The organism is Kineococcus esterisolvens, assembly GCF_050871405.1.
Taxonomy (GTDB): domain Bacteria; phylum Actinomycetota; class Actinomycetes; order Actinomycetales; family Kineococcaceae; genus Kineococcus.
This window is the reverse complement of record NZ_JBJLRI010000019.1, coordinates 1-57,671: the sequence shown is the minus strand read 5'-3', so window position 1 is coordinate 57,671 and position 57,671 is coordinate 1. Positions and strand designations below refer to the sequence as shown.

Below are 57,671 nucleotides of genomic sequence, written 5' to 3'. Positions count from 1 at the left end.
CGTCGAAGGGGTTGGTGCTCACGGTGCTCCTCCGGAACGGTGGTCGAGGTCGGGGGGTCTGGGCGCTCAGACGGGCAGGCCGCCGGCCCGCGCGGTCTCCGGCGCCCGCCGGCGCCGCCGCACGGAAGCCAGGACCTCCCCGGCGCGCGGGGCGACGTTCGACAGCAGCGACGAGCTCAGCCCGTGGCTGTGCTCGGTGCCGCCCATGAGGTGGATGCCGCAGGTGACGTCGGGGTCGGTGACGAGCCGGTGGTCGCGGTGCACCAGGACGCGCCCGGCGGCGTCGCGCCGGACCGCCGGCGCCAGCTCGCCCAGCAGCGCGGTGGGGTCCAGGTGCTCGAAACCCGTCGCGCACACCAGGACGTCGGCGCGCAGCCGCCGCACGGCGCCGCTGGTGCGCTCCAGCACGTCGACGCCGACGGCCGACTCCTCCTCGCGCACCTCCAGCAGTTCGCTGGCCCGGTGCACGTGCAGCCGCCGGGCACCGGCGACGGCCTCGGCGTACTCGGTGCGGTACAGCTCCTGGATGAGGTCCAGGTCGACGACCGAGTAGTTCGTGGTGGCGTGCCGGCGCAGCAGGTCGTCGCGCACGGCCGGCGGCGCGGTGTGGAACTCGTCGACGGCACCCGGGTCGAACACCCGGTTGGCGAACGGGCTGTCGTCGGCGGGGGCGTACCCGAAGGACCGGAACACCGAGTGCACCTCGGCGGTGGGGTAGCGGGTGTGCAGGTGCTGCACGACCTCGGCCGCGCTCTGCCCGGCGCCCAGCACCACGAACGAGCGCGGTCCGGGCGCTCCGGCCGCGTGGGCCTCGTCGAGGGCCCGCAGGTCCTCCAGCAGAGTGTGGTTGTGCCACACCCGCGGCCCCGGCCGGACCTCGCGGGGCAGGCGGGGGCGCAGCCCCGTGGCGAGGGCGACGTCCCGGGCCCGGACCCGCGTGCCGTCGGGCAGCTGCGCCTCCAGCGCGCGCACGGCGCCGTCCTCGCGCACCGGGCGCAGGGCGGTGATCGTGGTGCCGTAGCGCACGTTCCCCGCCACCCTCGCGGCGGCCCACTCGAGGTAGTCGTGGAACTCCAGGCGGGTCGGGTAGAACGTCTTGGCGTTGACGAAGTCCGCCAGGCGGCCCCGCTCGTGCAGGTACGCCACGAAGCTCGCCGGGCTGGCCGGGTTCCGCTGGGTGACGAGGTCCTTGAGGAAGGAGACCTGCAGGGTCGCGCCGGGCAGCAGCATCCCGCGGTGCCAGCCGAAGCGGGGCTGGCGCTCGCAGAACAGCACGTCCAGCCGGTCGTCGGGCGGCAGCTCGTCCACCGCCAGGGCCAGGGCCAGGTTCGCGGGGCCGAACCCGACGCCGAGCAGGTCCAGTTCCGCCCGGCTCACGCGAGGACCCCGGCGGGTGCGGCGGCCGTGGTGAGCGCGCGCACCGCGGACGCGGCGTCGAGCACGACCCCGCACGTGCCGGCGACCCAGCGCAGGGCCGTGTCGTGGCGTTCCCGGTCGAAGTCGGCGACGGCGTCGCCGACGAGGAAGGGCTGCACGTCGCGCATGAACGCCTCGCAGGCCGTGACCTGGCAGCCGATGCCGGCGTACACGCCGGCCACGAGGAGCTGGTCGCGGCCCGAGGCCGCCAGGACCTGCGCGAGTTCCGAGCGGTGGAACGCCGAGTAGCGCCACTTCGTCAGCACGGTGTCGCCCTCGCGCGGGGCGAGGTCGGGCGCCAGCTGCGCGCGGTGCGGGCGGCGCCCCAGCCCCTCGCCCCAGAAGTCGGTGAGCAGGGCGCGGTCGGCGGGGTCCTGGTGGGCGGGTTGCGCGGTGTAGACGACGGGCACGCCGGCGCGGTCGCAGGCGTCGCGCAGCCGGAGGGCGGCGCGCAGCAGCTGCGCGCGCAGGGCGGAACGCTCGCCGTAGGCGTCGAGGAAGTGCTCCTGCAGGTCGTGCAGGAGCAGCACGGCGCGGTCGGGGTGCAGCGTCCACGGCACGCGCGGTGCGGGCATCTCGGCGGCGGTGGGCAGGGGGTAGCTGTCGACGGCGGGGAGGGTCACGGGTCAGGACTCCCGGGGGCGAGGGCTCGCGGCGGTGGCGCCGCGTTCGGCGAGCAGGGCGGCCAGGGCGGTGCGCAGTTGCCGCCGGCTGGTCTTGCCGACGGCGGTGGGCGGGAAGGCGTCGACGACCTCGACGCGGTCGGGGACCTTGAACTCGGCGAGGCCGGCGGAGCGGACGTGGGCGCGCAGCTCGCGCACCGAGGGGTTCGCGCCGGGCCGGGGCACGACGAACGCGCAGGTGCGTTCGCCGAGGTGCTCGTCGGGGACGCCGACGAGAGCGGCGTCGTGGACGCCGGGGTGGGTCAGCAGGACGTCCTCGACCTCCTCGGCGGAGACCTTCTCGCCACCGCGGTTGACGCGGTCGGCAGCGCGCCCCTCGACGACGAGGTTGCCGTCGGGGCGCAGCCGGACGACGTCACCGGTGCGGTAGAACCCGTCGGCGGTGAACGACGTGCGGTTCTGCGCGGGCGCGGCGTGGTAGGCACGGATCGTGTACGGGCCGCGGGTGAGCAGGTACCCGGGTTCGCCGGGCGGGACGTCGCGGTCGTCCTCGTCCACGACGCGGACCTCGTCGTGGGTGCTGATCGGCCGGCCCTGGGTGTGCAGGACGACGTCGTCGGGGTCGTCCAGACGCGTGTAGTTCACCAGGCCCTCCGCCATCCCGAACACCTGCTGCAGCCGAGCGCCGAGGGCCTGCGGGACGCGACGGGCGAGTTCCGGGGTGCACTTGGCCCCGCCGACGCCGACGACCCGCAGGGTGGACAGGTCGTGGTCGGTGTCGCCGGCGGCCGCCGTCCACAGCAGCGCCAGCGGAGGGACCAGGGAGACGTGCGTGACGCCCTCGGCGGCCACGAGGGCGAAGGCCGAGCCGGGTGAGGGGTCGGTCGCGAGCACCACGGTGCCGCCGGCGCACCAGGTGCCGAGGATGCCCGGCGAGCTCATGGGGTAGTTGTGCGCGACCGGCAGCACCACCAGCATCCGGCTGTCCTCGTCCAGGCCGCAGATCCGGGCGCTCTCGCGCACGGTGAAGGCGTAGGCGTCGTGGGTGCGCGGGATGAGCTTGGGCGCGCCCGTGGTGCCCCCGGACAGCTGCAGGAACGCGACGTCGTCCGGGCCGGGCGGCGCCGGCAGCGCCACCTCGGCGGCCTCGGCGTCCGGCACGGCCAGGTCGGCCAGGTCGCCGAACTCCTCGGGTTCCCCCGCGACCAGCACCAGCCGCAGCGCTCCGCAGCCGGGGGTGCGCAGCAGGTCGCGCGCCAGTTCCCGGTGGTCGCACCGGGAGCCGCCGGCCCCGGTGCGGTCCGTGGTGACGAACGCGACGGCGCCGCCGGCGGCGGCGACGTGCCGCAGTTCCGCGGATCGGTGCGCGGGCAGCGCGAGCACCGGCAGCGCCCCGAGGCGGAACAGGCCCAGGACGACGGCGGCGAACTCGGCGGTGTTCGGCAGCTGCAGCAGCACCCGCTCCCCGGGCCGCAGGCCCGCGCGGGCGAAACCGGCGGCGGTGCGCAGCGCGGTGTCGTGCAGCTGCGCGAACGTCCAGCGCACCTCTTCGCCGGCGGTGGTGCGCGCCACGAGCGCGAGGGCGCCGGGCGTGCGCGCCGCGGCACCCGCGAACTGCCCCCACAGCGTCTCGCCGCGCAGCACGCCGAGCTCGCGCCAGCGCGGGTCGGCGGCCGCCCCGTCCGCCGCGGGCACGAGGTCCACGGGTCCCGGCAGCGCCACCGGTTCCACCGGGTTCGAGGGGTTCACCGGGTCACGCCCAGGGCCTGGAGGGAGGTGCGGAACTTCGCGGCGGTCTCGGCGACCTCGGCGGCGGGGTCGGAGGCGGCGACGACGCCCGCGCCGGCGAACAACCGCACGGACCGCTCCCGCACCTCGGCGCAGCGGATGGTGACGGCCCACTCGCCGTCACCGTCGGCGTCGCACCAGCCGACGGCACCGGTGAAGTACCCGCGCTCGAACGGCTCCAGGTCGGCGATGACGCGCGCCGCCTCGGCCGGCGGGACCCCGCACACGGCGGGGGTGGGGTGCATCGCGGCCAGCAGGTCCAGCGACGTGGTCGCCGGGTCGGCCAGGGTGGCGGTGACGGGCGTGGCGAGGTGCCACATCGTCGCGCTGGAACGGAGTTCCGGTTCGGCGGGCACGTCCAGGTCCACGCACAGCGGGGCGAGGGCGGCGTGCACGGCGTCGGCGACGACGGCGTGCTCGGCGAGGTCCTTGGCGGAGGCCCGCAGCGCCTCGGCGCGGCGCCGGTCCTCGGCGGGATCGGCGCAGCGCGGCGCGCTGCCGGCCAGCGGGCACGCGGTGACCCGCCGCCCGGAGCGGGCGACGAGCAGTTCCGGGCTGGCCCCCACGAGGGTCCGCGGTCCGGGGCCCGCACCCGGCAGGTCCACGGCGTACACGAACGCGGCGGGGTCCGCGGCCAGCAGGCGGGCCAGGACCGCGCGGACGTCGACGTCCCCGGGGACCTCCACGTCCAGCAACCTGCCGAGGACCACCTTGCCCAGCTCGTCGTCCTCGGCGCGCAGGCGCAGCAGCGCGGCGGAGACCGCCGCGGCGTACCCGGTCTCCGGCGGGTGCGGGGTCACGGTGGCTCCCGCGGCGAGCGGGGCGGCGCCGGGAACGGGACCGGGTGCTCCCTCGGCGCGCAGCACGCGCTCGGGCACGTGCAGCGCAGCGGGTGTGCCGGCGGCGAAGGGCAGCGCCCCGACGGCGAGGCCGGCGGCGCCGCGGGACCGCGCGGAGCGCAACCGGGCGGTGACGTCGGCGGCGAACCCGGGAGTGGTCCCGCAGGCCGCGTCGATCGGTTCGCGGTCGCCGGTGGCGAGCAGGTGCCGGCCGGCGGAGGAGAACCACGCGCCGGTTCCCGGACGGTAGCGGGCGAGGAGGTCGCCGGGGGTGGTCCGGTCCTCCACGAGGAGTTCGCGGGCGCGCTCCGAGGGACTGGTGGTGCTGGTCAAGGGGACTCCCGGGGAGTGGGGACGGGGCGTCAGTCGCGCAGCGACGCGCCGCCGTCCACGAGCAGATCGGTGAGGGTGACGTGCCGGGCGGCGCCGGAGAGCAGGAAACCGACGGCCTCGGCCACGTCGGCGGGGTCGGCCAGGCGCCCGAGGGGGATGCCGAGCCGGAACGTCGAGGGGTCGCCGCGCAGGACCGTCTCGGTCCCCGTCACGGGGTCGGGCAGCAGGTCGCGCTGCATGGCGGTGTCGGTGGAACCCGGCGAGACGACGTTGCACCGCACCCCGAGCGGGGCCAGTTCCAGGCCCAGGCACATCACGTAGCGGGTGGCGGCCGCCTTGGAGGCGGCGTACGCGGCCATCCCCGTGCGGGGCAGTTTGGCGGCGTTGGAACTGACCGCCACGACGGCGCCCCCGCCGCGGGCGGCCATCCGCCGCCCGACCGCCCGGCAGACGTTCACGGTTCCGGTGGCGTTGACCGCGAGGGCCTCCTCCCACGCCGTGTCGGTGACGTCGAGCGCCCCGCCGGGGTGCAGTGCGCCGGCGCAGTGCGCGAGCGCGGTGACGGGTCCGAACTCCTCCTCCACCCCGGCGACGGCCCGTTCCACGTCGGCGGAGCGGCGGACGTCGCACGCGACGGCGTGGACGCGGTGACCGCCGGCGCGGAACTCCTCGGCCGTGGTGCGCAGGCCCTGTTCGTCGGAGTCGAGCAGGGCGAGCGCGGCGCCGGTGCGCGCGAGCACCGCGGCCACGGCGGCGCCGATCCCCCCGGCGGCCCCCGTGACGAGGGCGACCGCGGGCACGGTCGCGGGGACGTCGTCGCTCACGGAGGGGAGGTTAGCCTCACCTCAGGTGGGTTCGTCAACACCCCCCGACCTCCGGCACACTCCCCAGCCGTGCCGACCACCCTGCTCCTGCACGCCGCGCCGGAACTCGGCGAGCGCCGCCGGGGCGAACTGCGGGAGGACGAGTCCCGGCGCGCCGGGGGTTTCCGCTCCCCCACCGACCGCGCGCGCTCGGCCACCGCCGCCCTGCTGCTGCGCCAGGCCGTGGCCGAGGTCACGGGTTCCCCCGCGGCGCGGGCGCGCACCTCCCGGTGGTGCCGCACGTGCGGGACCACCGGCGACCACGGGCGCCCCGTGGCCGTCGGCGCCGACGGCGCCGTCCTGGCCGGGGTGCACCTGTCGGCCTCGCACGCGGGCGGCAGCGTGCTCGTGGCAGCCTCCACGGGCGCGCCCGTGGGGGTCGACGTGGAACTCGTCGGCGGCGTGCGTTTCACGGGTTTCGACGAGGCGGCCCTGACGCCGCGCGAGCGCACCGCCCTGCGCTCGCTGCCCCCCGCCGAGCGCGACGCGTGGCGGGCGCGCGCGTGGACGCGCAAGGAGTCGCTGCTCAAGGCCACCGGGCACGGCCTGGCCGTGGCGCCGGTGCGGGTGGGTTTCGAGGGGGACCGGCTGCGCGAGTGGCCACCCGCGCTGGACCCCGACGTCGCCGGCGGCGCGGTGGTGGTGGACGTGGCGACCCTGGACGCGGCCGCGGTCCCCGCCGGTCACGTCGCCTCGCTGACCGTCCTGTCCCGCGTCCCGGCGCAGGTGCGGGTGCGCGCCGCCGGGTGAGGGGCCGGGTGAGGGGCCGGGTGCCCCCGCGGGCCGCCCGGGGGGCGGCGGGCGCGGCGGCCCCGTGTCGGGGGCGGGGGTCACGATGGCGCCATGCTCCCCCGCACCGCCGCCGGCAGCCGCCCCGGCTCGGGGCCGGTCGCCGTCGTCCACGTCCTGTGGGTGCGGCCGGCCCGGCTGCTGTGGTGGGTCGAGCGCGGCGGGCAGCCCGGCCCGTGCACGCCGCGCGAGGCGTGCTCGGGTGCCCACCCGGCGGCGCTGCGCGCCGGGCAGCGGGCGGCGCTGCTGCGCTCCGGCCTGGCCGGGGAGGCGCTGCACGGCGTGCTGGCCGGGCCGACGCGGTGGGTGCCGGCCCTGCTGCCGGTGCGCGACGGCGTGCCGCTGCCCAGCCCGGACGCCTTCACGCGCGTGCCCGCGCCACGGCCCCGGCCCGCGCCGGTGGAGCTGGCCCCGGTGCAGCTGCCGTGCACCGCTCCCCCGCTGGCGGCGAGCGTGGACGCCCTGCGCGGGGCCGGCCCCGGCGGCTGGCCCGGCGGGGGGCTGCTCGTGCCGGGCCGGGAGGTGGTGCACCTCGCCGCGCTGGTGCGCGAGCTGGCGGCCTTCGCGGCGTCGTCCCCCGCCGCGCACGGCGGGCCGGGGCTGCGGTGGCGGCGGCGGTGGGCCGCGACGCTGCCGGCGGTGCTGCGCGCGGTGGTCCCCGAGGGTGGCGGGCGCAGCCCCGGCGCCCAGCAGGTGGTCGACGACGTCGCGCTCGCGGTGCTGCCGCACCTGCGCCGCGACGCGCTGCCCGTGCCGCTGGCCGCGACGGCCCGGGTGGTGCTGGTCCTGGGCGGCGGCGCCGCGGACGGCTGGTGGGCGGACGTGACGCTGTCGGTGGGCGGCGCCTCGCCGCTGCGGATCGGTGAGCTGGCCGGTGACCCGCCGGCGCTGGAGGCGCTGCGGGCGGGCCTGGCCCGCGCGGTGCGGGTGTGCCCCGCGCTGCGCGCGGCGGACCGCGACGCCACCGACGCCGGCCGGCTGCACCTGCCCGTGCCGGTGGCCGCCGAGCTGGCCGAGCGGGGGGTGCGGCTGCTGCGCGAGGCCGGGGTCGCGGTGCTGGTGCCGCGCGAGGTGGCCGCCGCGCTCGCCGTGGCGCGGCGGGCGCGTCAGCCCCAGTCGAAGCGCTGGATCCGCCAGGACGTCCACTCCAGCCACCGGCGCAGGTGGGGCGGTTCGGCGTAGCAGCCGAGCGCGTCGACCGCGGCGCGCAGCTCCACCTCGTCCCGGGCCAGCAGGCGCGGCACCTCGGCGGCGACCCGGTCCAGGAAGGCGGCCGGTTCGGACCTCAGCGCCCGCTGCTCGTCCCACCCGGGTTCGTCGTCGAGGTCCGCGGCGTTGAACCACCCGCCGAGGAAGGACGTCAGCGCCGGCAGCTCGCGCCGCCACGCCGCCGCGCGCGGGTCCTCCCGCGGTTCGGCGGCGTGCACGGCGGCCACCTCGTGCGCCGGGCCGGCGTCCCCGGCGTCCAGGCGGCGCAGCACCACCGCGGCGCGCGTGGTCCGCACCCCGGAGGCGACGGCTCGGCCGGACCGCAGCGGCACCGTGCGCACCACCTGCCCGACCACGGCGCCGGTCTCCCCCACCAGGTGCAGGCGGGTCCCGGCGGCGGGGTCGGCCAGCCAGGCCGCGACGTCGTCGCGGTGCCGCTCGACGAGCACGTGCACGGCCCGCCGCAGGGAGCTCCCGCTCGTGGCGGCCGAGTCGCGCACCCTCCACGGGTAGGGCCACTCGGGCACGGCGCCGCGCGGCAGGATCGTGGCGGGGTCGTCGACGGCCTGGCGCAGGCGCTCGCCGTACCAGGCCGCCCACGCCAGCCAGGAGCTGCCGTCGGGCGGGTCCCAGGTGCCGGCGCCGAGGTCGTGGGCGACGCTGCGCATCCCCTCCTCGGTGCTCACGCCGGCGGTGGCGCGGCGCCAGACGTCGAGGGACCGGGCGACGTCCTCGGGTCGGCTGCGGGACAGCTCGCGCTCGACGGCCTCCCTCGGCGAGGTGGCGGCCAGCAGGTCCGCGTCGACGCCGACGGCCGTGGTGAGCAGCTCGTCCCAGAGGTCGTCGGTCACGGGCGGGCCTTCCTGCCGAGGTACGAGGTCAGCACGTACGGGACCCCGTCGGGGTCGCGCCGCAGCACGACGACGGCGTGCTCGGCGGGCACCTGCCGCGAACCCGCGCCGTCGCGCACGAGCACCGTGCCCGCCGACGCGTCCACCGGCACCCTCAGGGTGGTCCCGCCCTTCCCGGCGAGCGCCTGCCGCACCTGCGCCTCGTTCTCGCGCAGGGCCTCGGTGACGGTCCGCTCGGCGACCTCGAGGCTGGACCAGCGCGATGCCGCCGCCGGGGCACCGCCGCGTGCTCCGGTGCGCCGGTCCGGCGTCCCCCGCGTCAAGCGCTCCTCCAGGTACTCGTCGTCCACGTCCACGTGCCTCTCCAGCGTGTGCCCGCGCCCGGGTCCCTCGCTGCGCTCGAGGTCGACCCCGGCGAGCATCTCGTCCAGCGTCTGCGGCAGCAGGTCCCCGTCGGGCGCGCGCGGGCGCTCGTCGGGGCCGCCGCGGCCGGGCAGCAGCTCGTCGGCGGCCCGTCCGGCGCCGCGCCCGGCGAGGCCGGCGGCGACGCCGCCGGCCACCGCTCCCCAGCGCCCGTCGCGCGCGTCGTCCAGGTGCAGCGCGTCCGCGGCGGTGCCGGCGGGGTCGAGCACGGCGTCCAGCGCCGCACCGGGCGCGGCGCGCACCGCGGCGGCCCAGCCGTGCCGGTCCCACACCCACCCGGCGGCGGCGTACGCGACGGCGGCGCCCTCGCCGACGAGGACGCGCACGGCGTCGCCGACGTGCTCGCCGAGGGTGCGGGGGCGGTCCTCGACGTCGGCGACGAGCGCCAGCAGCCGCTGGGCCAGGCGCGCGGAGGACTCGTCGTGCTCGGCGAGGAGCCGGGCCCTGGTGGCCTGCCAGCCCTGCAGCTCGGACCAGGCGCCGTGCCAGGCGGCGAGGTCGCCGGTGGTCTCGCGGGTGCGCCGCTCGGCGGTCTCGAGCTGCGCGTCGACGGTGCGCAGGCGGGCGGCGAGCATCCCCAGCTCGGCGGCGTGCTCCTCGACGGCGGTGGCTCCGGCGGCGGCCGCCCGGGTCAGCAGGGACAGGTCGTCCAGGAGACGCCGGGCGCGGCCGTCGAACCCCTGCTGCGCGGGCCCCCACCAGCCGGTGGTGCCGCGGCGGGCCGAGTCGACGTCGGCCTCGACGCCGCCGAGGGCGGCGGCCACCGCGCGGGCCGTGCGCGCGGCGTCGCCGGCCGCTGCCGGTGACAGCACCGACAGTTCCGTGGGGACCCCCGTCGCCACCGCCGCCCCCCTCCACCCGCCCACCCGCACCTGCCCGGTCGCCGGGACCGTAGGGAGGGGGTGGGGCGCTCAGCGGGGTCCGTCCACAGCCGTGGCGGGGACCCGGGAGCGCGGGTGCCTGTGGCTCCCGCGGTGGTGCTGGCGGGGGTGGTGCGCGGGGCTCAGGCGGCGAGGGCGGCGCCGCGTCGGCGCGCGCGCACCGGCTGCAGGGCGAGGACCGCCGCCATCGCCAGGGCGACGGTCAGGGGCAGGAGCCCGCACAGGGCCATGCCGGTGCGCACCCCGACGTGCTCGGTGACCCACCCGACGAGCGGGCCGCCCAGCGGCGTGCCGCCCATGAACACCAGCACGTACAACCCCATGACGCGGCCGCGGTACTCGGGGTCCACCCACAGCTGCACGGAGGAGTTCGCGATCGCCTGGAACGCCAGGTTGGTGACGCCCATGACGACGAGGACGGCGATGAACACGCCGAGGCTCGGCGCGAGGGCGGCAGCCGTCTGGGAGATCCCGAACGCGGCGGCCAGGACGAGGATGGTGCGCAACCGCGCGTTCGAGCGGCCGCCGGCGACGAGCGCGCCGGCGATGGAGCCGACGGCGAGGGCGATGTTGAACAGCCCGTAGAGCCCGGCGTCGCCGTCGAAGGTCTCGTCGGCCATGGCGGTGAGGACGACGGGGAAGTTCAGCCCGAAGGTGCCGAACACCCCGACGAGCAGGATGGTCCACGCCACGTGGGGGCGGTCGGCGACGTAGCGCAGGGCCGAGCGCAGCTGCCCCCTGCTGCGGGCCAGCGGCGGGGTGGGGAACAGTTCGGCGGTGCGCAGGAAGAACCCGAGCGCGACGGTCGGGCCCAGGTAGCAGACGGCGTTGGCGGCGAACGCCCACCCGGTGCCGACGGTGCCGATGAGCAGGCCGGCGATCGCGGGGCCGACGAGCCGGCTGGTCTGGAAGGTCGCGGCGTTCAGGGCGATCGCGTTGCGCAGGTGCCGGGCGGGGACGACCTCGCTGACGAACGCCTGGCGGGTGGGGTTGTCGAGGGCCACGACCAGGCCGCCGGCCACGGCCAGCAGGTAGACGGCGCCGACGGTGATGCGGCCGGTGAGGGTGAGCACGGCGAGCGTGGTGGCGACGGTGGCGCTGCACGCCTGGGTGACGAGCAGGATGTTCCGCTTGGGGTAGCGGTCGGCGATCATCCCGCCGTGCATGCCGAGCAGCAGGATCGGCAGGAACTGCAGGGCCATCGCGATCCCGACGGCGGCGGCGGAACCGGTGAGTTCCAGGACGAGCCAGTCCAGGGCGATGTTCTGCATCCAGACGCCGGTGCTGGCGAGGGCCTGGCCGCCGACGTAGACGCGGAAGTTGGGCACGCGCAGGGCGGCGAACGTCCCGCCGGTGCGGGTGGGCGGTGCGGCGTCGGGGTGGGCTTCGGCGGGGGCCGGCGGTGTCACGATCAACCCTTCAGGGGTGCGACGGTCGGCACCCATCCTCGCGGGCGGGACGCCGAGATCGCACGGCGATAGGCTGACTATCAGTCATCACGTGTCGTGATGAGCAGCGGGGAGGCCGTCGTGAGCGTCGTCCAGGGGCCGGTGCCGGGGTTCGACCCGGTGCAGCTGCGCTCCTTCCTCGCCCTGGCGCAGACGCACTCGTTCACCCAGGCCGCCGCACGGCTGGGGGTGCGCCAGTCCACGGTGAGCCAGCACGTGCGCAAGCTGGAGGTCGCGGCGGGCCGCACGCTGGTGCACCGCGACACGCACTCGGTGGCGCTGACCCCCGACGGGGAGGCGATGACCGGTTTCGCCCGGTCGATCCTCGCCGCGCACGAGAGCGCAGCGTCGTACTTCTCCGCCGAGCGCCCGCGCGGCCGGTTGCGCATCGGCATGTCCGACGACCTGGCGCTGACCCGGCTGCCGCAGATCCTGCGCGACTTCCGCGCGGAGAACCCGCGGGTGGACCTGGAGCTGAGGGTCGACCAGTCCGGGACCCTGCACCGCCGCCTGGAGAACGACCGCCTGGACATCTTCATCGGCAAGCACCCCCGCGGCTCGGGGGAGGGTCAGCTCGTCAAGCGGGAGCGGCTGGTGTGGGTGGGCAACCCCTCCACCCGCCTGGACCCGGCGCAACCGGTGCCGCTGGTCGTCTACCCCGCACCCACGCTCAGCGGCAGCGCCATGCAGGAGGCGCTGGAGAGGGCCGGGCTCGGCTACCGCAGCGCGTGCGTGTGCCGCGGGGTCAACGGCCTGATCGCCGCCGTCGCCGCGGGCATCGGCGTGTCGTGCCTGGCGAGCTCCCTGGTGCCGGTGCAGCTGACGCGGCTGGGCCCGCAGCACCGGCTGCCGGAGCTGGGGCAGATCGACCTGGTCCTGCTGACGAACCCCCGCACGGCCGACCGGCCGGCGTCGCGGGCGCTGGCGGCGGCGGTCCTGTCCAGCGGCCCGCGCGGCCTCAGCCCCTCGGCGCCGTGAGCGTCCCGCGCGGCCGCCGCGCGCGCCGACTACGGTCGGGCGGGTGTCCCGCCTCCGACGTGCCCTGACCCTGGACCCGGTGCGCAGCGAGAAGGCCGGGCGGCACCTGACCACGTTCGTGGTGACGGCGGTGTCCACCATCCTGCTGACGCGGCTGTTCCTCGCGCTGACGGGGTACCCGCAGATCGGCGGGGACACCGGCCTGCACGTGGCGCACGTCCTGCCCGGCGGGCTGCTCATGCTCGCCGCGGTGGCGGTGCAGCTCAGCTACGTGGGCCGGGCGCCGCGCCCCGTGGCGGCGCTGCTGGGCGGTGCGGGCTTCGGCCTGTTCATCGACGAGGTCGGCAAGTTCGTCACCGCCGACAACGACTACTTCTACGAGCCCGCCGTGGCGATCATGTACGTGGTGTTCGTGGCGCTCGTCGTGGGCTCGGGGCGGTGGCGCGCGCACCACCCCCTCGACGAGGACGAGGAGGTCGCCAACGCCGCGCACGTCCTCGTGGACGGCATCGCCGGCCACCTGCCGCGGCGGCGGCGCGAGGAGGTGCTGCGCACCCTGGAGCGCCTCGACGGGCACTTCGCCGCGCGGGAGCTGCACGGCCTGCTGTCGCGCGTGGAACCGTCCCCGACGGCGGTGCCGCACCGGCTGGAGAACCTGTGGGCGCGCGTCGGCGAGCTGTTCGACCGGCTGGCGACCACCCGGTGGGCGCTGCCGCTCATGGGTGCGTGCCTGCTGCTGCAGGCGGCGGGCGCCGCGCTCGTCGCCACGGGGCTGTGGGCCGAGCACGGCGGCGCAGGCGTCTCCTTCGTCGGCGTGCTCGCCGGGGGCGCGGTGGCGGTGGCGTTCGCGCTCACCGGGCTGGCGCGGGCCCCCCGCGCGGGGCGACGGGCGGCGGTGGAGTCGTTCGAGCGCTCGGCGCTGACCTCGCTGCTGGTGACGCAGGTGTTCCTGTTCGCCGCCTCTCAGTTCGCGGCGCTCGCGGGCCTGGCGGTCGCCCTGGTGCTGCTGGGGCTGGTGGAGGCCGACCTGGAACGGGTGCGCGCCCGCACCGGCGGCTGAGGCGCCGGTCAGCGCTCCCACAGCTCCACGCGCACCGCGCCGTGGTCGGCGGCGAACGTCGGCTCCCGCCCGGCGCGGGCGGGCTCCACCCACGAGGCGAACACCTCCTCCCAGGGGTCGTTCAGCACGAGCCCGACCAGCCACACCCGCTCGTGAGCGGCGAGCGCCGCGGCGCGCTCGCCGTCGGGCAGGTCGTCGCCGCCGATGGAGACGCTGACGTCGGTGTCGCGCGCCAGGAGCGCGTCGTCCAGGGGGGTGCCGGCGGGCAGGTAGTACCGCACGTGCGGGCGGGTGGTGTTGCCGAGGAAGACCACGGCGTCGCCGGGGCGGGCGCGCTCGGTGAGGACCGCGACGGCGGAGGGCACGTCGTCGGTGACGTAGGGGCGCTGGCGGGTCTGCACGAGGTGCGCGGCCTGCCCGAGGGCGATGGTGCCCGCCGCGAGCACGGCGACGGCCGCCCGCGCCGAGGGCGTGCGCAGCCGCCGCGACAGCGCACCGGCCCCGGCGCCGGCGAGCACGGCGAGGGCGGGTGCGGTGGCACCGGCGTACCGCGCGGCGAACAGCTGGCCGCCGGCCGCGGAGGCGACGAGGGCGGTCACGGGGGCCAGCGCCCAGGCGAGCACGAGCAGCAGGGCGGGCCGGTCGTGGCGCAGGTGCACCAGGCCCGCGGTGCACAGCACGGCGAGGGCCATGACGGCCAGGGCGCTGCCGGCGTACGCCGAGGACAGCCCGAGGGTGCGCTGCAGCAGCGGGAAGTCCTCGCCGATGCGGCCGGGGGCCTGGGTGAAGCCGACGGCGAGCATCGCCAGGGTCGCCGCCGCGGCGGGCAGCGACCCCAGCAGCACCCGGCGGCGGCGCGCGCGGCCGGGCCGCGCCAGCGCCACCGCGAGCAGGGCGGCCACCGCGGGGGCGCCGGTGATGACGTGCAGGGCCGCGGCGAGCACCGACCCGGCGACCCACAGGACGAGCCAGCGGCGCCGCCGCTCCTCCCGGTCGCGCAGCAGCCCGTACGCGGTGGCGGTCACGCACGCCAGCACCACCGGGTAGGGGCGCGCCTCCTGGCTGTGGTCGACCACCACGGGCGTCAGGGCGAACGCGGTGCCGGCGACGACCCCGGCGACGCCGTGGGCTCCCGCGGGCGCACCGGGGCGCAGCAGGCGGGCGGCGACCAGCCCAGCGAGGGCGGCGGTGAGCACGGTGGCGGCCGCCCCGGGCAGCCGCAGCCACGCCTCGTCCCGCGAGAGCAGCACCCACGGGTGCATCAGCGCGTACCAGGGGCCGAGGCCGGCGTCGGTGACGCGCAGGCCGCGCAGCATCACCGCCCAGCCGCGCTCGGCGGTGGCGAGGGTGTAGACCTCGTCGCGCCACAGGGGTTTGGCGTCGTAGCGCCAGGCGGTGACGGCGAGCGCCACGACGGCGGGCACGAGCCACGCCCACGGGCCGCCCCTCCCCCGGGAGGCCGGGCGGTCGCCACGGACCGCCTCCGCTCGTGCGCGCGTGCTGCCCGGCACCCGTCCTCCGCTCCTCGCGTCCACGGCGGCGACCGTCGCGGGAGCGCCGCCCCCGCAGCCAGTACCCGCCGCGGGTGCGCTCCAACCCGGCCGCGTCAGACCCGCCGCGCGAGGTGCGCCTCCCCCGCCCCGGCCCGGCCCGCCACCTCGGCCCCCGCCGGCGCGAGCGCGGCCACGGCCCGGGCGAACCGGGCCTCGACCTCCTCGTAGGTGGCCACGGCGGCCGGATCGGGCTCGATGCGCTCGACGACGGTGTGCGGGCGCTCCGCGTCGCGGAACGACCACGCGCCGAGCCCCGCGAAGGCGATGGTCGCCGCGCCCAGGGTCGCGGCCTGCTGGTCGACGCTGGTGCGCAGCAGCGGCACCGCGAGCACGTCGGCGTACACGCGGTTCCAGCCCCGGTGGCGTGCTCCCCCACCGGCCAGCAGCAGGTCGCCCCCGGTGCCGCTGAGGCTGCGCACGAGGTCGAGGCTGCGGCGCAGCGCGAAGGCGATGCCTTCCATCGCGGCGCGCGCCACGTCGGCGCGCCCGGTGGCCAGGGTGAGCCCGACGAGTGCTCCACGGGCGCTGGAACCGCCCTCCAGGGGCGTGCCGCCGGCCAGCATGGGCAGGAACAGGGTCCCGGAGGCACCGGCGGGTGCACCCGCGCCGAGGTCGAGGAACTGCTCGACCTCGAGGTCCGGGGCGACCGTCTCGCGCAGCCAGGCCAGGGCGGTGCCGCTGCTGAAGGTGGACAGGGCGCTGATGAACAACCCGGGCACGGCGTGCCGGAAGACGTAGGGGCGGGCGGCGACGTCGAGGACGGGACGCGGGGACGTGGTGGTGATCCAGCTGGAGGACCCCAGGGAGGCGTAGGTGCGTCCGGCGGTGGTGCCGAGGGACCCCAGGGCCATGCAGGCGTTGTCGACGGCTCCGGTGGCCACGGGGGTCCCGGCCGGCAGGCCGAGCGCCGACGCAGCCTCCCGGGTGAGCGTCCCGACCGGCTCGAAGGCCTCGCGGGGCTCGGGCAGCAGGGCGCGGTCCAGCCCCGCCGCCGCCAGCAGCTCGTCGTCGTAGCGACCACCGACCAGGTCGTAGGCACCGCTGCCGGACGCGTGGGAGTGGTCGGTGGCGACCTCACCGGTGAGCAGGAGGTTGACGTAGTCCTTGGCGCCGAGCAGGTGGCGCGTGCGCGACCACCGCTCGGGGTCCTCCCGGCGCAGGCAGCCGGCCTTGAACGACGGGTACAGCCCGGCGGGGAACCCGTTGCCGGTGCGCAGGTACCAGTCCTGCTCGGGCAGGTCGGTGAACACCTGCCGGGCGAAGGCCTCGCCGCGCGCGTCGGACCAGACGGGCGTGCTGGTGCTGAGCAGCTGGAGCCGGTGGTCCAGCTGGACCACCCCCAGGCTCTGCCCGGACAGGGCGACGGAGCGCACCCGGCGGGCGCGGGAGGGGTCGGCGCCGAGGAGGGTGCGGCTGGTGGAGACCACGGCCCGCCACCAGTCCGCCGGTCGCTGCTCGTCACGGCCCGGTGCGGGGTGGGTCGTCTCGTAGGCGGCGACGGCGTGGTCGGTGCAGGTCCCGTCCGCCGCCCACAACGCCGCCTTGCAGCTCCCGGTGCCGAGGTCGAACGCGAGCACCAGGTCCTGTTCGTCCATGCCGCCGGATCTCCTCACTGACGCTGCGGTGGGCCCGGTCCGCCACCGGCGACGCTACCCAGCGGGCGACCGCGCGGACAACGCTCCCGCGGCGCCGGGTGCGCCGGGGCCGGTCCTCAGGACGTCGGCGCCGGGGGTGCGGGCGGGGCACCGGGACGGTCGTCGCGGGCCAGGTCGCTGAGGACGTCGAACGCCGGGCCGCGCGTCGGGATGTCCACGTCGAAGACCTCGGCGATGACCCGCGTCCAGCCGTGGATGAAGTACTCCCAGCCGTCGTGGCAGCGGACCGCGCGCTCACCGGCCTGCCGGCGGGCCTGCCGCAGGAACTGCAGGTCACCCCGGTAGTTCAGGTCCCAGGCGACGGCGCGCTCGGGGAGGAGCGCGTGATCGCCGATCGGTGAACCCGGGCGGTCCTTGCCCAGGCCGGTGGCGTTGACGACCAGCGCGCCCGGCTCCAGCCCCTCGAGGAGCCGGTCGGTGTCGGAGGCGCTGCCGACCAGTTCACCGCGCAGGTCCACGCTGGTTCCCCACTGCCGGTGCAGGTCCAGCAGGTGGGCGAGCCTGCGGGGGTCGCGGTCGGTGACCGTGATGCGCTGCGGCCGGTCGTCCCCGGCCGCCGGCCGGGTGAGGTACCAGGTGATCGCCACGCTGGACCCCCCGGCCCCCATGACGAGGGCCGAGCGCCCCCGCTCGCGCCAGTACCCCGGGGGCAGGATCGCGTCGAGGGCGAGGCCGCTGGAGACGGGGTCCTTGGCGGAGGCCAGCAACCGCCCGCTGCGCTTGGAGAGGCAGCTCGTCTCGGCCATGAGACCGGCGAAGCGGTCGGTGACGTCGAACAGGTCGCGGCAGGCCCGGTACAGGTCCAGCTTGTGGGTGGTCACCAGGGCACCGCGGCTGAGGGGGTCGTCGCGGATGAACTCCACCACCCGCCGGTACTCCTGGTCCGGGGCGTGCAGCGGGAGGTCGACGCCGTTGAGCCCGGCCTCGTGCAGGCCGAGCGAGGCGGCCCAGCGCGGGAACACGCGCACGATGGAGGAGCTCCCGGTGGTGACGCCGATGAAGTGCAGCGTCGGGCCGGACGCCGGCGACAGCACCGGCCGGACGGGGGTGGTCGCGGTCACCGCGGTCCTCCGGAACCCCGGGCCGCGGCCGCGACGGCGACGGCGGTGGTGGCGTTCATGCCGAACCGGCCGGCTCCCGCGCGGACCATGGCGCGCACCGTCGTCAGGTCGCGCACCCCGCCCGCGGCCTTGACCGCGGCCCGTCCCCGCGCCCGGGCGGCGATCAACTCGACCTGGTCCACCGTGGTCGGCACACCGCTCCAGCCGGTTCCCGTCTTGATCCACGGGACACCGGCCTCCAGCGCGCAGTCGACGCCGGCGCGGACCTGGTCGTCGTCCAGGCGGCCGACCTCGAGGATGGCCCGCAGCGGGACCGCACCGCCGACGACCTCGGCGACGGCGCGCAGTTCGTCGGTGACGTAGCGCAGCTCCCCGCTGCGCAACCGGCCGACGGCGACGACGACGTCCAGCTCCCCGACGCCCGCGCGCAGCAGTTCCGCCGCCTCGGCGACCTTCGTCGCGGTGGTGGACCCACCGCTGGGGAAACCCACCGGGGAACCGACGAGGGTTCCCGACCCGTCGAGCAGCTCGTGCAGCACGGGGACCCAGCAGGGCAGCACGTGGGCGCTGACGAAACCGTGCTCGCGGGCCGCCGCGGCGAGGTGCTCCACGTCGGCGCGGGTGTGCTCGGCCTGCACGCAGCTGATGTCGACGTGCCGGGGGAGCTCGTCCAGGAACTCCTGCACGGGGTCTGCGACGGGTGCTGGCGCGACGGCGGGCTCAGCCACGGCGGTACCCCCGGTGGTCGGGGTTCGGCTCGCACACCCAGCCTCGTGGCGACTCCACCACGAGCTGGGCCATGCCACCGGCGCGCTCGATGATCCCGTAGTCCTGACCGGCGTCGGCCGGGTAGCAGAACAGGGTCTGCAGCGGTTCGGAGCCGGTGTTGACGCTGCGGTGGACCCACCCGCCGGGGACGTGCACGGCCCGCCCGGCGGACAGGGGCAGCGCCCTGCTGCGCCCGTCCAGCGAGTCCATGAGCAGGACGCCCTGCCCGGCGATGCCGAAGTACAGCTCGGCCGCCTCGGCGTGCTCGTGCAGGTGCCCGCGGGTCATCGCGAACTCCCGGCCGACGCGCCCCGGGCGCAGGACGCTGAGCCCGACGCTCAGGGCGCCGTCGCCGTGCTCGACGGTGCTGGTGTCCACCCAGTACACCGGTGAGCCGTCGTCGCGGGCCAGCCGCCGCCGGTAGGCCCCCTCGTCGCGGTACGCACCGGCGAGGTCGGCGAGCCGCTTCTCGTAGCGACGGCCCGTCCCCGCCATCGCACCGGTCACGACGTCGACGGTCAGCGCCGCCGGTTCGGCGAGGGTTCGTGCGTCTGCGCACATGGGGTCTCCTGAGGTCGCATGCCGTACGACGACGGCCCGATTACGTAGTGAAACTACAACGGTCGACGGAGAAGCCGCAACGCTTTCGTGCATCCGACGCTCATCGCCCCGAACCGAGACCCCGCTCGGTAGGAAGACTACGGAGCGGGGTCCGCGTCGCGGCTCACCGCACCCAGGTCAGCCAGCGCGCGGGGTTGTCCCGCAGCACGGCGTCCACGGCGGCGGCACCCACCGCCAGCTGCAGGCGGGGCACGAACCTCTCCCCCAGGTAGGCCAGCCCGGGCATGCCGCCGTACGCGACGTAGCGGCTGCGCCGGGCCACGTCCCCGCCGAGCAGCACCCGGGCACCCGCGCCCGCCTCGACCACCCGGGACAGGCAGTCCAGCAGGACGGAGTCCGGGTGGGTCCGGTGCCGCGCCGCCCCGTCGTAGCCCAGGTAGGCACCGCGCTCGGCCAGCGACACGTGCAGCCCCGGATCGGGGTTGCGGTCCACGTGCGCCAGCGCCACCCGCGCCGGCGCGACCCCCGCCGCCCCCAGGAGGTCGAGCACCTCGTGAGCGGCGCTGCCGTGCTCCAGGTGCACCACCACCGGCGCTCCCGTCCGCTCGTGCGCGGCGGCCACCGCTTCCACGACCCGGTGGGCGAAACCGTCGATGCGCCAGTAGTCGATGCCCACCTTCAGCACGCCGGCGCGCACCGCACCGGCCGGTTCCCCCGCCCCCTGCGCCCCGCCGTGCAGGTCCTCCGCCGCACCCTCCACCAGGTCGGTGGTGAACCTGCGCGCCAGCACCGCGCTCGGCGCCGCCGGCACCGGGTGCCCCGGGGGGTAGTGCGCGCTGCGGTGCGCACCCGTGGTCAGCACCACCGCGAGGCCGCTGGCCCGGCTGATGCGTGCCACACCCGGCGCATCGCGCCCCAGCCCGAGCGGCGTCGCGTCCACGACAGCCTCGAAACCGCTGCGGCGCAACAGCACCGCCTCGCGGCCGCTGAGCTCCTCGTCGTCCAGGTCCTCACCGGGCAGCAGCGGGCTGCGCTGGAAGAAGTGCTCGTGGTAGTCCACCCGGCCCAGGTCGCCCGCCGGGACGTCGCCCAGCACCGTTCGGACGGTCCCCGCGGCGTGCGCGGCGCCGGGAGGCCCCGTCACCTCGGCACGGCCCGGGCGGACTCGCGCACCCGGTGCTGCGGCTCGCCCCCGGCGAGCACGGCCAGCAGGTCGTCGGTGGCCGTGCGCCCCATGGCGTCGACGCTCTCGCGCGTCTGCGCCCCCAGGTGCGGGGTGACGACCACCCGGTCGGCCAGGTCCTCCGCCAGCAGGGGCGAACGCCGGGTCCCCGTCGCCTCCACGGCCAGCGTGTCGGCTGCGAAGGCGCTCAACCGCCCCGAGCGCAGCGACTCGGCAGCGGCCTGCTCGTCGACCAGGTCCGCACGGGCGGTGTTCACCAGCAGGAGGGGCCGTCGGCTGCGCTCCAGCCAGGAGCGGTCGACGAGGCACTGCCCGCCGGGAGCGTGCAGCGTGACCACGTCGGCCTCCACCGCCATGCGTTCCGTGCCGCAGGCGGTCACCGCGCCGAACACGGGGTCGTCGGGCGGCAGCCACGGGTCGTGGCCGAGCAGGCGGCAGCCGAAACCCCTCAGCAGCTGCGTCACGCCGCGGCCGACGCGCCCCAGGCCCACGACCCCCACCGTGAGGGCGGACAACTCCCGCCCCACCCGGGGGGACCAGTCCCCGGACCGCACCCGGCGGTCGGCGGCGGGCACACCGCGCAGCGCGGCCAGCAGCAGCGCGAGCGCGTGCTCCGCGACCGCTGCGGAGTTCGCGCCCGGGGTGTTGGTGACCACGACGCCGCGCGCCTGCGCGGCCGCCAGGTCGACCGCGTCGACCCCGACGCCGTACCGGGCCAGCACGCGCAGCGACGGTGCGGCGGCCAGGTGCTCAGCGGTCACCGGGCCGGTACCGGCGATCCAGCCGACGGCACGGGCGAGCAGGGGACGCAACTCCTCCAGCGAGTGCCGCGAACCAGCGCGCACCGGCCGGTACCCCTCCTGCCGCAGGCGCGCGAGCGGATCGAGAGCCCCGCTCCCGAAGGACCTGGCCGTCACGAGGACCACCGGGTCCTCGTCCTCATCCGGTGCGCGCGGGCCGTCGTGGACGGGGGACGTCATCGTCTGCCTCCTCGTTCCGTGGGGACCGGGACGGCCGCTCAGCGCGGGGCGGCCCCGTCGGTCACCGGGCCACCCGGCCCGGCCGTCTCGTCACGCCCGTCGAGGCGCTCGGGGGCGGTCCCCTCCGCTCCGTGGCGCATCCCGGCGAGCGCCGCCTTCATCCGGCGCACGGCGGTCTGCTGCTCCGGCGGGCGGCGCAGCGCCACTCCGGTCGCGAGGATGTCCACGACGACCAGCCCCGCCAGCCGGCTCGTGCTGGGCGTGTAGATGTCGGTGTCCTCGAAGGTGCGCGCGATCAGGGCGATGTCCGCCAGTCGCGACAGGGGGCTGGTGCGCCCGGTGAGCGAGACGACGGTCGAGCCGGCGCGGGCCGCCTCGCGGGCCACCGTGAGCGTCTGCTCGGTGTGGCCGGTGTTGGAGATCGCCACGGTCACGGTTCGCGGGCCGGCCATGGAGGCGGCGATGAACTGCTGGTGGAAGTCCACCGGCGCCTGGCAGGGGACCCCGAACAGCGGGAACTTCTGCTGGGCGTCCTGCGCGATGATCCCGCTGGCCCCGAAACCCACGAAGAGGATGTCACCGGCCCGCAGGATCGCCTGGACGGCCCGTTCCACGGCGTCCGGGTCCAGCGTCCGGCGCGCCCGGTCCAGGCTGGTGATGGTGTGGTCGAACAGCTTCTCGGTCAGGTCGGCGCTGCTGTCCCCGGCCCGGATGGACGAGTGGGTGATGGGCAGTCCCAGGGCCAGGGTCTGCGCCAACTCGATCTTGAAGTCCTGGAAGCTGTCGCAGCCGATGGACACGCAGAAACGCACCACCGTGGGTTCGCTGACCTGAGCGGTCTCGGCGAGGCCCGCCATCGTCAGCCCCAGCGCCGCGTCGGGGGCGGTGAGCACGACGTCGGCGACCTTGCGCTCGGACTTGCGCAGGGTCGGCAGTTCCCTGGTGATCCGCTCCAGGAGCGTGTCGGTCGCCTCGTCGGCCCCCGGGGACTGCTGCAAGGGGCTCTCCGGGGCGGTGGCGCTGCCCGGGAGCGCAGCGTTCGTGACGGTCACGGCCCCTCCTCATCGCGGTCCTGTTCTTGTAGTATCACTACAGAACTCTACCGACGCAAGGAGGCGCTGTGTACCGGGACCGGCTGGAACTGTCCGGGAGGGTCGCGGTGGTGACCGGGGGCGCGCGGGGCATCGGGCTCGCCGTGGTGACGGCGCTGCACGAGATGGGGTGTGCCGTGGTCGTCGCGGACGTCCTCGACGAGGCGGGGGAACGGAGCGCCGCGTCCTTCCGCTCCGGCCCTGCGGTCTCCTACCGGCACCTCGACGTTACCGACGCGGCCGCGGTCGCGGGTTTCTTCTCCGGAGTGGCCGCCGAGCACGGCCGGCTCGACGTGCTCGTGACGTCCGCCGGCATCGCGAACCACCAGCCGTCGCTGCAACTGCCGCGCGAGGCCTGGGAACGGGTCCTCGCGGTCAACGCCACCGGGACCTTCTGGTGCGCGCGCGAAGCGCTGCGGCACATGCGCAGCGGTGCGTCCGTCGTGGCGATCGGATCGATGTCCGGGGAGATCGCGAACGCGCCGCAGCGGCAGGCTGCGTACAACGCGTCCAAGGGAGCGGTCCACCTCGCGGTGAAATCCCTGGCCGTCGAGTTCGCGGGCACGGGGATCCGCGTCAACGCCGTCGCTCCGGGGTACGTGGGCACGGAACTCACCCGGGAGGGGATCGACCCCGAGTGGCTCGCCGAGTGGGAACGCCGCACGCCCCTGGCGCGGCTGGCGCGTCCCGAGGAGGTCGCGTCGGTCGTGGCGTTCCTGGCCTCGGACGCCGCCTCCTACGTCACCGGCTCCGTCGTGGCCGTGGACGGCGGCTACACCGCCTGGTGAGGCGCTCCACCCGCCGGCACCGCCGCCGCGGGCACGCGCGCCCGCACCCGGTGACGACCCGCGGGCAGGTCCTCGCGGACGTCACCGAGCACGAGCAGCGCCGTCGCCCCCGCGGGCACCTCGACCTCGGCCCGCACGTCGTCGCCGTCGCGCTCCCAGGACACCGACACCGGGCCGCGCGGGGTCAGGACGCGACCGCGCGCCCACGTCAGCGCCAGCGGCGCCGGTCGCACCAGCGCACGGCGCCACCCCGGGCTCAGCGGCCGCAGGCCGGCCACGTGGTGGAACAGCCAGTCGTCCAGGGTGCCCAGGAAGTAGTGCCCCCGCGAGCGCGACTCCGGCTTCCAGTGCTCCCACAGCGACGTGGCCCCCTGCTCGAGCCAGAAACCCCAGCTGGGGAACGTGGTCTGCTCCGCGAGGGCCAGCGCCAGCGCTGGGTGGCCGTGGCGGGTGAGGACCGGCAGCAGCCACTTGGTGGCCAGCGCGCCCGTGTCCAGGTGGACCCGCCTGCGCAGGACGTCGGCCGCCAGCCCGGCGACGACGCGGTCGGCGAGCCCGCCGCCCACCAGTCCCAGCGCCACCGCGAGGACGGCGTGCGACTGGCGGTGACCGTCCTCGCCGGCCCCGCGCACGACGCCCGCGACGGGGTCGACGAAGGCGCGGTGGAACGCCCGGCGCACGGCTGCGGCCGCGCTGCGCCACTCGGCCGCCGGGCGGCCCACCACGGGGGCGGCGCGCGCCAGGGTGTCCAGGACCGCGAAGAGGAAGGCGGTGGCGCTGACGCGCAGGTCCTCGTCCGGGTTGCCGCCGCCGGCGTCGGTGCCGGGTGCCACCCAGTCCCCCAGCGTGGTGCTCGCGATGCCCCCGGGTGAGCGCGCGAGCTCGGCGCGCGCGTACGCGGTCATCGCCTCCCAGTTCCCGCGCAGGACGCGGGTGTCCCCGGTGGCCTCGTGGATCCACCAGGGGACCAGCACGAGCGCCGCGTGCCAGGGCGGCGCCGGTGACCAGTCCACGGACCAGCCGCCGTGCGGGGCGATGACCTGCGGCACGGCGCCCCCGTGGCGGGAGTCGGCGATGTCGGTGACCCACTTCGCCAGCAGCTCGTGGGCGTCGAGGTTGAGCAGCATGAGCTGGGCGCCGAGCATGCCGTCCCCCGTCCACCCGTTCTTCTCGTACTGCGGGGTGTCGGTGGGGATGCCGTGCAGGTTGTTCAGGACCGTGTCCACGGTCAGCTCGTGCAGGCGGGTGAGCAGCGGGCTGGAGCAGGCGAAGTCCCCGGTGCGCGCCACGAGCGTGCGCACGACCTCGGCGTGGACCTCCGGCCGCTCGTCGGCGCGGGCGGCCACGTGCTGGAACCCCTGGTAGGTGAAGCGCGGGTGCCAGGAGAGGGGGTCGCCGTCGAGCAGCAGCTCGTGGCGCTGGAAGCGCCCGGCGTAGTACCCCTTCTCGTCCCGGACGTCGGGCACCCCGTCCGGGCCCAGCCGCTCCGCGTGCTCCAGCACCACGCACCGCCCCGCCGCGCCCCGCGCCCGGACCCGGACGCGGCCGGCGACGACGCGCGGGAAGCTGAACACCCACGTCCCCGGCGACACCTCGCGCACCCGTTCGGGCGGCAGGACCTCGGCCACGCCGATGGGCTGCTGGCGCTGGTGGACGAGGCGCCCGCGCGGGCCCGCGGCCACCCGGGCGGGCAGCCAGCCCGAGTCGTCGTGACCCGGCGCCCAGCAGCCGGGGCGTTCCGCCCGCGCGTCGTACGTCTCGCCGCCGTACAGGTCGTCGTAGCCGGTGGGTCCTGCGGTGGTGCGCCAGTTCTCGCCGGTCCCCACCACGCGGCGCCCTCCGGGGCCGTCGAGCACGAGCAGCAGCCGCAGGCACGGCTCGTCGTGCCAGGGCGCGGTGTGCCACTCCCACGTGTTGGCGGCGGCCATCCCGTAGAAGCCGCGCCCCAGTTCCGCGCCGAGCGCGTGCCTGCCGGGCCGGACGAGATCGCGGACGTCGCTGACGGTGTACTGCACGCGCTCGTCGTAGTCGGTGAAGCCCGGGCTGAGCTCGGACGGCTCCACGAGGGTGCCGTCGAGGTGGGTGCGCGCGTAGCCGCCCGCGGCGACCACGAGCCACGCCGCGCTCGGCGGGTGGTCGACGGTGAACTCGTGGCGCAGGAACGGTGCGGCACGCCCGTGCCCACCGATCCACCGGCTGGGCTCCCAGTCCTGCGGGTGCAGCACGCCCGTCACGAAGCTGGAGACCGCCGTGAGCTCGCCGCGGTCGGTGCCGACCCGCAGCGTCCACCGGTAGCGGGTCAGGGAGCGCAGCGGCGGGAGCGGGAGCTCGACGTCCACGCAGTCGTCGCCGGGCACGGCGCCGCTGTCGTGCACGAGCGCCCCGCCGCTGTGCAGCAGGATGCGCCAGGACCGCTGCCGCGGCGGCCGGTCCCCGGCCTCCAGCGACCAGCCGAAGCGCGGGGCAACGTCCACGCCGATCGGCTCGTGCCGGTGCTCCACCCTCAGCCGGGTGGCGCGGGCGTCCACCGGTGCCTCCGCGTGGAGCACGGGGCGTTCGGCGCGCCCGGGTGAGGTGGGGGTCATGGACAGGCACCGTAGCCAGCACGCCCCCTCGAGAGGTAGTAGGACTAGCACTTCGAGTCGCACGACTCACCCCGGGAGAGTCGTGTCGGCGCAGACCCTGGCGCTGAACCCGCTGATGTGTAGCATTGCTACCGGCATGGCCGCCGCGGCTTCACGGGGTCGCCGTGCGACCGCTGTCGACGACGATGGACCAGGAGGCCGGGACATGGCCGCAGACGTGCACCCGCCGAAGCTGGCCGGCGGGCAGGAACTCACCCCCGCCCGTCCCCGGGGCAGATCGCGCTGGCCCCGGCACGGTTCCGCCACCGCGTTCTGGCTCGCGGTCGCCCCGGCCGTCGCCGTCTTCGGCGTCTTCACGGTGTGGCCGATGCTGCAGGTGGTCGGCGCCAGCTTCACGAACTCCCGCGGGTTCGCGGGGACGGTCGACTTCACCGGGCTGGAGAACTACCGCACGATCTTCAGCGCCGACCCGACTCTGGTGAAGGCGGTGACGAACACGGCCGTCTACGCCTTCTTCAAGATCGTCGTCCAGACCGTCGCGGCGTTCCTCATCGCCGTCCTGCTGCACCGCCGCCTCCTGCTCGGCAACGCCTACCGGGCGATCTTCTTCGCGCCGATGGTCATCAGCCCCGTCGCGATCGTCTTCACGTGGAGCTTCATGTACGACCCCACCACGGGAACGATCAACCAGTTGCTGGCCGGTCTCGGGCTGGGCTTCCTGCAGCAGGACTGGCTGGGCGACTACGACCTCGCGCTCTACAGCGTCATCCTCGTGGACCTGTGGAGCGGGCTGGGGTTCAGCGTCGTCATCTTCCTGGCCGGCCTGAGCACCATCCCCGCGGAGATCCTGGAGGCGGCCCGCGTCGACGGGGCGCGGGCGTGGGGCACCGTGCGGCACATCACCCTCCCCCTCATGGCACCCACCATCGGCCTGGTGCTCGTGCTCGCGGTCAACGGCGCGCTGCGCGCCTTCGACACCGTCTACCTCATGACTCGAGGCGGCCCGGGGAACCAGACCCAGCTGTTCATGACGCAGGTCTTCTTCGAAGGGCTGGTGAAGAACAACTTCGGTTACGCGTCGGCGATGGCGGTCCTCGTCATCGTGCTGCTCGTCGGCATCGCCACCACTCAGAACAAGCTGAACCGCAGGATGGACGAGAGGATGGGGAACCGATGACGTGGTACCGCCTGACCAGGAACCTTCCGGTCAACGCCGTCCTGCTGGCCCTGTCCCTGCTGATGGTCTACCCGCTGGTCATCGTCGCGATCACCGCCTTCAAGACGAACGAGGAGGTCCTGCAGAACCCCACCGGGCTCCCGAACGCACCGACCCTCGAGAACTTCACCACCTCCTGGCGTGAAGCCGGGTTCAGCAACCTCTTCCTCAACTCCATCCTGCTGACCGTGACGAGCATGGTCATCGCCACGCTGGTGGCCGCCCTGGCCGCGTACGCGGTCGTCCGCCGGGCGACCCGGGTCGGTTCGGGTGTCTACCTGGTCCTGGCCGCCGGGATCTTCCTGCCCATGCAGCTGGCCCTGGTGCCGCAGTTCCGCGTGGTGCGTGAGCTCGGGCTGATCAACAGCTACGCCGGCGTCATCCTCCTCTACACCGCCGGCGCCATCCCCTTCGGCGTGTTCCTCATGGCCGCCTTCATGCGGCAGGTCCCCAAGGAGATCGTCGAGGCGGCGATCGTGGACGGCGTGGGCTACTTCCAGCTGTTCCGCTCGATCTTCCTCCCCCTGGCCCGCCCCGCCGTCGCCTCCTTCTGGGTCCTGCACGGCGTCGGCGTCTGGAACGACTACCTCGTCCCCCAGCTCATCCTGACCGATCCCGCCAAGCGGACCCTGACGACCGGGGTGCTGTACTTCAAGCAGCAGTACCTGGCGGACTGGGGGAACATCATGGCCGCCGTGGTCATCATGAGCCTGCCGGTGCTCGTGCTCTTCGTCCTGGCCCAGAAGCACTTCATCAGCGGCCTGTACGCCGGTGCCGTCAAGTGAGCACGGCGGGCGCGGAACCACCGCAGGACAGCCTGGACGAGGTCGAGCTGCGGCGGTGGCGCACGGCGCTCCTCGCCGGTGACGACGCGGTCGAGGCCGATCTCGCGGTCCCGCCCCGGCCGGTGAGCACAGTCGCGGCCGACCGGGCCCTCCCCGGGGCCACGGCGCCCGAGGTCAGCCTGGACGGGGAGTGGCTGCTGGCCGGAACCCCGCCCGCCCGGCAGTTCTCGATCGACGTGTGGACCGGGACGGCACCGCGGGGCCCGGGCGCACCGGCCCCCGTCACCTGGTTCCGGGAGGACACCGACCGCTCGGCGTGGGTGCGCGCCACCGTGCCGGGGACCGTCCAGGGCGCCCTGGTGGCCGCGGGCCTGATGGCCGACCCCCTCACCGGCTCGGCGGTGCACGACGAGCTGGTGGAGCACGGGCAGCCGCGGGAGTGGCCGTGGCACTTCCGGCGCACCCGGGTGGAGCAGCAGGAGTGGTGGTACGCGCGCCGCTTCACCGTGCCGGAGAACCTGCGCGGGCGGCGCCTGCGCCTGGTCTTCGACGGCGTCGACCACGAGGCCAGCGTCTACCTCAACGGGCAGCTGCTGCGCCGGCACGCCGGCGCCTACGGCGGCCCGGACGTGGACGTGACCGAGGCGCTGCGCGGGGACGGCGAGAACGAGCTGGTGGTGCGCGTCTCCCCCCCTCCCCGCGACTGGCACGGCGTCCTGAAGGCCTCCCCCGGCTGGGGCTGGCACTACGGGCACCTCATCCCCGTGGGGATCTGGCGGTCGGTGCGGCTGAGAGCCGTGCCCGACGTCGAACCGGCGCACCTGTTCGTGCGCACCACCGCCCTGGACGACGGCCGCGCGCGCGTGCGGGTCGAGGCCGACCTGCACGCGCACACCGCTGCCCGCGGCGCAGTGCCGTTGCAGGTGCTGCTGCGCCGCCCCGACGGGGGCGTGGACCAGGTGCGCCGCGCAGCGGTGGACCTGCCGGCGGGCCTGACGAGGATCGCCGTGGACCTCGACGTGCACGACCCCGCGCTGTGGTGGCCGCACGGCTACGGCGAGCAGCCCCTGCACCGGATGGAGCTGACCGTGGAGGGCACCACCGTCGAGACGTCCTTCGGCATCCGCACCGTGTCCACCGAGGCCCTGCCCGAGTGGAGCTCGCCGGAGTTCTACCGGTGGCGCTTCGTCGTCAACGGCAGGCCGCTCTTCCTGAAGGGGGCCAACTGGTGCTGGACGGACCCGCTCGCCCGTGAGCCGTTCGACCTCGACGCGCACCTGCTGGACCTGACCGTCCGGGCGAACCTGCAGCTGCTGCGCGCCTGGGGCGGTGGCATCGTCGAGCGCGACGAGTTCTACGACGAGTGCGACCGGCTGGGGGTCCTGGTCTGGCAGGAGTTCCCCCTCTGCTTCGGCCTGCCCGACGCGACCGGCACCGACCTGCGCGTCCTGGACGACCAGGTGCCGCGCATCGTGCGCCGGTTGCGCAACCACCCCTGCCTGCTGCTGTGGGGCGGTGGCAACGAGAACCCGGAGCCCGTCGCGGGCGACGACCCGATGCTGCTGGTGGGGCGCCGGGTCACCCAGCTCGACCCCTCGCGCCCGCACCACCGCACCGACCCCTGGGGCGGCAGCCGGCACAACTACCGCGTCTACCACGAGGGCGAGCCGATCGACACGGGGTACCGGGCGGTGGACGCCCCCGTCCTCGGCGAGTACGGCCTGTCCAGCCAGTGCGACCTGGGGAGCATGCGCCGCTTCGTGCCCCCGGAACTCCTGGACGTGTGGCCGCCGCCGCCCCACGGCGCGATCCTGCAGCACCAGGCGCAGTTCTCCCTGGTGGACCTGGTCAAGCAGCTGCGCTACGCCGACTACGGTCCGGTCCGCGGCTGGGAGCAGATGGTCGAGTACAGCCAGCTCGCCCAGGGCGAGGCCCTGCGCTACGCCTCCGAGCTGGTCCGGGCGGGCAGCGGGACGCGCACGAGCGCCTACGTCCTCTACAAGGTCGGTGAGGTCTTCCCCGGCGCCTCCTGGTCGATCGTCGACTTCTACGGCGTGCCGAAGCGGTCGTACTACCGCATCGCGCAGTTCAGCAGGGCGGTGTGCGGGTTCGCGACTCCCGAGCACCTCGAGTGGCCGCCCGGATCCGTGTTCACGGCCGCCGTGCACGTCGCCAACGACACCCCGCACGACGCGCGGGCCCTTCGGCTGACCGCCACGGTCTTCGACGCGCACCTGCGGCCCGTCGCCTCGCGGCACGCCGTGCTGGACGTGGCCGCCGACGGCCGCGAGCAGCCCTTCGACGTCCGGGCCGAAGGTGTCACCGCGGACGTCTTCCTCCTCGCGGTGCGGCTCACCGGCGCCGGCGGGGAGCTGCTGTCGGACCAGTGGTACTGGTTCAACGCCCACCCGAAGAACACCTCGGTCCAGGACCTGGAGGCCCGGCCCGTGGACGACCTGTGGAACGAGCCGACGGAGCCGATGTTCGGCGCCTACGCCGAGGACCGGCGGGCACCGCTGCTGGAGCTGCCGCGCACCGCGCTGCGGGCCGAGCTGACCCGCGGGGAACTCGTGGTCCACAACACCGGTGCGGTCCCGGCCGTCAACGTGCTCGTCGACGGTTTCCCGCACGGGCCGGGGGCGTGGCTGGGCGACGACTCCGTCGGCCTCCTGCCCGGCGAGCGGCGCGGCATCCCCGTGCGCCTGCCCGGTGCGTGGCGCGGTGAGCTGCTGGTGCGGGCCTGGAACGCCGACCCCGTGGGTGCCGCGCTCCGGGACGGCGGGCTCTGACGCAGCGGCCCCCGCACCGTCCTCGGTGCGGGGGCCGCTGCCGGGTCACTCCCGGGTCGCTTCCGGATCACTCACGGGTCACTCGCGGGTCACTGCTGCGCCAGCACGTCCTCCATCGCCCGGTCGAGGCGCTGGAGCACCTCCTGCGTGCTCGCACGGCCGGCGATGAGGTCCTGCATCCCTCCCAGCAGGGGCTCCTGGATGCCGGGGTTCGGCGGGGTGACGAGCGACACGAACGTGCGCCCCTCCCAGGCGGCCTGCATGTCCGGGTACAGCGGGTCGAGGGCGGAGACGTCGATGCCCTCGCGGGTGGGGAAGGCCTTGACCTTGCCGAGGAAGCCGGTGTAGACGACCTCCTCGAAGAAGAAGTCGAGGAACTGCTCGGCGGCCTGCTGCCTGTCGTTGGTGGGGTTGATGCCGAACGACACCAGGTAGCTGCCCCACATGGGTGTCACCGGCTCGTCGGTCGTCGGGAAGTTCATGTACCCGACCGGCAGCTCCGCCTCCCTGGCGTTCGGCAGGATCCACGGCGCGGGGAACATCGCGGCCGTGCCCTGCAGGAACGCGGCCTGAGCGGCGGTCTGGTTCGTGCCCAGCGGGTTGGGCATGTAGTAGGGCACGAGCTCCTCGACGATGTCGAGCGACCTGGCCCACCCGGGGGTCCCGGAAAAGGTCGCCTCACCCGCCATGAGCTGCTCGTTGATGTCTGGGTTCTGCGAGAAGACGTTCTCGGCGGCCGCGTAGTACACCACGAACTGCGGCCACCAGTTGTCCTGGGCCGACATCGCCAGGGGGGTGATGCCCGCGTCGAGCAGCTTCTGGCAGGCCTCCCGGAAGCCCGAGTACGTCGTGGGCTCCTCGGTGATGCCCGCCCGGGCGAACAGGTCGGTGTTGTAGACGATGCCGTTGCCGGACTGGCTGATCGGCACGTAGTACGCCGCCTCCTCGTCCGGGGAGCCGCGGTGCGCCTCCTCCCGGGCGTCGGCGGTGAGCTGGTCGTAGAACGCCGCACCGGACAGGTCGGCGGCGAAGCCGTCCGAGATGAACTGCGCGAGGTTCTTCTGGTCGAAGCCGTAGATGTCGGGTCCGGCGCCACCGGCGAGGCGGGTCTTCAGCACCGTGTCGTAGTCGTTGGTGTTGACGAACTCCGCGTTGATCGTCACCCCCGGGTTCTGGTCCTGGTAGGCGGCGATGACGTCCTCGTAGGCCTTCTGCGCCTCGGTCCCGTCGCCCCACATGAGGAAGCTCAGCTCGTCCGGCCCGCTGCCGCTGCTGGAGGAGCAGCCGGCGAGCGCGGGGCCGGCGAGGAGTGCGGCGGGGAACGCGGAGAGGACCGCGCGGCGCGGCCAGGTGTCCATGGTTGCTCCTTGCTGATCGTCGTCGATAGCCCTGCAAGGAAGACCCGCTAGGGTCGTTCTATGTAGTCAAACTACACGAGAACCTGTTCGGGTACCAGGGTCTTCCACCGAGAGTCCTCGATGACCCCTCTTCAGGGGAACCAGCTGCCTCCCGGCAGTAGTCAAGCTACCGACGGGGCGTCCGCAGCGCCGATGACGACCACCGCCCCCCGTGCGGGCACCTCGAGGGGGCCGGCGAGCGGCACCCCCGCCGGCACACCGGTGCCCACGCGCACGACGAGGGGATCGGCCACGTCCTGCAGGTCCAGGTGCACCGTGCGCGGTGCGTCCTCGACGTTGACGACCACCACGCACCCGCCCCCCGGGCCCTCGGACCGCTCCCAGGCGGTGGCGGCCAGCCGGTGCGCGGACCCCGAGGCGTCGGTGACCGGGCGCTGCCCCAGGTACCGCCCGCGCCACAACCACGGCGCGAGGGCGCGGCGCACGTCGTCCACCGCCCGGGCGTAGGCGACCGTGCCGGGCGCGTCCGACGGGCGTCCCTTGAAGTGGAAGGGCTCCAGGCTCATGGCGTAGCCGTGCAGCAGGCACTGGTTCGCCGTGCCGCGGTCGTCGAACCCCGTGAGCGCCGTCATGAGGTGCACCCCCGGGCGCAGGACGCGCCCCAAGGGGACGTGCCGCTCGGAGGCGCTGCGGAAGTACGAGGAGTCGTAGTGCTCGAACTGCCCGTCGTAGCAGCCCTCGCCGACGACGACGAAGTCCTCGCGCACCTGCGCGGCCGCCCGCCGCAGGTCCTCGACGAAGTCGCCGTCCCAGTCGTACGCGGAGGCACCGGGACGGTGCCCGTGGTCCTCGGCGAAGCACAGCAGGGCGCGCCCGTGGTACAGCGACTCGTCCGCCAGCACGCCGGCCGCTCCCCACGCGGCCATCTCCGCCACCTCCCGGGCGAACTCCTCGCGCAGCTGCTGCGAGGAGAAGCACAGCGGCACGTAGGAGGGCGTGCTCATCCCGTAGCGCTTGCGGGAGGTGTGGTAGACCGGGCCGGGTTGCGCGTACGTCTGGCCGTTCTCGTCCAGGCAGGCGTGACGGGCGAGCCGCTCCCAGTGCGGTCCCGGGCGCTCGACCCACTGGTACTTCACGTAGAGCACGGCGGCGACGTCCAGCTCGTGCGCGCGCCGCAGGGCCCGGCGCAAACCCTCCTCACCACCCAGGCCCCGCGCCGGGCGGTGCACCGGCACCAGACCGTCCTGGCCCCCCTCGTTCCACCCCACGACCTGCACCGCCCCGATGCCGGCCGCGGCGCACTCCTCGACGATCCCGGTCAGGTCGTCGAAGTCGTACCGGGTCTCCCCCTCCGTCGAGCGCAGCTGCACCTGCAGCCACGAGCGGGGCTCGGCGAGCCAGCGCGCCGGGCTGGTGCGCGCCGGGCGCTGGGTCCTGCGGTAGGCCGCCAGACCGGCTGTCCAGTCGCCGCGGTGGGCGGCGACGACCACCGGCAGGACCGACAACCCCCCGTCGTCGCGCACCGCGGGGACCTGGACGGCGTCGAACGTCACCGCGGGCTCGCCGTCCAGGGGCTGCGCGCTGCGCAGCAGGCTGTCCCGGTAACCGGGCTCCAGGGACGCCCGCCAGCCGATGAACTCCGTGGTCGGCTCGGCGGGCTGGACGCTGAGGCCGCCGGAGGCGGCGGCGAGCACCACGAAGGGGGCGGTGGGGTTGCACACGACCTCGGGGCGCAGGTTGCCGCTGGCGTGGTCGGGGAAGACCGTCCCCCAGTAGGGGGCGTTGCTCTCGAACGCCGGCAGCAGCTCCACGACGCTGCCCTGGCTGTAGTCGCTCTTGTGCATCGTCAGGCGGCCGTCCGCCTCCGCGCGCAGGCCCCGCAGGCTGGGGAAGCGCACGGCCTCCACGAGCAGGCCGTCGACGGCGGCGTCGAGGGCCAGGTGCAGCGCGCCGCGGCCGTCGAGCCGCGCGGTGACCCGCAGGCTCGCGGCCAGGCGCTCACCGGCGCTCGTGACCAGACCGTCCCAGGTCAGCACGAGGGACCGGCCGTCCCCGGACGGCTCGGCGGACGACAACCGCTGCTCGCCGGTCGCCACCACCACGGTGCGGTCCCCGCCGCAGGGCACCTCGAGCACGAAGAGGGCGGGGTCGCGCGTCAGGCGCAGGCGATCCCCGAACGCGAGGTCGCGGATGCGGGTGATGCCCCCGCAGTGCGCGTCGAAGGTGACCTCCACCACCTCGTCGCGCAGGACGAGCGGCGCCGGGGCTGCGCTCGGGGCTGCGGTGGTGTCCGGGGTGCTGCGGGGGGTCGTCGTCTGCGTCACGGTCGGTCCTCTCCTGCTGGTCGCGGGGTGTGCTGCTCACGCGCTGCGGCGGGGTCCGGGACCGCACCGGTCCCGGGCCCCGCCGTGGTGCGGACGCGCCGGTCGCCTCAGGGAGCCCTGACGACGTCGACCGCGTCGACGAAGGCGGTGTTGTCGCCCTCGGTGGTGGTGGCGGCGAAGGTGATGGTGTGCGCTCCGGCGGGCAGCGCGAACGGCTCGGTCAGGTACTCCAGGTACTCCCCCGACGGCGGGGCGAAGGACCCCACCACCTCGTCGTCGACGAGGACGTCGAAGGTCTGCGGGCCGCCGAAACCGGTCCGGATCGCCGCCTCGAAGCGCACCTGGAAGGTCCCCTCGGGGAACAGCGCCTCCTGCTCGAAGCTGCCCGCCAGACCGGAGTCGGTCTTCAGGTAGGCGGTCCGCTCCCCCTCCGGGGCCGGGTGCGAGGGCACGAACGCCGAGTCGTTGTGCTGCACCCCCGCCCGTGCCGTGAAGGTCCAGCCGTTGACCATCGGCCCGTTGGCGGCGCTGCCCGTGGCCGGTCGCTCGAACCCGGCGTTGAACAGGGTGACCAGCGGCGGTTCCTGCGGGACGGTCGGGTTCCAGAAGCAGCGGTCCTGCTCACCCGGGTGCGGGTCCTCGCCGAAGGCCTCGGCGGTGCACTCCACGCCGTCGGTGAAGGTCCCGTAGGTGAAGGTCCGGCCGGAGCCGTAGGCGACGCTGGCGGTGCCCTTGAACTCGCAGCGGAAGCCGTCCTCGTAGGCGCAGAACCGGTAGCCGTCCGGGGCGTTCTGGACGTCGAGGACCTTGTACAGGCGGGACGTGGTGCCGGACGCCTCCAGGCCGTCGGCGAAGGCCTTCGCCCGGTACAGGCGCGTGGTGCCGGGGTCGAGGAACACCGGCCCGGTGTAGGGGGTCGACTCCTGCGTGGGTTCGCTGCCGTCGGTGGTGTAGCGGATCTGCGCGCCCGGTGTGCCGGTCGTCATCGTCACCGCCTCCACGGAGTCGTACTGACCCGGCGGCAGGCTGAGCACCGGGGCGTCCACCCGGCCCGCGACGGGAGCGGGGGTGACGGTGAGGCGGGCGATGCCGTAGGCGTCCGGGTCCTTCACGCTCTCGGCCCGGAGGGCGACCGTCCGCTCGGTGTCCACGTCGGGGGCCGTGTAGACACCGCGGCGGTCGACCGTGCCGCCGCCGGTCCCCAGGACGCTCCAGCGCACCCCGCCCCGCCCGTCGACGAGTTCGGCGCTCAGCCGCGTGGAGCTGCCGCCCTCGACGAACCCCTGGACCGGGTCGACGGCGACCTGGGTCGCGGGCGGCGCACTGGTGTAGACGGCGACCGTCCGCTCCGCGGGCAGCTCCGTGTCGGTGAAGGCCCCGCGGCGGGTCGTCAACCGGCCGGTGGACGCCGGCAGGAGGGCGTTGGCCTCCACCTGGGGGTCGTCCTCGGCCACGAGGCGGGTGAACTTCTTCGGGACGCCGGCACCGTCGCCGAAGTCGACGGTGACGTCGCGCGCCTGACCGGGCGCGGTCTCCACCAGGACGGTGTACTCGCCGTCGCGGCGGAACGCGGTGGCGCGGACGTCGGGCGAGGAGGAGGTCGTGGCGAGGACCTCGCTGTGCGCGGGCACGTAGCGCATGAGCAGCCCCGCCTCGTAGAACGCCTCGCGCGGTTCGGGGCCCAGCACCAGGCTGTCCCAGAGGTTCCACTGGCCGTTGGTGTCGCCGTCGGGGTCGGCGGTCGTGGTGCCGTTGAGCTGCCACACGAGGTTCGCCCGCACGCCCTCCTGCGCGCTGCGGACGACGTAGTTGGCGTAACCGGTCTCCCAGGTGCTGACGTCCCCGGAGGTCCAGCCGAACTCCGAGAGGACCACCGGCTTGCCACCGGCGACGGCCTGGCGGTCCTCCACCGCCTGGGCCATGGCCTCGTAGGACTCGCCGTACAGGTGGAAGGAGTAGCTGTCGAAGACGTCGCCGGCGTTCTCCTCCATGTAGGCGGTCCAGTCGGCGGCACCGACCTCCTCCGGGCCCCAGATCTCCACCTGGTCGCGCAGACCCGCGCCCTGCAGGTGCTCGTGGACCGCGCGCGCCATGGCGGCGTAGTAGGCCTTCTCGTCCCGGCCACCGGCGTCGAAGTCCCAGCTGCCGTTGGGTTCGTTGTAGAACGTCAGGTACTTCACGTTGTCGTAGCCGCGCTGGCGGATCAGGTCGTCCAGCAGGGCCGCCGCGGAGGCGCCGTAGGCCTCCAGGTCCGCGGGCGCGGCGATCCACGGGTCCGCCCCGGAGACCCCGAACCAGTCGTGGACGCGTTCCCCGACCTTCCAGCCGAAGTTCAGCTCGACCTCCGTGCCGGCCTCGCGGAAGACGTCGAGGTAGCGGTGGACGGCCTGCATCTCCGGGCTGGTGAAGTCGTACCGGCCCTTCTCCAGCTCCATCCAGTCGATCTGGAACCACAGGCGCGCGACCTTCGGCCGCACCGTGAGGATGCGCTCGCGGTCCGCTTCCCAGGCGGCGTCGTCGTACCCCAGCCCGGTCGTGCCGGGCAGGAGGCTGAAGGGCATGACGTTGGCGCCGACGCCCAGGTAGTCCTGCTGGAGCACCAGGTCGGGGTCCACCGTCACCGTCACCGACGGGTCGTGCCCCCGGCCGGCGGTGGCGGCGGTGGCGGGGGCGGGCAGGCCGGTGCCGAGCAGGCCGGCGACCACGGTGGCGGTGGTCGCGATCGCCAGGGCGGACCGCCACCGGCTGCGGGCGGGTTCGGGTGGGGGGGTGGAAGGGGGCATGGGGTCGTTTCCTCCTCGTCGAGGACCACGGGAGCCCGACCGCGGGAAGCGTTGCCGGGCTGCGACCGGAGCCGGAACGGAAGCCGGCCGTGATGTACTTTTACTACATGTAGACCGGCGAATCGGTCAAGGAGGTCGACAGGATCTGGGTGTTTTCGCCTCGATCGACACCTAGGAGGTAGTTGAACTACCGCGAAGTGTTCTGCCGTGCCTGACGGGTGAAGAGGGCGCTGCGCTTCGACGCTGCTGCACCGGGTCCCGCCCCACCGCTCGGCTCAGGTGCTGCGCCCGGCCGCCGATGGGCCGTCGGGTCCCCGGTGCCGAACCGGTGGACCGACGACCCGACACCCGGGGGGGAACCACCTTGGCGCTCGTGCACGAGTCCCTGCTGGAGCGCGGCCTGAGCCGCGGCGCCGTCGGGCTGCTGCGCCTGGTGGCCTTCGGGATGGTCAGCGGCTCGTCGCTGGCCTCGGTGGGCACGGCCACCTCGCTGGCGCGCGTCCTGGTGCGCGGGGGTCGGGCCGCCGGGCGCCGCGCCCTGGAGCCGCGTGCCGGCCGGCGGTCGCTGCGCCGCGCCGGGCACCTGCGCGCGCTGCCGGGTCCGGCCCTGTCGGGGATCGTCGTGGACCGCCCGCAGCGGGTGTCCGCGCCGGCGTCCCCGGTGTCGCTGACGGTGTCCGACCGGCCGCGCCAGGGCACCGTGCAGCTGGTCCTGGGCCGGGAGCTGGACGACGCGGTGGAGTCGCTGGTCGTGGAGGTGCGCCGCGGCGACGGGCCCTGGCGCCCGGCCGGTGCGCCCCGGCCCGTGACCGGTGCGGGCGACCGGTTCGGGCTGCCCCGCCCCCAGGCGCCGGGCCGGTACGCGTACCGGGTGGCCTGCGCGCGGCACGGCGTGGTGTCCGAGAGCTGCACGGACGCCGTGAACGCCGTGGTCGTCCCGCCCGCGCCGCCCGCCTCCCTGGCCGTGACCGACGACCCCGGCGCCGGGGTGGTGGTGCTGGACCCGGGGCGCGAGCTGGACGCCGCGACCGAGTCGCCGGTCGTGGAGGTGCGCCGGGACGGCGGCGACTGGGTGCCGGTGCCCGCCACCGCGCTCCCCGGCGCGACCGGGACCCCGCTGCTCGAGGCGCCCCGCCCCACCGAGCCCGGCTCGTACGCCTACCGCGCCTCCGTCGCCGCGGGCGGCGCCTGCTCGCCGACGCGCACCGACCGGGCCCGCGTCGTGGTGGCCCCGGCGCACCTGGGAGCGCTGCACGTGGAGGACCTGCCCGTGCGGGGCCTGGTGCGGCTGACGCCGGGCCGCGCCGTCGACCTCGCTCGCGAGGAGCTGGTCGTGGAGGTGCGTCGCGGCCGGTCGTCGTGGGAGCGGGTCGCGGTGACGGGCTCGGGGCAGGTGGCGGTGCTCGACGTGCCGCGACCGGTCACCGCGGGCTCGTACACCTACCGGGCGAGCGTGCGCGTGGCCGGCGCCTGCTCCGACAAGCCGACCGCGACCGACCGCAAGGTCCTGGTGGCGCCGCGCTCGCCGGCGTGGCTGAAGGTGCGCGCCCCTCGCGCGGGCGCGGTGGAGTTCCTGCTGCACCCGGTCCCGGCCGAGCAGGAGACGGTCCTGCTGGAGGTGCGGCGGGGCGCGGGCCCGTGGCGGGCGGTGAGCCCGGCGCCGGTGCGCGACGCCTCGGACCCGGCCCGCTTCAGCGCGGCGGCGCCGGCGAGCGCCGGGCGCTACACCTACCGGGTGGCGGTGCGGGCGTTCGGCGCCACGTCGGCCCCGGTCACGGCGCAGACGGACTTCACGGTCGCCTGAGGCGACGGCGCCCCGACCGGGAACCCGCGCTCCCGTGACGGCCCGGTGACCCGGAGGCGGACCGGGGTCCGCGTCGACGCCGCCGACCCGGCCGCCGACGCGGCCGCGCAGCCCGGCGCGGAGACGGACCGAGCGCTCGAGGAAGCCGCGTGATCAGCGCCGCACCCCCTCCCGCCCCCGGCACCGGGGGCACCGAGGTGCAGCGACTGCTGGACCTCGCGCGCGTCCACCTGGGCACGGACATCGGGCGGGTCTCCCGGTTCGCCGAGGACCGCCAGGAGATCAGCGCGCTCAGCGGGGACGGGGCGGGCGTGCACGTCGCGGTGGGCGACGCTCCGCCGCTGCAGGAGTCGTTCTGCGTGCGGGTGCTCGCCGGGGACCTGCCTCCCGTGGTCCCCGACGCGCGCCGGGACCCGCGCACCCGCGACCTGGCCGTCACGGCGCGCATGGGCATCGGCTCCTACGTGGGCGCCCCCCTGCGCGACGCGGCGGGCGGGGTGCTGGGGATGCTGTGCTGCCTCGGCCGCGGTCCGGGCCCGCACCTGGGCCTGGACGCCGCCCGGTACCTGTCCCTGGTCGCCGACCTGGTCAGCGACCACCTCACCAGCCCCAGCGCGCTGCAGCAGCGCGCGGAGTCGGACACCCGCCGGGAGGTGCAGCGCGTCCTCGACACCGGCGAGGTGGACGTCGTGTTCCAGCCGGCGCTGCGCCTGGCCGACGGCACCCTCGCGGGGCACGAGGCGCTGGCGCGGTTCCGCTCCCCCGCCTTCCCGCGGCCCGACCTGGCGTTCGCGGCCGCCACCCGGGTGGGGCTGGGGGTGCCGCTGGAGCTGCTCGCGGCGCGCGCCGCCCTGGCGCAGCTGCACCGCCTGCCGGCGGGCACCGCCCTGAGCGTGAACTCCTCCGCCGAGGCGCTGGTGGACCCGGAGGCCCAGGAGGTGCTGCTGGACGCCGCGGAGGGGGCCCGCGAGGGCCGGGTGGTCGTCGCCGAGCTCACCGAGCACACCCGGGTCACCGACTACCCGGCCCTGGTGGCGGCCGCGCGGCGACTGCGCGCGGGCGGGGTGCGCATCGCCGTCGACGACGCCGGTGCCGGCTACGCCAGTTTCCGGCACATCCTGCAACTGCGCCCGGACGCCATCAAGGCCGACGTCAGCCCCGTGCGGGAGGTCGACGTCGACCCCGTGCGCCGGGCCCTGTTCCGCTCCCTGGTGGAGTTCGCCGCCGACGTCGGTGCGACCCTGCTCGCCGAGGGCGTGGAGCACGCGGCGGAGTCCGAGGCGCTGCGGGGGCTGGGCGTGGTGCTCGGGCAGGGGTTCCTGCACGGCAGACCCGGACCGCTGGCCGCACCCGCCGGCACCGGCGGGCACGGCGGGTGGTCCCGCACGGTCGTGCTGCCCGGCCCCGGACCCGCCCACCCGTCCCACCAGCGCCGCGGCCCCCTCCCCGGCTGACTCCCCGCCGGCTCCCCGCGGTGGCCGGATCAGCCGCGGGCGACCTCGGCGCGCTCGGTGCCGCGCACGACGAGCGCCCGCCAGGGCTTCGCGGTGTCCGCCTCGACGGTCGGCACGCCGTCGCGCCAGGTGGTGGTGAACGTCGCCGCGACCGCACCGGTGGTGTCCGGCACCGTCGTGGTCACGGTCGCGTCGCCCACCGGCGGGAAGAGCAGCAGTTCCACCCCGTCGGCGTAGTCGTAGTCGGGCCGGTCGTCCACCGCGCCGCGCGCCAGCGCCGCACCGGGGCGCACGAGCAGCGGCAGGCTGTCCGCCTCGTGCGTCTCGGTCCGCCAGGCCGGGCCGTGCACGACCTCACCGGTGAGCAGGTGCGTCCAGGGACCCTCCGGCACGTAGTAGGTGACCCGCCCGTCGGGCGACATGACGGGGGCGACGAGGAGGTCGGGGCCGAGGAAGTACTGCCGGTCCAGGAACGCCGCGGTGGGGTCACCGGGCAGTTCCAGCAGCGCCGGGCGCATCACCGGGGTTCCCGTCCCGTGCGCCTCGACGGCGGCCGCGTACAGGTACGGCATGAGCCGCATCTTCAGCTTCGTGTAGTCGCGCGCCGCGCGCACGGCCCGCTCGCCGAACACCCACGGCACCCGGTAGGAGGAGCTGCCGTGCAGCCTGCTGTGCGAGGACAGCAACCCGAACGTCAGCCACCGCGTGAACAGGTCGTCGTCGGGCTTGCCCTCGAACCCGCCGATGTCGTGGCTCCAGAAACCGAACCCGGACAGCCCCAGCGAGAGCCCGCCGCGCAGGCTCTCCGCCATCGACGGGTAGGTGGAGTCGCAGTCCCCGCCCCAGTGCACGGGGAACTGCTGCCCGCCGGCGGTGGCGGAGCGGGCGAAGAGGACGGCCTCGCCGCGGCCGCGGACCTCCTCGAGCAGCTCGAAGACGGTGCGGTTGTACAGCTGCGCGTAGTGGTTGTGCAGCCGCTCGGGGTCGGAGCCGTCGAAGGGCACGACGTCCAGCGGGATGCGCTCGCCGAAGTCGGTCTTCAGGCAGTCCACGCCGGAGGCGAGCAGGGGGCGCAGGCAGTCGGCGAACCAGGCGCGCGCGTCGGGGTTGGTGAAGTCGACCACGCCCATGCCGGGCTGCCACAGGTCCCACTGCCACACCGAGCCGTCGGTGCGGCGCAGCAGGTACCCGGCCTCGGCGGCCGGGCGGAACAGCGGGGACGCCTGCCCGATGTAGGGGTTGATCCAGGCGCTGACGTGCAGGCCGCGCTCGTGCAGCCGCTTGAGCATGCCCTCCGGGTCGGGGAAGACCTCGGGGTCCCACTCGAAGTCGCACCACTGGTACTCGCGCATCCAGAAGCAGTCGAAGTGGAACACGCTCAGCGGGATGTCCCGCTCGGCCATGCCGTCGATGAACGAGGTGATGGTGGCCTCGTCGTAGTCGGTGGTGAACGAGGTGGACAGCCACAGCCCGAACGACCACGCCGGCGGCAGCGCGGGGCGGCCGGTGAGCGCGGTGTACTTGGCCAGCACCTCCTTCGGCGTGGGGCCGTAGATCACCAGGTACTCCAGCTCCTGGCCCGGCACGCTGGCCTGCACGGTGCTGACGCTCTCGGACCCGACCTCGAACGACACCCTCCCGGGGTGGTTGACGAAGACCCCGTACCCGGCGTCGGAGAGGTAGAACGGGACGTTCTTGTACGCCTGCTCGGTGGCCGTCCCGCCGTCGGCCTGCCACACGTCGACGACCTGGCCGTTCTTGACGAACGGCGTGAACCGTTCCCCCAGTCCGTACACGTGCTCGCCGACGCCGAGGGCGAGCTGCACGACGGTGTGGTGCTCGCCGGCGTCGGTGGTGACGATGCCGGTGCCCTTGGCGCCGGCGGTGGTCAGCGGCCGGCCGTCCCCGCTGAACCGCAGCGCGAAGGGCGCCTCCGGGTCGGTGTCCAGCTCCAGCGCCAGGCGCCCGGAGGTGAACCGCACGAGCGACCCGTCGCGCTCGGCGCGGCCGGGGCTGACGTCGGCGGTGTTCAGCTCGAAGTCGGGGCCGCGGTGCACGCCGCCGGCGAAGTGGGTGGTGCGCACGGCGATGACGTCCTCGGCGGGCGCGGACCAGTCCAGCGTGAGCACCGGGCCCTTGAGGGTGTCGCCGCGGTGCCGGATGCGCTGCACGGGCGCGACGACCCGCACGGTGGAACCCCCGGTCTCCACCCGGCGGGCCTGAGCGGCCCACTGCGGGTGGACGCCGGGGCGGGAGAGCCAGTAACCGTCGGAGAACTTCACGCCTGGGCCTCCCGGCCACGGGCGGCGCGCTGCGCCGCGGTGAGCCGCTGGAACCAGCGGTAGCTGTCCTTGGGGGTGCGCACCTGCGTGTCGTAGTCGACGTGCACGATGCCGAAGCGCTGGTCGTACCCGAACGCCCACTCGAAGTTGTCCATGAGGGACCACACGTAGTACCCGCGCACGTCGGCGCCCTCCGCGATCTGCTCGGCGACGGCGGCGAGGTGGCCGGCGAGGTACTCCACGCGGTCGGTGTCGTGCACGACGCCGTCCTCGCCGACGACGTCGGCCTCCGCCGAGCCGTTCTCGGTGATCCACACCGGCGGGCAGTCGGGGTAGCGCTCGAACACCTCGGCGATCAGGCGGCCCAGCGAGGGCGGGTCGACGGGCCAGCCCATGGTCGTGTGCCGCAGCTCGGGACGCTCGACCTGGCGGGTGCCGACGTCCATGGCGGTGCGCTTCGCCGGGTCGGGTTCGTCGTGCGGGGCGTCGGCGACGACGGCGGGCGTGTAGTAGTTGATGCCGAGGAAGTCGATCGGGGCACCGATGACCTCCAGGTCGCCGTCGCGGCGGTAGGAGCCGTCGGCGAGCTCGCCCCAGGTGGCGCGCTCGGACTCGGGGTAGCGCCCGGCCAGCAGCGGTTCGGTCCACACGAGGTTGTGGTGGGTCAGGGCGCGCAGCGCCGCGGCGCGGTCGGCCTCGGAGTCGCTCGCGGGGGTGACCTGGTCGAGGTTCAGGGTGATGCCGACCTCGCGGGCGCCTGCCTCGCGCAGCTGCGCGACGGCCAGGCCGTGCCCGAGCAGCAGGTGGTGGGCGGCGGCCAGCGCCGGGGTGCCCTCCTGCGCACCGGGGGCGTGGTGGCCGTTCGCGTAGCCGAGGAACGCCGCGCACCACGGTTCGTTGAGGGTGATCCAGCGGGTGACGCGGTCGCCGAGGGCGTCGACGACGAGGCGGGAGTACTCCGCGAACCGGTGCGCGGTGTCGCGCTCGCGCCATCCGCCGGCGTCCTCCAGCTCCTGGGGCAGGTCCCAGTGGTAGAGGGTCACGGCCGGGTCGATCCCCCGGGACAGCAGCTCGTCGACCAGGCGGTCGTAGAAGCCGATCCCGGCGGGGTTCACCGGTCCGCGCCCGCCGGGCTGCACGCGCGGCCACGCGGTCGAGAACCGGTAGGAGTCCACGCCGAGGTCGGCCAGCAGGGCGACGTCCTCGCGGTAGCGGTGGTAGTGGTCGCAGGCCACGTCGCCGGTGGCGCCGCCGAGGGTCCGACCGGGGGTGCGGCTGAAGGTGTCCCAGATGGAGGGGGTGCGACCGTCCTCGGCGACGGCGCCCTCGATCTGGTAGCTGGCCGTCGCCGCGCCCAGCACGAAGCCGGGCGGGAACGTCGGAAGGTCGGGCGCGGTCACGGGTCCTCCTGGGGCGCGGTGGTCCGGGGGCGGTGCAGCAGCGCCCCGCCCGAACCCGTCGAAGCGCTTCGATGAGCTCGTCGCTGACGTTAGGTGCCCGTCCCCGCCCGGTCAAGGAGCCCGGCACACCCGCCGCGAGCGGTCCGCCGCCACCACCCGGGCGGTAGCGTCCCCGGCATGGCGATGACGCTGGAACAGCTGCGCGGTTTCGTGGCGGTCGCCGAGGAGCTGCACTTCGGCCGCGCCGCCGAGCGGCTGCGCATGACCCAGCCGCCGCTGAGCCGGCAGGTGCAGAAGCTGGAGCGCGCCGTCGGGGCGCAGCTGCTGGAGCGCGACAACCGCCGCGTGGAGCTGACCGCGGCGGGCGCGGCCTTCCTGGTGGAGGCGCGCCGCCTGCTCGCCCTGGCCGAGTCCGCACCCGTGACGGCGCGGCGGGTCTCGTCCGGCGCGCGCGGCCTGGTCCGCATCGGCTTCACCGCCGCGGCGGCCTACGGCCCGCTGGGGGCGCTGCTGAACACCGTGGGGCGCGAGCTGCCCGAGGTGGACCTGGACCTGCGCGAGACGGTGACCAGCGCCCAGCTGGACGCCCTGCGGCACGGCGAGCTGGACCTGGGGCTGGCCCGGCCCCCGTTCGACGCCGAGGAGTTCGGCTCGCGCTGCCTGCACCGCGAGCGGATGCTCGTGGCGCTGCCCGAGGGGCACCGGCTGGCCTCGCTGGAGCGCCCCGTGGGCGCCCGGGACCTGTCGGACGAACCGGTGGTCATGTACTCCCCCACCGAGGCGCGCTACTTCTACGACCTCGTCGTCTCCTCCGTGCCGGTGGTGCACGGCAACGTCGTGCACACGGTGGGGCAGGTGCTGACGATGCTGTGGCTGGTGGCCGCCGGGCGCGGCCTGGCGTTCGTGCCCGCGTCGGCGGCGCGGCTGGGGGTCCCGGGCGTGCAGCACGTGCCGCTGGCCACCGCCGAGCCGGAACCGGTGGAGCTGCACCTGCTGTGGGCGCGGGGTGCGCGCAACCCCGCGCTGCGCCGCGTGCTGGAGGTCCTGGAGGGCGAGGCCCCCTCCGCGTGATGCCTCCCGGGCATCCTGCGATGCGAAGAGAGTCCTGGACGGGCATCGACGGCGTTCGTACGGTGGCAGCACCCGTCGACGGAGACGCCTGCGCCGGTCTCCGCGCACCGACCGACCCGAGGACGCCCCCCATGCCGCAGCTCGCCCCCGCAGACCTCGCCGCCCGCCTGGGCTCGGGGCTGCTGTCCTTCCCCGTCACGCACTTCGACGACGAGCTGCGCTTCGACGAGACCCGCTACCGCGAGCACCTGGCCTGGCAGGCGTCGTTCGGCGTGGCGGGCCTGTTCGCCGGCGGCGGCACCGGCGAGGGGTTCTCGCTGACCTCCGCCGAGCACGAGCGGGTCGTGCGGGTCGCGGCCGAGGAGATCGGCGGGCGGGTCCCCGTGGTGGCCTCCGCCACCGGCGGCACCGCGCAGGCCGTCGAGCAGGCCAGGGCCGCCGAGGCCGCCGGTGCCGACGGGATCCTGCTGCTGCCGCCCTACCTCACCGAGGCGAGCCAGGCCGGGCTCGTCGAGCACGTCACCGCCGTGTGCGCGGCGACGAACCTCGGCGTCATCGCCTACAGCCGCGCCAACGCCGTGCTGGAGGACGTCACCGTCGAGCAGGTCGCCGACCGCAACCCGAACCTGATCGGGCTCAAGGACGGCGTCGGCAACATCGAGCGGATGACCCGCACCTACGCCCGCCTCGGCGACCGCCTGCTGTACGTGGGCGGCCTGCCCACCGCGGAGACGTTCGCGCTGCCGCTGCTGCAGCTGGGCGTCACCACGTACTCCTCGGCGATGTACAACTTCGTGCCCGGGTTCGCGCTGGAGTTCTTCGCCGCCGTGCGCGCCCAGGACCGCGTGGTGGTGTACCGGATGCTCAACGACTTCGTCATCCCGTACCTGGACATCCGCGACCGGCAGAAGGGCTACGCCGTCTCCATCGTCAAAGCGGGCCTGACCGCCGTCGGCCGGGACGGCGGCCGGGTGCGCCCGCCGCTGACGGACCTGCGCCCCTCCGAGCTGGCCGAGCTCACCGCCCTGATCGAGAAGGTCCAGCAGAGGTGACGACCGTGCCCCTCGAGCAGGACCTGCCCGTGCGCACCCCCACCGTCGCCGCCGTCGAGGTCGTGCCCGTCGCCGGGCACGACAGCGCGCTGCTGAACCTCAGCGGCGCCCACGCCCCGTACTTCACCCGCAACATCGCAATCGTCACCGACAGCTCCGGGAACACGGGGCTCGGCGAGGTGCCCGGCGGGGAGGCGATCCGCCGCACCGTCGCCGACGCCGGTGAACTGCTGGTCGGTCAGCCGATCGCGCAGTACGCGCGGCTGCTGGCGCGCGTGCAGCGCGAGTTCTCCGACCGCGACGCCGGCGGGCGCGGCCTGCAGACGTTCGACCTGCGCACCACCGTGCACGCCGTCACCGCCCTGGAGTCCGCGCTGCTGGACCTGCTCGGGCAGCACCTCGGCGTGCCGGTGGCCGAGCTGCTCGGCGAGGGGCAGCAGCGCGACGCCGTCCCGGTGCTCGGCTACCTGTTCCACGTCGCCGATGCGGAGGCGACCGGTCTGCCGTACGTCACCGAACCCGACCCGGCCGACGAGTGGGAGCGGCTGCGCCGCCGGCCCGCCCTGACCCCCGAGGCCGTCGTCACCCTGGCCGAGGCCGCGCAGGAGCGCTACGGGTTCGCCGACTTCAAGCTCAAGGGCGGGGTGTTCCCCGGCGAGCAGGAGGCGGAGGCGGTGCGCGCACTGGCCCGCCGGTTCCCCGAGGCGCGCATCACGCTCGACCCCAACGGCGCGTGGCTGCTGGAGGAGGCCGTCGCCCTGGGCCGCGAACTGCGCGACGTCCTCGCCTACGCCGAGGACCCCTGCGGCGCCGAGAGCGGTTTCTCCGGCCGCGAGACGATGGCGGAGTTCCGCCGCCGCACCGGCCTGATGACCGCCACCAACATGATCGCCACCGACTGGCGGCAGATGGCGCACGCCGTGCGCGCCAACGCCGTGGACATCCCGCTGGCCGACCCCCACTTCTGGACGATGCGCGGTTCGGTGCGCGTCGCCCAGCTGTGCGACGACTTCGGGCTGACCTGGGGTTCGCACTCCAACAACCACTTCGACGTGTCGCTGGCGATGTTCACCCACGTCGGCGCCGCCGCACCCGGGGCGATCACCGCCCTGGACACCCACTGGATCTGGCAGGACGGCCAGAACCTCACCACCGAGCCGCTGCGCATCGAGGGCGGCGCGATCGAGGTGCCCCGCCGGCCCGGTCTGGGCGTGGAGCTGGACCTCGACGCCCTGAAGGCCGCCCACGAGCTGTACGTCGAGCACGGCCTGGGGGCCCGCGACGACGCCGCCGCGATGAGAACGATCGTGCCCGGCTGGACGTTCGACCCCAAGCGGCCCGCGCTGCAGCGCTGACCACCCGAACACCGAGGAGGAACCCCCGTGACCGACGTCGTCAGCACCGATCCCCGCACCGGCCAGGCCGTGGAGACCGTCGCCCCCGAGACGACCCCGCAGGAGGTCGCGGCGCTGTGCGAGGCCGCGCTGGCCGCCGCCCCCGCCCTGGAGGACCTCGGGCGCGAGCGCCGCGCCGCCCTCCTGGAGGCCCTCGCCGACGCGCTGGAGGCACGGCGGGAGGACGTCGTGGCCCTCGCCGACCGGGAGACAGCGCTCGGGCAGGGCCGCCTGAACGGCGAGCTGACCCGCACCACGTACCAGCTGCGGCTGTTCGGCGAGGTGCTGCGCGAGGGCTCCTACCTGGAGGCCACGATCGACCACGCCGGGGACACCCCCATGGGCCCGCGCCCGGACCTGCGCCGCATGCTGGTGGCGCTGGGGCCCGTGGCGGTGTTCGGGGCCAGCAACTTCCCGCTGGCGTTCTCGGTGCCCGGCGGCGACACCGCCTCGGCGCTGGCCGCCGGCTGCCCGGTGGTCGTCAAGGCGCACAGCTCGCACCCGGCGACCTCGCGGCTGTGCTTCGAGGTCATGTCGGCGGCGGCGCGGGAGTTCGGCGCCCCCGAGGGCACGTTGGGGATCGTCTTCGGCCAGCAGGCCGGCGCGGACCTCGTCGCCCACCCGGCGGTGCGCGCGGTCGGGTTCACCGGTTCGGTGACCGGCGGCAAGGCGCTGCTGCGCATCATCGAGGACCGCCCGGACCCGATCCCCTTCTTCGGCGAGCTGTCCAGCCTCAACCCCCTCGTCGTGACCCCGGCGGCCGCGGCCGAGCGCGGCGAGCAGATCGGCCGCGGCACCGTCGCCTCGTTCACCCTGGGCGCCGGGCAGTTCTGCACCAAGCCCGGCCTGCTGTTCGTGCCCTCGGGTCCCGACGGCGACGCGGTCGTGGAGGCCATGACCACCGCCGTGCGGGAGGCGTCGGCGCAGGTGCTCCTCAACGGCGGCATCGCCGCCTCCTACGAGCGCACCAGCGCCGAGCTGAGCGAGCAGGAGGGCGTCACGGCGCTCGCGCACGGCGCGCAGCCCGACGGCGAGGGCGGTTTCACGGCCGTGCCGCTGCTGCTGTCGACGACCGCGGTGGGGATGCCGCGCGCCGTCACCGAGGAGTGCTTCGGGCCGCTGAGCACCGTGGTGCGCTACGACGACGAGAAGCAGCTGCTGTCGGCGCTGGAGGAGGTGCCGTCCTCGCTGACGGCCACCGTGCACCGCGGCGAGGGTGAGACGGAATTGCCGGCGACGGTCGTGCGGGCGCTGCGCCCGGTGGCCGGCCGCATCCTGTTCGACGCCTACCCCACGGGGGTGGCGGTGTCGTGGGCGCAGCACCACGGCGGCCCGTGGCCGTCGACGAACTCCCAGCACACCTCGGTGGGCACCAGCGCGATCCGCCGGTTCCTGCGCCCGGTGACCTTCCAGGCCGTGCCGGTCGAGCTGCTGCCGCCGGAGCTGACCGACGGCTTCACCGGCATCCCCCGCCGCGTCGACGGGGTCCTGCGCACCACCCGGGGCTGAGTCCCGCCCCGGCCCGGCGGTGACCGGGAGGAGGAGCCCGCCGCCCGCCCCCCCGCCCCCCCCCCCCCCCCCCCCCCCCCCCCCCCCCCCCCCCCCCCCCCCCCCCCCCCCCCCCCCCCCCCCCCCCCCCCCCACGGCTCAGAGCACGGCACGCCGCCGCCGCGGCGCTCCCACGGAGGACCGAACGACGAGCTGGGCCACCAGCGGTGCTCGTCGCGGCGGTGCCGCACCGCTCAGCAGGCGCACGAGCGTGTCCGCCGCCGCCGCCCCCACCTCGTAGGTCGGCTGGCGCACCGCGGTGAGGGGCGGGTCCACCACGCGGGTCCACGGGAAGTCGTCGACCATGACGAGCGAGAGGTCCCGCGGCACCTTCACCCCCAGGTCGGCCAGCGCCTGCAGCAGCCCGAGCGCGATGCGCCCGTCGGAGGCGACGACCGCGGTGGGGGCGTCCCGGCCGCGCAGCACCTCCTCGGCCGCGGCGCGCACGGCCTCGTCGCCGCGCGCCCCGAACCGCACGAGGGCGGGCCCGACGGGTACTCCGCGCGCGTCGAGGGCGGCGACGATTCCGCTGAGGCGGTCCGCGACGGAGGAGCTGACCAGAGGGGTGCTCCTCCCCCACGGCCCACCCGGGTCGTCGAGCGCGGTGAGGTAGGTGATCCGCCGGTGCCCGCGGTCCAGGAGCAGGTCGGTCGCGGCACGGGTGGCGGTGGCGATGTCCACGTCCACGGAGGGCGCGTCGAGCCCGGGCACCCGGCGGTCGAGGAGCACGAGCGGCCGCTCGTCCTGCTCGACCTCCCGCAGGTGGTCCACGTCCGCCGAGGACGCCGGGGAGACGATGAGCCCGTCGACCTGCTTGTCGAGCAGCAGCCGCACGCCCTTGCGCTCGGCCTCGACGTCCTCGGAGGTGTTGACGAGGACGACGTCGTAGCCGGCGCTCGCGGCGGTGTCGGAGATCCCCCGCACGGCCAGGGCGAAGTAGTCGTTCTCGATGTCGCCGACCACGACGCCGATGGTGCGCGAGCGGCCGGTGCCCATGCTGCGGGCGAGTTCGTTGGGGCGGTAGCCGAGCTCCTCGGCGGCGGCGACCACCCGCTCGCGCACGTCCTCGCTGACGGCCCCGTACCCGCCGAGCGCACGCGCGGCGGTGGCCTTCGCCACGCCGGCGCGGCGCGCCACGTCCGCCACCGTCGCGCGCCGCGCCCGGCCGCCGACCTCGGTCATCGCTGCCCCTCGTCCACCCCTCGACCCTACGGACCGGACACCGGTGACCCGGCGGGGAACACATCGTTACGCGCCGGAAACAGTTCGGCGTTGACCCGGCCGTACGACGGGGCCTACCGTCGACGCCACGGGGTGAGACCGGTCTCAGCATCGGAGGTGAGACCGGTACCAACCCGTCGTCCCACCTGCTCGTCAGCCAGCCCGACCGTCCCCGCCCCACCGCTCGGAGGACTGATCGTGACCTTCGCACCCGACCCGCCCGGCCGGTCCGGCGGCGTGCCGCGCGTGCTCGCCGCCGGGGACAACGTCGTGGACCGCTACCCCAACGCCGGGCTCGGCTACCCCGGAGGCAACTGCGTCAACGTCGCCGTCGCCGCCGCCCGGGCCGGGGCGTGCGCGGCCTACCTCGGCGCGGTCGCGCCCGACCCCGCGGGCGACCTGCTGCGCGGTGCGCTCGAAGCCGAGGGGGTGCGCACCGACCGGTTGCGCGTCGTCGCCGGCCGCACCGCGCACTGCGTCGTCGACGTGGTCGCCGGCGAGCGGCGGTTCGCCTCCTCCGACCCCGGGGTCTCCCGGTTCCGCCCCGATGCCGGGGACCTGGCGTACGCGGCGGGTTTCGACGCCGTGCACGTCGGGTCCTCCAGCGGGCTGGACGACCAGCTGGCCCGGTTCGCCGCCGTGAGCCGGCTCAGCTACGACTTCGCGCAGATCACCGACCCGGCGCACGTGCGGAGCGTGGCCCCGATGGCCTGGCTGGCGACGTTCTCCGCCGGGCACCTCTCCCACGACGAGGCCCGGGCCCTGGGCGCGGAGGCGGTCGCGGCGGGGGCGGCGCGCGTGCTGCTGACGCGCGGCGCGGCCGGGGCGCTCCTGACCGACGGTGCGGGCACCTGGGAGGTGCCCGCCGCCCGCGCGGACGTGGTCGACACCCTCGGCGCCGGGGACGCGTTCACCGGCACCCTCCTCGTCGGCCTGCTGCGCGGCGAGGAACCCGGCTCCGCCCTGCACGCAGCGGCGCGCTCCGCCGCCCGCACCTGCTCCCAGCCGGGTGCCTTCGGGCACCCGGCCCCCGACCCGCTGGCGACCGCCGGCGTCTGATCCGACCACCAGAGGAGAACTCGTGACCGACGGCACCTACCTCGGCCCCCAGCCCGTGGCGGAGGTCCCCGACCTGGCCGGCCCGTTGCGGGACGTGCTCGCGCAGTGGGACGACGTGCGCACCTGGATCTCCGGGCTGCCGGGGATCACCCGGGTGTTCCTCGTCGGCGCGGGCGGCTCGTACCTCAACGTGCAGGCCGCGCAGTACGTGCTGGACACCGGCGCCCGCGTCCCGGCCGCCGCCGTGAACTCCGACGAGTTCTACTTCCGCGCCCCGCCGAGCGTCGGCCCCGGCGCGCTGGTGCTCCTGCTGTCCGGCGCCGGGGAGACCCCGGAGACCGTGCGCGCGGCGGAGTGGGCGGCCTCCCGCGGGGCGGCGGTGGCGTGCGTCACCCTGAAGGCGACCAGCCCCGTCGCGCACGCCGCCGGGAAGGTGTTCGCCGGTGGTTCCGGCGACGCCAACCAGGTGCTGCTGCAGTTCGTGGCACTGGCACTCCTGGAGCGTGAGGGCCGGGACGTCGGCGCCGAACTGGCGGCCCTGCGGGCGCTGCCGGCCGCGCTGGAGACAGGCGTGCGCGCCTTCGAGGAGCGTGCCGCCGAGGTCGTCTCGGTGATGAAGGACGTGCCGGTGACCCACGTGATCGCCTCCGGGCCGCTGTTCGGCCCCGCGTCGGTCCTCACCTCCTGCTACCTGCAGGAGATGCAGTGGATGAACGCCATGACGATCAACGCCGACGAGTTCTTCCAGGGGCCGTTCGAGGTGATCGACGACACCACGCGCACCATCGTCTTCCTCGGCGAGGACGCCACCCGCCCGATGGGAGAGCGCGTCCGGACGTTCCTCGACAAGTACAGCGGGCCCACCTGCTACCTCGACACCCGCAACCTCGAGATGCCCGGGATCGCCCCCGGCCAGCGGGCGTTCGTCTCCCCGCTCGTGGTCTCCGCGCTCGTGGCGCGACTGGCGGCGCACTACGCCGCCCAGCGCGGTTACGCCCTGGCCGGCCGGCGCTACATGTGGACCGTCGACTACGCCATCACCGGCTGAACCCCCCACACCCGAGAGAACGGTTGATGACCATGCACGTCCCCACCCGACGCACCGTCGTCACCACCCTCGTCGCCGCCGCCCTGCTCAGCACGAGCGCGTGCGGCTCCGGCAGCGACGCCGCCGCCACGGCCGACAACCCCCTCGGTCTCATCGAGCCCGGTGCGATCCGGGTCGCCAGCGTCGGTGACATCCGGCCGTACGCCTACACCGACGCCTCCGGGGAGTTCACCGGCTTCGACGTGGAACTGTTCCGCGACGTCGCCGGTCGCATCGGGGTCGGCGACGTCACGTTCGTCGGCCAGGACTTCGCCGCCGTGCTGCCGGCCGTGGCCAACGGCCAGTTCGACGTGGGCGTCGCCGCCATCGGCATCACCCCCGAGCGGCAGGAGACCGTCGACTTCAGCGACGGCTACCTCGCCGGGTACCTCACCGTCCTGACCACCCCCGACAGCGGGATCACCTCGTCCGGCGACCTGGCCGGCAGGCGGCTCGGCGTCGTCCAGGGCACCCTCCAGGAGGCGTACGCCCTGAAGAACTTCCCCGACGCGGAGCTGGTCCGCTTCCCGGACAACAACACCGGGGTCTCCGGGCTGAACAGCGGGAACGTCGACGCGCACTTCCTGGACTACGAAGCCGCCAAGACGTACGTGGAGCAGTTCGGTCTCGTCGACGCCGAGGACATCCCGTCCTTCGACGCTCCCGCCGGTTTCGCGATCGCCGAGGGCAACACAGCGCTCAAGGAGGCGCTGGACGAGGGCCTGCACGCGGCCATGGAGGACGGCACCTGGAAGGAGCTGTACCAGAAGTGGTTCCCCGGCTCACCCATGCCCGAGCAGTACCTGCCGAGCGACGAGCGGACGTCGTCGCCGACACCGACCACGGCGAGCTGAGGGGAGGGCTCCCGTGACGCTGCTCGACAACCTGACGCGCACGTTCCTCGACCTCGAAGCGATGCTCGAGGTGCTGCCGCAGATGCTGACGACGGGCCTGAAGAACACGCTCGTCATCTCCGTCGCGGCCACCGTCATCGGAACCGTCGTGGGCATGGTCCTGGCGGTCATGGGGATCTCCCGGTCCCGCTGGTTGCGCGTACCTGCTCGCGTCTACACCGACGTGTTCCGCGGACTACCGGCGATCGTCACGATCCTGCTCATCGGCCAGGGCTTCAGCCAGTTCAGCCGCTCGGTGTTCGGCCCCTCCCCGTACCCGCTGGGCATCCTGGCCCTCGCGCTGATCTCCAGCGCCTACCTGGGGGAGATCTTCCGCGCCGGCATCCAGGCGGTGGACAAGGGGCAACTGGAGGCGTGCCGGGCGCTGGGCATGAGCTACGGCACGGCGATGCGCCTGGTGGTCGTCCCGCAGGGCGTTCGCCGCGTCCTGCCGGCGCTCGTGAACCAGTTCATCGCCATCGTCAAGGACTCCTCCCTGGTGTACTTCCTCGGCCTGCTCTCCAGCGAGCGCGAGCTGTTCCGCGTGGGACAGGACGCCGCCGTCCTGTCGGGGAACCTCTCGCCGCTGGTGCTCGCCGGGGCCTTCTACCTGGTCGTCACGGTGCCGCTGACGCACCTGGTGAACCACGTCGACGAGCGGTTCCGCACCGGCCGCCGCCGCCCCACCACCGCACCGCGCAGCGGCCTCGACGAGGTCGCCGAGCTCACCGGCACCCGCAGGAGCGCCTCGTGACCAGGACACCGACCGCCACCGTGACCACCGGGAACCCCGCCGTGAGCACCACCACGACGAGCACCGCCCACTACGCCGGCTCCAGCCTGGAGCTCCGCGACCTGCGCCTGGCCTACGGCCCCGTCGAGGTCGTGCGCGGCGTCGACCTCACCGTCGCGCCGGGCAGCACCACCTGCGTCATCGGCCCGTCCGGATCGGGCAAGTCGACGCTGCTGCGCGGCGTGAACCGCCTGCACGAACCCTCCGGCGGTGACGTGCTCATCGGCGGGAAGAGCGCGCTCACGGTCGCCCCCGACACGCTGCGCCGCCGCGTCGGCATGGTGTTCCAGCACTTCAACCTCTTCCCCGACCACACCGCCGAGGAGAACGTCGCCCTCGCGCTGCGGACGGTGAAGAAGCTGCCGAAGCAGGCGGCGCTGCGCCTCGCGCGAGAGCGCCTCGCGGAGGTCGGACTGGCCGAGCGCGCCGACCACCGCCCGAGGGACCTGTCCGGCGGCCAGCAGCAGCGCGTCGCGATCGCCCGCGCGCTGGCGCTCGAACCGGAGGTCATGCTCTTCGACGAGGTGACCTCCGCCCTGGACCCGGAGCTCGTCAAGGGCGTCCTGGACCTCATGGCGCACCTCGGCCGCCAGGGGATGACGATGGTGGTCGTGACCCACGAGATGGGCTTCGCCCGCCGCGTCGCCGACCAGGTCGTCTTCATGGACACCGGCCGGGTCGTCGAGTCGGGGCCGCCCGCGCAGTTGTTCGAGGCGCCGCGCAGCGAGCGGCTGCAGCGCTTCCTGTCGCAGGTCCTGTGACCCCCCGACCGTTCCACACCTCCCTGGAGACCACCGTGAGCACCGCGTTCCCCGCTCCCACGCCCCGCGCCGGGGCCCCGCGCGTCGTCGTCGTCGGCGGCGGCGTCCTGGGCGTCTCCACCGCGGCCCACCTGGCCCGCGCCGGCGCCCGCGTCGACCTCGTCACCGAGGCAGCGTTCGCCTCGGGCGCCAGCGGCCGTTCCCTGTCGTGGCTGAACTCCGCCGGTGCGCGCAGCGACGCCTACCACCGGCTGCGCACGGTCGGCATCGACCGCTACCGCACGTTCGCGGCGCGCACGGGCCTCACCGACCGCGTCCGCTTCGACGGCGGGCTGACGTGGGCCGGTCCGGGCGAGAGCTACGAGGAGCGCCACGCCCACGAGCTGTCCATCGGCTACGACTCGGTGTGGCTGGCGCCCGAGGAGGTGGCCGCGTGGACGCCGGGCGTGGACGCCTCGGCGGTCGCCGAGGAGGGCGCGGTGTTCAACCCCGGCGAGGGCTGGGTGGACCTGCCGCTGCTGGTGGAGGCGCTGGTGGAGCAGCTGCGCGCCGCGGGCGGTGAGGTGCACACCGGCGCCGGCCGCGCGAGGCCCGTCGTCGCGGGCGGCCGCGCGACGGGTGTCGCGACGGCGTCCGGCGCCACCTTCGACGCCGACGCGGTGGTGTGGGCGACCGGCCCGCGGGTGCCGCGCGACCTCGCCGAGCTGGGCCTGCACGTGCCGGACGCCTCGCCGGTGTCGCTGCTGCTGGAGACCCAGCGGATCGACCACCCGCTGCGTGCGGTGCTCAACACCCCGCGCGTGGCGATCCGCCCCACCCCGCACGGGACGTTCGTCCTGGACTCCGGCTGGTCCGAGGAGGAGGTCGTGGTGCGCGGCGACGGCGACCACGAGGTGCCGGGGTCCACGATCGCGGGGCTCCTGGAGGAGGGGGCGAAGGTGCTCGCGGGGAACCCGCGCCTGGAGGTGACGCGACGGGGCGTCGGCCCCAAGCCGATCCCCGGTGACGGCGAGCCCGTCGTCGGCGAACTGCCCGAGGTCGCCGGCCTGCACGTGCTGTTCACCCACAGCGGCGCCACCCTCGGCCTGGTGCTCGGCGAGTTCACCGCCCGGGAGGTCCTCGGGGAGCGCGTCCCGCTGCTGGAACCGTTCCGCCCCGGGCGGTTCGCCGCCGCGACGGTCTGACCCGAGCCCCCTGCCCCTGCGGTGTTCGAGGAGGTCGCCCCCTCGATCACCGCAGGGGCAGGGGGCGGCCGGTCCCGGGTGGTGGTCCCGGCCACGACCCGCAGGGCTGCACCGCCACCTCCTCCGGTCCGCCGCTCCGGGTGAGCAGCGTGCAGGCGACGGTGACGCTGCCGGGCTCGTCCAGCCAGAGGTGGTCGCCGTTGCGCAGGAAGGCGGAGCCCAGCACCGCCGACGGCCGGCAGTCGCTCGCGATGAGCGCGGTGTCGTTGTGGGCGAACGTGCTGCGCTCGACGAGGAAACCCGGGCGGTGGCACATGAGACCGAAGTTGTTGCGCTGCACGAGGCTCCCCCGCAGGGTGAACGGTCCGCCCGGCTCGCCCGACTGGACGGCCACGCCCGTGAAGTTCTCCTCGACCCTCGAGCGGTCCACGACCAGCTGCCCCTGCGCGGTGATGCCCGTGTTGTTGCCGCGGAGCAGGGAGGTGGTGACGAACAGGGAGCTGCCGTCGCCGACGGAGGCGCCCACCCCGTCCGCCTCCAGCCGCACGTCCGCCAGTGCTGCGCTGCGCGGGGACCTCCCCCACCCCACCCGGACGCCGACGTCCCAGCCGGTGATGCGGCCGCCGCGGATCGTGGCGTCGTGGGCTTCGACCGAGATGCCCTGGGAGGGGGTGGAGCGGCCCGCGACCAGACCGGGACCGGTGATCGCGTGACCGTCGAGGTCGACCTCGACGCCGTCGGCGGCCACGACCAGCCCGCTGGGCCCGGGGCACCGCAGGTCGGCGGTGAGGCGGACGTCGCCGGTGATCTCCTCGCCGCACTCGACCCGCCGGGCTCGTGGTTCCGCCGCCACGAGCGCGTGGGCCGCGCCGGCCACCAGGACCGCGACCAGCGCGACCACCGGCGTGCGCGAGCGACGGCGCCCCCGCGGCCGGTGGGGGTCGCGGGGGCGGCGGCTCGCCGTCAGGCGGTGACGCGCAGCGGCGTCACGGTCTCGTCGTCGTCCTCGGCGGTGTGCCGCGGTGCGGGGTGCTCGACGAGCGCGATGACGCGAGCGGCCATGAACCGTGCCGTGCGCACGGCGGTCCCGCCGCGGGTCACCTCGGTGACCTCGACCAGGCCGCGCCCGTGCGCGACGTCCACGCGGCGGCCCGCGCGGGTCGCCGCGACCTCGTAGGTGCGGGTGTCGCCGCCGGCGTCGACGACGACCTCGACGCGATCGCCCTTCACATCTGCCTCCTGGCTGGGGTGGCCCGGCCGCCGGGACGGCGGGGCCGGGAGGGGGTGGGTGGCGGTGTTCCGGGTGCGCCTGTCGGCGCGGTGGTCGCTCGCGGCGACGAGAGGTGGAGCCCGGGGCACGTGCGGAGCGCCGCCACCCGTTCCAACACCGTGGACCGCCGGCGTCTTCCCGGTGCGGCGGCCCTCCCGCCGGTCCGGGGGAGCGGCCCGGCTCAAGGTCCACCACGGGTGTGCCGACACCTGCTGGACCGGCCGAACCCCGTGCCCACCGCCGATCCCGTGGAAGGACCCCGTCGTGAGCACCCTCCCCGCCGCTGCGACCCGCCGCCGCGCGGCCGACCGGAACCACGTGCGCGTCCTGGGGGGGGGGGGGGGGCCCCGGGGGGGGGGGGGGGGGGGGGTGGTGTGGGTCGCCGGGGGGGGGGGGGGGGGGGGGGGGGCGCTGCTC

General features: G+C 75.3%; 46 protein-coding genes (1 of these 46 running past the window's edge). 20 read left to right on the top strand and 26 right to left on the bottom strand.

All coding sequences use genetic code 11. The features are described 5' to 3' along the window. The 6 genes in view from ACRYR8_RS08730 to ACRYR8_RS08705 are tightly spaced (at most 44 nt apart) and all read right to left on the bottom strand, a layout consistent with a single transcriptional unit that may run on beyond the window. Window positions 1-22, bottom strand: the 5' portion of a protein-coding gene (locus ACRYR8_RS08730) for an MbtH family protein (protein WP_432483529.1). It extends 212 nt beyond the left edge of the window; only the first 22 of its 234 coding nucleotides appear in the window; it begins with the start codon at window positions 20-22; its stop codon lies off the left edge, out of view. Between the two features lie 44 nt (window positions 23-66). Continuing rightward, window positions 67-1,377 carry a lysine N(6)-hydroxylase/L-ornithine N(5)-oxygenase family protein gene (locus ACRYR8_RS08725; RefSeq protein ID WP_432483527.1) on the bottom strand — a complete coding sequence of 437 codons (1,311 nt, stop codon included), beginning with the start codon at window positions 1,375-1,377 and terminating at the stop codon, window positions 67-69. After that, entirely contained in the window at window positions 1,374-2,039 is a 666-nt protein-coding gene (locus ACRYR8_RS08720; RefSeq protein WP_432483525.1) for an isochorismatase family protein, read from the bottom strand. The genes ACRYR8_RS08725 and ACRYR8_RS08720 overlap by 4 nt, the downstream gene beginning before the upstream one ends. A 3-nt stretch (window positions 2,040-2,042) precedes the next feature. After that, window positions 2,043-3,788 carry a (2,3-dihydroxybenzoyl)adenylate synthase gene (locus tag ACRYR8_RS08715; RefSeq protein ID WP_432483523.1) on the bottom strand — a complete coding sequence of 582 codons (1,746 nt, stop codon included), beginning with the start codon at window positions 3,786-3,788 and terminating at the stop codon, window positions 2,043-2,045. Next, window positions 3,785-4,999 (bottom strand): isochorismate synthase, encoded by a 1,215-nt coding sequence (locus tag ACRYR8_RS08710; protein ID WP_432483521.1) that lies wholly within the window; start codon window positions 4,997-4,999, stop codon window positions 3,785-3,787. The genes ACRYR8_RS08715 and ACRYR8_RS08710 overlap by 4 nt, the downstream gene beginning before the upstream one ends. A 29-nt stretch (window positions 5,000-5,028) precedes the next feature. Further along, entirely contained in the window at window positions 5,029-5,823 is a 795-nt protein-coding gene (locus tag ACRYR8_RS08705) for an SDR family NAD(P)-dependent oxidoreductase (protein ID WP_432483519.1), read from the bottom strand. 69 nt (window positions 5,824-5,892) lie between these two features. Between ACRYR8_RS08705 and ACRYR8_RS08700 the strand changes: the two genes are divergently transcribed. Beyond that, the gene (locus ACRYR8_RS08700; protein WP_432483517.1) at window positions 5,893-6,612 is read left to right on the top strand and encodes a 4'-phosphopantetheinyl transferase family protein; all 720 of its coding nucleotides are present in this window, start codon (window positions 5,893-5,895) and stop codon (window positions 6,610-6,612) included. 93 nt (window positions 6,613-6,705) lie between these two features. Next, entirely contained in the window at window positions 6,706-7,833 is a 1,128-nt protein-coding gene (locus ACRYR8_RS08695) for a hypothetical protein (RefSeq protein ID WP_432483515.1), read from the top strand. Here ACRYR8_RS08695 and ACRYR8_RS08690 read toward each other — a convergent pair. The 3 genes from ACRYR8_RS08690 to ACRYR8_RS08680 all read right to left on the bottom strand — a co-directional run bounded on the left by ACRYR8_RS08690 (window position 7,758) and on the right by ACRYR8_RS08680 (window position 11,424). Next, on the bottom strand, window positions 7,758-8,711 hold the full coding sequence (locus ACRYR8_RS08690; RefSeq protein ID WP_432483513.1) for a hypothetical protein: 954 nt from the start codon (window positions 8,709-8,711) through the stop codon (window positions 7,758-7,760). The two genes, ACRYR8_RS08695 and ACRYR8_RS08690, sit on opposite strands and share 76 nt — an antisense overlap. After that, window positions 8,708-9,976, bottom strand: coding sequence for an RNase A-like domain-containing protein (locus ACRYR8_RS08685; protein ID WP_432483511.1), 1,269 nt, complete (start codon window positions 9,974-9,976; stop codon window positions 8,708-8,710). Before ACRYR8_RS08685 ends, ACRYR8_RS08690 begins: the two co-directional genes overlap by 4 nt. Window positions 9,977-10,137: 161 nt before the next feature. Next, window positions 10,138-11,424: an MFS transporter gene (locus tag ACRYR8_RS08680; protein WP_432483509.1), complete on the bottom strand. Its 1,287-nt coding sequence runs from the start codon at window positions 11,422-11,424 to the stop codon at window positions 10,138-10,140. A gap of 120 nt (window positions 11,425-11,544) precedes the next feature. Here ACRYR8_RS08680 and ACRYR8_RS08675 point away from each other — a divergent pair, with 120 nt between their 5' ends. Both ACRYR8_RS08675 and ACRYR8_RS08670 read left to right on the top strand, forming a co-directional pair. Further along, entirely contained in the window at window positions 11,545-12,441 is an 897-nt protein-coding gene (locus tag ACRYR8_RS08675; protein ID WP_432483507.1) for a LysR family transcriptional regulator, read from the top strand. Window positions 12,442-12,484: 43 nt separating this feature from the next. Then, complete coding sequence (locus ACRYR8_RS08670) at window positions 12,485-13,501, top strand: hypothetical protein (RefSeq protein WP_432483505.1); 1,017 nt, start codon at window positions 12,485-12,487, stop codon at window positions 13,499-13,501. 8 nt (window positions 13,502-13,509) lie between these two features. On the opposite strand, the gene ACRYR8_RS08665 is transcribed toward ACRYR8_RS08670, so the two are convergent. From ACRYR8_RS08665 to ACRYR8_RS08630, 8 genes are all read right to left on the bottom strand, one after another. Beyond that, complete coding sequence (locus tag ACRYR8_RS08665) at window positions 13,510-14,925, bottom strand: hypothetical protein (RefSeq protein ID WP_432483503.1); 1,416 nt, start codon at window positions 14,923-14,925, stop codon at window positions 13,510-13,512. 182 nt (window positions 14,926-15,107) lie between these two features. Continuing rightward, entirely contained in the window at window positions 15,108-16,649 is a 1,542-nt protein-coding gene (locus ACRYR8_RS08660) for a xylulokinase (RefSeq protein WP_432483501.1), read from the bottom strand. 116 nt (window positions 16,650-16,765) lie between these two features. Next, window positions 16,766-17,770, bottom strand: coding sequence for a shikimate dehydrogenase family protein (locus tag ACRYR8_RS08655; RefSeq protein ID WP_432483499.1), 1,005 nt, complete (start codon window positions 17,768-17,770; stop codon window positions 16,766-16,768). Beyond that, the gene (deoC, locus tag ACRYR8_RS08650) at window positions 17,767-18,498 is read right to left on the bottom strand and encodes a deoxyribose-phosphate aldolase (RefSeq protein ID WP_432483497.1); all 732 of its coding nucleotides are present in this window, start codon (window positions 18,496-18,498) and stop codon (window positions 17,767-17,769) included. The genes ACRYR8_RS08655 and deoC overlap by 4 nt, the downstream gene beginning before the upstream one ends. Then, complete coding sequence (locus tag ACRYR8_RS08645) at window positions 18,491-19,099, bottom strand: glucose-6-phosphate isomerase family protein (RefSeq protein ID WP_432483495.1); 609 nt, start codon at window positions 19,097-19,099, stop codon at window positions 18,491-18,493. The genes deoC and ACRYR8_RS08645 overlap by 8 nt, the downstream gene beginning before the upstream one ends. A gap of 163 nt (window positions 19,100-19,262) precedes the next feature. Next, window positions 19,263-20,195, bottom strand: coding sequence for a phosphotriesterase family protein (locus ACRYR8_RS08640; RefSeq protein WP_432483493.1), 933 nt, complete (start codon window positions 20,193-20,195; stop codon window positions 19,263-19,265). Between the two features lie 44 nt (window positions 20,196-20,239). Then, the gene (locus tag ACRYR8_RS08635; protein WP_432483491.1) at window positions 20,240-21,262 is read right to left on the bottom strand and encodes an NAD(P)-dependent oxidoreductase; all 1,023 of its coding nucleotides are present in this window, start codon (window positions 21,260-21,262) and stop codon (window positions 20,240-20,242) included. A gap of 38 nt (window positions 21,263-21,300) precedes the next feature. Further along, window positions 21,301-22,260, bottom strand: coding sequence for a MurR/RpiR family transcriptional regulator (locus ACRYR8_RS08630; RefSeq protein ID WP_432483565.1), 960 nt, complete (start codon window positions 22,258-22,260; stop codon window positions 21,301-21,303). A gap of 122 nt (window positions 22,261-22,382) precedes the next feature. Between ACRYR8_RS08630 and ACRYR8_RS08625 the strand changes: the two genes are divergently transcribed. Next, on the top strand, window positions 22,383-23,141 hold the full coding sequence (locus tag ACRYR8_RS08625; protein ID WP_432483489.1) for an SDR family NAD(P)-dependent oxidoreductase: 759 nt from the start codon (window positions 22,383-22,385) through the stop codon (window positions 23,139-23,141). On the opposite strand, the gene ACRYR8_RS08620 is transcribed toward ACRYR8_RS08625, so the two are convergent. Next, entirely contained in the window at window positions 23,126-25,726 is a 2,601-nt protein-coding gene (locus tag ACRYR8_RS08620) for a family 78 glycoside hydrolase catalytic domain (protein ID WP_432483487.1), read from the bottom strand. The genes ACRYR8_RS08625 and ACRYR8_RS08620 overlap by 16 nt on opposite strands. A gap of 205 nt (window positions 25,727-25,931) precedes the next feature. On the opposite strand from ACRYR8_RS08620, the gene ACRYR8_RS08615 reads away from it, so the two are divergent. The 3 genes from ACRYR8_RS08615 to ACRYR8_RS08605 are packed head-to-tail and all read left to right on the top strand — an operon-like array spanning window position 25,932 to window position 30,516. Further along, complete coding sequence (locus ACRYR8_RS08615) at window positions 25,932-26,903, top strand: carbohydrate ABC transporter permease (RefSeq protein WP_432483485.1); 972 nt, start codon at window positions 25,932-25,934, stop codon at window positions 26,901-26,903. After that, a complete protein-coding gene (locus ACRYR8_RS08610) occupies window positions 26,900-27,727 on the top strand; it encodes a carbohydrate ABC transporter permease (protein ID WP_432483483.1) in 828 nt (275 codons plus the stop codon). Before ACRYR8_RS08615 ends, ACRYR8_RS08610 begins: the two co-directional genes overlap by 4 nt. Next, complete coding sequence (locus tag ACRYR8_RS08605) at window positions 27,724-30,516, top strand: glycoside hydrolase family 2 protein (RefSeq protein WP_432483481.1); 2,793 nt, start codon at window positions 27,724-27,726, stop codon at window positions 30,514-30,516. Before ACRYR8_RS08610 ends, ACRYR8_RS08605 begins: the two co-directional genes overlap by 4 nt. An 89-nt stretch (window positions 30,517-30,605) precedes the next feature. On the opposite strand, the gene ACRYR8_RS08600 is transcribed toward ACRYR8_RS08605, so the two are convergent. The 3 genes from ACRYR8_RS08600 to ACRYR8_RS08590 form a co-directional block, all read right to left on the bottom strand. After that, a complete protein-coding gene (locus ACRYR8_RS08600; RefSeq protein ID WP_432483479.1) occupies window positions 30,606-31,874 on the bottom strand; it encodes an ABC transporter substrate-binding protein in 1,269 nt (422 codons plus the stop codon). Between the two features lie 161 nt (window positions 31,875-32,035). Beyond that, the gene (locus tag ACRYR8_RS08595; protein ID WP_432483477.1) at window positions 32,036-34,198 is read right to left on the bottom strand and encodes a DUF6259 domain-containing protein; all 2,163 of its coding nucleotides are present in this window, start codon (window positions 34,196-34,198) and stop codon (window positions 32,036-32,038) included. Window positions 34,199-34,305: 107 nt separating this feature from the next. After that, the gene (locus tag ACRYR8_RS08590) at window positions 34,306-36,981 is read right to left on the bottom strand and encodes a chitobiase/beta-hexosaminidase C-terminal domain-containing protein (protein WP_432483475.1); all 2,676 of its coding nucleotides are present in this window, start codon (window positions 36,979-36,981) and stop codon (window positions 34,306-34,308) included. Window positions 36,982-37,354: 373 nt separating this feature from the next. Between ACRYR8_RS08590 and ACRYR8_RS08585 the strand changes: the two genes are divergently transcribed. After that, entirely contained in the window at window positions 37,355-38,785 is a 1,431-nt protein-coding gene (locus tag ACRYR8_RS08585) for a hypothetical protein (protein WP_432483473.1), read from the top strand. 149 nt (window positions 38,786-38,934) lie between these two features. Continuing rightward, complete coding sequence (locus tag ACRYR8_RS08580; protein ID WP_432483471.1) at window positions 38,935-40,239, top strand: sensor domain-containing phosphodiesterase; 1,305 nt, start codon at window positions 38,935-38,937, stop codon at window positions 40,237-40,239. Window positions 40,240-40,268: 29 nt separating this feature from the next. Here ACRYR8_RS08580 and yicI read toward each other — a convergent pair whose 3' ends face one another. Both yicI and ACRYR8_RS08570 read right to left on the bottom strand, forming a co-directional pair. Next, on the bottom strand, window positions 40,269-42,521 hold the full coding sequence (gene yicI, locus ACRYR8_RS08575; RefSeq protein WP_432483468.1) for an alpha-xylosidase: 2,253 nt from the start codon (window positions 42,519-42,521) through the stop codon (window positions 40,269-40,271). Further along, the gene (locus ACRYR8_RS08570; protein ID WP_432483466.1) at window positions 42,518-43,921 is read right to left on the bottom strand and encodes a GH1 family beta-glucosidase; all 1,404 of its coding nucleotides are present in this window, start codon (window positions 43,919-43,921) and stop codon (window positions 42,518-42,520) included. Before ACRYR8_RS08570 ends, yicI begins: the two co-directional genes overlap by 4 nt. Before the next feature lie 177 nt (window positions 43,922-44,098). On the opposite strand from ACRYR8_RS08570, the gene ACRYR8_RS08565 reads away from it, so the two are divergent. From ACRYR8_RS08565 to ACRYR8_RS08550, 4 genes are all read left to right on the top strand, one after another. Then, on the top strand, window positions 44,099-44,992 hold the full coding sequence (locus ACRYR8_RS08565; protein WP_432483464.1) for a LysR family transcriptional regulator: 894 nt from the start codon (window positions 44,099-44,101) through the stop codon (window positions 44,990-44,992). 131 nt (window positions 44,993-45,123) lie between these two features. Beyond that, window positions 45,124-46,044, top strand: coding sequence for a 5-dehydro-4-deoxyglucarate dehydratase (gene kdgD, locus ACRYR8_RS08560; protein WP_432483462.1), 921 nt, complete (start codon window positions 45,124-45,126; stop codon window positions 46,042-46,044). Window positions 46,045-46,073: 29 nt separating this feature from the next. Next, window positions 46,074-47,399 (top strand): enolase C-terminal domain-like protein, encoded by a 1,326-nt coding sequence (locus ACRYR8_RS08555; protein ID WP_432483563.1) that lies wholly within the window; start codon window positions 46,074-46,076, stop codon window positions 47,397-47,399. A 27-nt stretch (window positions 47,400-47,426) separates the two neighbouring features. After that, window positions 47,427-48,947, top strand: a complete 1,521-nt coding sequence (locus tag ACRYR8_RS08550) for an aldehyde dehydrogenase (NADP(+)) (RefSeq protein ID WP_432483460.1) — start codon at window positions 47,427-47,429, stop codon at window positions 48,945-48,947. A 138-nt stretch (window positions 48,948-49,085) separates the two neighbouring features. On the opposite strand, the gene ACRYR8_RS08545 is transcribed toward ACRYR8_RS08550, so the two are convergent. Beyond that, window positions 49,086-50,168: a LacI family DNA-binding transcriptional regulator gene (locus tag ACRYR8_RS08545; RefSeq protein ID WP_432483985.1), complete on the bottom strand. Its 1,083-nt coding sequence runs from the start codon at window positions 50,166-50,168 to the stop codon at window positions 49,086-49,088. A gap of 237 nt (window positions 50,169-50,405) precedes the next feature. Between ACRYR8_RS08545 and ACRYR8_RS08540 the strand changes: the two genes are divergently transcribed. From ACRYR8_RS08540 to ACRYR8_RS08515, 6 genes are all read left to right on the top strand, one after another. After that, window positions 50,406-51,266 carry a PfkB family carbohydrate kinase gene (locus ACRYR8_RS08540; protein ID WP_432483983.1) on the top strand — a complete coding sequence of 287 codons (861 nt, stop codon included), beginning with the start codon at window positions 50,406-50,408 and terminating at the stop codon, window positions 51,264-51,266. A gap of 22 nt (window positions 51,267-51,288) precedes the next feature. Then, complete coding sequence (locus ACRYR8_RS08535; protein WP_432483981.1) at window positions 51,289-52,314, top strand: SIS domain-containing protein; 1,026 nt, start codon at window positions 51,289-51,291, stop codon at window positions 52,312-52,314. A 32-nt stretch (window positions 52,315-52,346) separates the two neighbouring features. Then, window positions 52,347-53,207 carry an ABC transporter substrate-binding protein gene (locus tag ACRYR8_RS08530; protein ID WP_432484005.1) on the top strand — a complete coding sequence of 287 codons (861 nt, stop codon included), beginning with the start codon at window positions 52,347-52,349 and terminating at the stop codon, window positions 53,205-53,207. Between the two features lie 61 nt (window positions 53,208-53,268). After that, window positions 53,269-54,000, top strand: coding sequence for an amino acid ABC transporter permease (locus ACRYR8_RS08525; protein ID WP_432484003.1), 732 nt, complete (start codon window positions 53,269-53,271; stop codon window positions 53,998-54,000). A 20-nt stretch (window positions 54,001-54,020) separates the two neighbouring features. After that, window positions 54,021-54,800: an amino acid ABC transporter ATP-binding protein gene (locus ACRYR8_RS08520; RefSeq protein WP_432484001.1), complete on the top strand. Its 780-nt coding sequence runs from the start codon at window positions 54,021-54,023 to the stop codon at window positions 54,798-54,800. 35 nt (window positions 54,801-54,835) lie between these two features. Continuing rightward, entirely contained in the window at window positions 54,836-55,984 is a 1,149-nt protein-coding gene (locus tag ACRYR8_RS08515) for an NAD(P)/FAD-dependent oxidoreductase (protein WP_432483979.1), read from the top strand. Window positions 55,985-56,030: 46 nt separating this feature from the next. Here ACRYR8_RS08515 and ACRYR8_RS08510 read toward each other — a convergent pair whose 3' ends face one another. Both ACRYR8_RS08510 and ACRYR8_RS08505 read right to left on the bottom strand, forming a co-directional pair. After that, the gene (locus ACRYR8_RS08510; protein WP_432483977.1) at window positions 56,031-56,885 is read right to left on the bottom strand and encodes a right-handed parallel beta-helix repeat-containing protein; all 855 of its coding nucleotides are present in this window, start codon (window positions 56,883-56,885) and stop codon (window positions 56,031-56,033) included. Window positions 56,886-56,947: 62 nt separating this feature from the next. Next, entirely contained in the window at window positions 56,948-57,214 is a 267-nt protein-coding gene (locus tag ACRYR8_RS08505; RefSeq protein WP_432483975.1) for a DUF8836 family protein, read from the bottom strand. Between the last annotated feature and the right edge of the window lie 457 nt (window positions 57,215-57,671).

Bases quoted from the DNA above. Each gene is read 5' to 3' on its own strand.
- ACRYR8_RS08565 (WP_432483464.1), top strand. From the start codon at position 44,099: ATGGCGATGACGCTGGAACAGCTGCGCGGTTTCGTGGCGGTCGCCGAG.
- ACRYR8_RS08530 (WP_432484005.1), top strand. From the start codon at position 52,347: ATGCACGTCCCCACCCGACGCACCGTCGTCACCACCCTCGTCGCCGCC.
- ACRYR8_RS08610 (WP_432483483.1), top strand. From the start codon at position 26,900: ATGACGTGGTACCGCCTGACCAGGAACCTTCCGGTCAACGCCGTCCTG.
- kdgD (WP_432483462.1), top strand. From the start codon at position 45,124: ATGCCGCAGCTCGCCCCCGCAGACCTCGCCGCCCGCCTGGGCTCGGGG.
- ACRYR8_RS08615 (WP_432483485.1), top strand. From the start codon at position 25,932: ATGGCCGCAGACGTGCACCCGCCGAAGCTGGCCGGCGGGCAGGAACTC.
- ACRYR8_RS08695 (WP_432483515.1), top strand. From the start codon at position 6,706: ATGCTCCCCCGCACCGCCGCCGGCAGCCGCCCCGGCTCGGGGCCGGTC.
- ACRYR8_RS08635 (WP_432483491.1), bottom strand. From the start codon at position 21,262: ATGACGTCCCCCGTCCACGACGGCCCGCGCGCACCGGATGAGGACGAG.
- ACRYR8_RS08545 (WP_432483985.1), bottom strand. From the start codon at position 50,168: ATGACCGAGGTCGGCGGCCGGGCGCGGCGCGCGACGGTGGCGGACGTG.
- ACRYR8_RS08620 (WP_432483487.1), bottom strand. From the start codon at position 25,726: ATGACCCCCACCTCACCCGGGCGCGCCGAACGCCCCGTGCTCCACGCG.
- ACRYR8_RS08525 (WP_432484003.1), top strand. From the start codon at position 53,269: ATGCTCGAGGTGCTGCCGCAGATGCTGACGACGGGCCTGAAGAACACG.
- ACRYR8_RS08600 (WP_432483479.1), bottom strand. From the start codon at position 31,874: ATGGACACCTGGCCGCGCCGCGCGGTCCTCTCCGCGTTCCCCGCCGCA.
- ACRYR8_RS08590 (WP_432483475.1), bottom strand. From the start codon at position 36,981: ATGCCCCCTTCCACCCCCCCACCCGAACCCGCCCGCAGCCGGTGGCGG.
- ACRYR8_RS08645 (WP_432483495.1), bottom strand. From the start codon at position 19,099: ATGTGCGCAGACGCACGAACCCTCGCCGAACCGGCGGCGCTGACCGTC.
- ACRYR8_RS08660 (WP_432483501.1), bottom strand. From the start codon at position 16,649: ATGGACGAACAGGACCTGGTGCTCGCGTTCGACCTCGGCACCGGGAGC.